Annotated in this window: 45 protein-coding genes, 1 tRNA gene, 1 other RNA gene and 2 pseudogenes; 28 read left to right on the top strand and 21 right to left on the bottom strand. The window is 65.0% G+C overall.

Annotated elements, in window-relative coordinates; translation table 11 throughout:
* The coding region (locus tag HNS03_RS22955; RefSeq protein ID WP_367198388.1) for a hypothetical protein at positions 1–481 on the top strand (481 nt) is incomplete at its 5' end.
* Here the strand turns inward: HNS03_RS22955 and HNS03_RS22950 are convergent.
* The gene (locus HNS03_RS22950; protein WP_367198387.1) at positions 478–1,221 is read right to left on the bottom strand and encodes a hypothetical protein; all 744 of its coding nucleotides are present in this window, start codon (positions 1,219–1,221) and stop codon (positions 478–480) included. The two genes, HNS03_RS22955 and HNS03_RS22950, sit on opposite strands and share 4 nt — an antisense overlap.
* A gap of 72 nt (positions 1,222–1,293) precedes the next feature.
* Positions 1,294–1,938, bottom strand: coding sequence for a hypothetical protein (locus HNS03_RS22945; protein ID WP_367198386.1), 645 nt, complete (start codon positions 1,936–1,938; stop codon positions 1,294–1,296).
* 230 nt (positions 1,939–2,168) lie between these two features.
* On the opposite strand from HNS03_RS22945, the gene HNS03_RS22940 reads away from it, so the two are divergent.
* The 7 genes and pseudogenes from HNS03_RS22940 to HNS03_RS22910 all read left to right on the top strand — a co-directional run.
* A complete protein-coding gene (locus tag HNS03_RS22940; protein ID WP_367198385.1) occupies positions 2,169–2,597 on the top strand; it encodes a hypothetical protein in 429 nt (142 codons plus the stop codon).
* Positions 2,598–2,741: 144 nt separating this feature from the next.
* Positions 2,742–3,044, top strand: coding sequence for a hypothetical protein (locus HNS03_RS22935; protein WP_367198384.1), 303 nt, complete (start codon positions 2,742–2,744; stop codon positions 3,042–3,044).
* An 18-nt stretch (positions 3,045–3,062) separates the two neighbouring features.
* The gene (locus HNS03_RS22930) at positions 3,063–3,200 is read left to right on the top strand and encodes a hypothetical protein (RefSeq protein ID WP_367198383.1); all 138 of its coding nucleotides are present in this window, start codon (positions 3,063–3,065) and stop codon (positions 3,198–3,200) included.
* A gap of 83 nt (positions 3,201–3,283) precedes the next feature.
* Positions 3,284–4,876 (top strand): type IV secretory system conjugative DNA transfer family protein, encoded by a 1,593-nt coding sequence (locus HNS03_RS22925; RefSeq protein WP_367198382.1) that lies wholly within the window; start codon positions 3,284–3,286, stop codon positions 4,874–4,876.
* A 441-nt stretch (positions 4,877–5,317) separates the two neighbouring features.
* On the top strand, positions 5,318–5,659 hold the full coding sequence (locus HNS03_RS22920; RefSeq protein WP_367198381.1) for a hypothetical protein: 342 nt from the start codon (positions 5,318–5,320) through the stop codon (positions 5,657–5,659).
* Between the two features lie 126 nt (positions 5,660–5,785).
* Entirely contained in the window at positions 5,786–6,079 is a 294-nt protein-coding gene (locus HNS03_RS22915) for a hypothetical protein (protein WP_367198380.1), read from the top strand.
* Positions 6,080–6,144: 65 nt separating this feature from the next.
* Positions 6,145–7,137 (top strand): annotated as a pseudogene (locus HNS03_RS22910) (recombinase family protein); the annotation flags it as partial.
* Here HNS03_RS22910 and HNS03_RS22905 read toward each other — a convergent pair.
* Together HNS03_RS22905 and HNS03_RS22900 are read right to left on the bottom strand one after the other, a co-directional pair.
* Positions 7,069–7,371, bottom strand: coding sequence for a hypothetical protein (locus tag HNS03_RS22905; protein ID WP_367198379.1), 303 nt, complete (start codon positions 7,369–7,371; stop codon positions 7,069–7,071). The pseudogene HNS03_RS22910 and the gene HNS03_RS22905 sit on opposite strands and share 69 nt — an antisense overlap.
* Positions 7,372–7,678: 307 nt before the next feature.
* A tRNA-Thr gene (locus HNS03_RS22900) sits at positions 7,679–7,753 on the bottom strand.
* 364 nt (positions 7,754–8,117) lie between these two features.
* On the opposite strand from HNS03_RS22900, the gene HNS03_RS22895 reads away from it, so the two are divergent.
* On the top strand, positions 8,118–8,318 hold the full coding sequence (locus HNS03_RS22895; protein WP_367198378.1) for a hypothetical protein: 201 nt from the start codon (positions 8,118–8,120) through the stop codon (positions 8,316–8,318).
* Positions 8,311–9,213 carry a 50S ribosomal protein L11 methyltransferase gene (locus tag HNS03_RS22890; RefSeq protein ID WP_367198377.1) on the top strand — a complete coding sequence of 301 codons (903 nt, stop codon included), beginning with the start codon at positions 8,311–8,313 and terminating at the stop codon, positions 9,211–9,213. Before HNS03_RS22895 ends, HNS03_RS22890 begins: the two co-directional genes overlap by 8 nt.
* 134 nt (positions 9,214–9,347) lie before the next feature.
* Here the strand turns inward: HNS03_RS22890 and HNS03_RS22885 are convergent, their stop codons facing one another.
* Positions 9,348–9,572, bottom strand: coding sequence for a hypothetical protein (locus HNS03_RS22885; RefSeq protein ID WP_367198376.1), 225 nt, complete (start codon positions 9,570–9,572; stop codon positions 9,348–9,350).
* 344 nt (positions 9,573–9,916) lie between these two features.
* Between HNS03_RS22885 and HNS03_RS22880 the strand changes: the two genes are divergently transcribed.
* Positions 9,917–11,743, top strand: a complete 1,827-nt coding sequence (locus HNS03_RS22880) for an aminopeptidase P family protein (RefSeq protein ID WP_367198375.1) — start codon at positions 9,917–9,919, stop codon at positions 11,741–11,743.
* 114 nt (positions 11,744–11,857) lie between these two features.
* Here the strand turns inward: HNS03_RS22880 and HNS03_RS22875 are convergent, their stop codons facing one another.
* From HNS03_RS22875 to HNS03_RS22865, 3 genes are all read right to left on the bottom strand, one after another.
* Positions 11,858–12,157 carry an AzlD family protein gene (locus HNS03_RS22875; protein ID WP_367198374.1) on the bottom strand — a complete coding sequence of 100 codons (300 nt, stop codon included), beginning with the start codon at positions 12,155–12,157 and terminating at the stop codon, positions 11,858–11,860.
* Entirely contained in the window at positions 12,154–12,801 is a 648-nt protein-coding gene (locus HNS03_RS22870) for an AzlC family ABC transporter permease (protein WP_367198373.1), read from the bottom strand. Before HNS03_RS22870 ends, HNS03_RS22875 begins: the two co-directional genes overlap by 4 nt.
* A 183-nt stretch (positions 12,802–12,984) precedes the next feature.
* Positions 12,985–13,842 carry an AraC family ligand binding domain-containing protein gene (locus HNS03_RS22865; RefSeq protein ID WP_367198372.1) on the bottom strand — a complete coding sequence of 286 codons (858 nt, stop codon included), beginning with the start codon at positions 13,840–13,842 and terminating at the stop codon, positions 12,985–12,987.
* A 165-nt stretch (positions 13,843–14,007) separates the two neighbouring features.
* On the opposite strand from HNS03_RS22865, the gene HNS03_RS22860 reads away from it, so the two are divergent.
* Positions 14,008–15,816, top strand: coding sequence for a chloride channel protein (locus HNS03_RS22860; RefSeq protein WP_367198371.1), 1,809 nt, complete (start codon positions 14,008–14,010; stop codon positions 15,814–15,816).
* On the opposite strand, the gene HNS03_RS22855 is transcribed toward HNS03_RS22860, so the two are convergent.
* The gene (locus HNS03_RS22855; RefSeq protein ID WP_367198370.1) at positions 15,807–17,216 is read right to left on the bottom strand and encodes a chloride channel protein; all 1,410 of its coding nucleotides are present in this window, start codon (positions 17,214–17,216) and stop codon (positions 15,807–15,809) included. The genes HNS03_RS22860 and HNS03_RS22855 overlap by 10 nt on opposite strands.
* 236 nt (positions 17,217–17,452) lie before the next feature.
* Positions 17,453–17,944: a thioesterase family protein gene (locus tag HNS03_RS22850; protein ID WP_367198369.1), complete on the bottom strand. Its 492-nt coding sequence runs from the start codon at positions 17,942–17,944 to the stop codon at positions 17,453–17,455.
* Between the two features lie 300 nt (positions 17,945–18,244).
* Between HNS03_RS22850 and HNS03_RS22845 the strand changes: the two genes are divergently transcribed.
* Positions 18,245–19,663, top strand: a complete 1,419-nt coding sequence (locus HNS03_RS22845; protein WP_367198368.1) for an FAD-linked oxidase C-terminal domain-containing protein — start codon at positions 18,245–18,247, stop codon at positions 19,661–19,663.
* Positions 19,664–19,742: 79 nt separating this feature from the next.
* Positions 19,743–23,648, top strand: a complete 3,906-nt coding sequence (locus HNS03_RS22840; RefSeq protein WP_367198367.1) for an AsmA-like C-terminal region-containing protein — start codon at positions 19,743–19,745, stop codon at positions 23,646–23,648.
* Between the two features lie 82 nt (positions 23,649–23,730).
* Here the strand turns inward: HNS03_RS22840 and HNS03_RS22835 are convergent, their stop codons facing one another.
* From HNS03_RS22835 to ssrA, 6 genes are all read right to left on the bottom strand, one after another.
* Positions 23,731–23,961 carry a ribbon-helix-helix domain-containing protein gene (locus HNS03_RS22835; protein WP_367198366.1) on the bottom strand — a complete coding sequence of 77 codons (231 nt, stop codon included), beginning with the start codon at positions 23,959–23,961 and terminating at the stop codon, positions 23,731–23,733.
* Positions 23,962–24,154: 193 nt separating this feature from the next.
* The gene (locus tag HNS03_RS22830) at positions 24,155–24,337 is read right to left on the bottom strand and encodes a DUF4169 family protein (protein WP_367198365.1); all 183 of its coding nucleotides are present in this window, start codon (positions 24,335–24,337) and stop codon (positions 24,155–24,157) included.
* A gap of 50 nt (positions 24,338–24,387) precedes the next feature.
* Positions 24,388–25,779: a class II fumarate hydratase gene (gene fumC / locus HNS03_RS22825; protein WP_367198364.1), complete on the bottom strand. Its 1,392-nt coding sequence runs from the start codon at positions 25,777–25,779 to the stop codon at positions 24,388–24,390.
* 262 nt (positions 25,780–26,041) lie between these two features.
* Positions 26,042–26,641: a glutathione S-transferase family protein gene (locus HNS03_RS22820; protein ID WP_367198363.1), complete on the bottom strand. Its 600-nt coding sequence runs from the start codon at positions 26,639–26,641 to the stop codon at positions 26,042–26,044.
* Between the two features lie 55 nt (positions 26,642–26,696).
* Positions 26,697–27,233, bottom strand: a complete 537-nt coding sequence (locus HNS03_RS22815) for an SspB family protein (protein WP_367198362.1) — start codon at positions 27,231–27,233, stop codon at positions 26,697–26,699.
* A 99-nt stretch (positions 27,234–27,332) separates the two neighbouring features.
* Positions 27,333–27,694: a transfer-messenger RNA gene (gene ssrA, locus HNS03_RS22810) on the bottom strand.
* Positions 27,695–27,820: 126 nt separating this feature from the next.
* Here ssrA and HNS03_RS22805 point away from each other — a divergent pair.
* The 9 genes and pseudogenes from HNS03_RS22805 to HNS03_RS22765 all read left to right on the top strand — a co-directional run bounded on the left by HNS03_RS22805 (position 27,821) and on the right by HNS03_RS22765 (position 36,317).
* Positions 27,821–28,618, top strand: coding sequence for a thymidylate synthase (locus tag HNS03_RS22805; protein ID WP_367198361.1), 798 nt, complete (start codon positions 27,821–27,823; stop codon positions 28,616–28,618).
* Between the two features lie 109 nt (positions 28,619–28,727).
* On the top strand, positions 28,728–29,057 hold the full coding sequence (locus HNS03_RS22800) for a multidrug efflux SMR transporter (protein WP_367198360.1): 330 nt from the start codon (positions 28,728–28,730) through the stop codon (positions 29,055–29,057).
* Between the two features lie 123 nt (positions 29,058–29,180).
* Positions 29,181–29,666 carry an N-acetyltransferase family protein gene (locus HNS03_RS22795; protein ID WP_367198359.1) on the top strand — a complete coding sequence of 162 codons (486 nt, stop codon included), beginning with the start codon at positions 29,181–29,183 and terminating at the stop codon, positions 29,664–29,666.
* The gene (locus HNS03_RS22790; RefSeq protein ID WP_367198358.1) at positions 29,663–30,196 is read left to right on the top strand and encodes a dihydrofolate reductase; all 534 of its coding nucleotides are present in this window, start codon (positions 29,663–29,665) and stop codon (positions 30,194–30,196) included. Before HNS03_RS22795 ends, HNS03_RS22790 begins: the two co-directional genes overlap by 4 nt.
* Positions 30,193–31,452, top strand: a complete 1,260-nt coding sequence (locus HNS03_RS22785; protein ID WP_367198357.1) for a flavin monoamine oxidase family protein — start codon at positions 30,193–30,195, stop codon at positions 31,450–31,452. Before HNS03_RS22790 ends, HNS03_RS22785 begins: the two co-directional genes overlap by 4 nt.
* Before the next feature lie 188 nt (positions 31,453–31,640).
* Complete coding sequence (gene hflK, locus HNS03_RS22780; RefSeq protein ID WP_367198356.1) at positions 31,641–32,870, top strand: FtsH protease activity modulator HflK; 1,230 nt, start codon at positions 31,641–31,643, stop codon at positions 32,868–32,870.
* Positions 32,870–33,730 (top strand): annotated as a pseudogene (gene hflC, locus HNS03_RS22775) (protease modulator HflC); the annotation flags it as partial. The gene hflK and the pseudogene hflC, both read left to right, overlap by 1 nt.
* Before the next feature lie 476 nt (positions 33,731–34,206).
* On the top strand, positions 34,207–34,392 hold the full coding sequence (locus tag HNS03_RS22770; protein WP_367198355.1) for a DUF2065 domain-containing protein: 186 nt from the start codon (positions 34,207–34,209) through the stop codon (positions 34,390–34,392).
* A 476-nt stretch (positions 34,393–34,868) separates the two neighbouring features.
* Positions 34,869–36,317 (top strand): DegQ family serine endoprotease, encoded by a 1,449-nt coding sequence (locus HNS03_RS22765; RefSeq protein ID WP_367198389.1) that lies wholly within the window; start codon positions 34,869–34,871, stop codon positions 36,315–36,317.
* A 482-nt stretch (positions 36,318–36,799) separates the two neighbouring features.
* Here HNS03_RS22765 and HNS03_RS22760 read toward each other — a convergent pair whose 3' ends face one another.
* Entirely contained in the window at positions 36,800–38,185 is a 1,386-nt protein-coding gene (locus tag HNS03_RS22760; protein ID WP_367198354.1) for an extensin family protein, read from the bottom strand.
* A gap of 75 nt (positions 38,186–38,260) precedes the next feature.
* Between HNS03_RS22760 and HNS03_RS22755 the strand changes: the two genes are divergently transcribed.
* On the top strand, positions 38,261–38,884 hold the full coding sequence (locus tag HNS03_RS22755; RefSeq protein ID WP_367198353.1) for a LysE family translocator: 624 nt from the start codon (positions 38,261–38,263) through the stop codon (positions 38,882–38,884).
* Positions 38,885–39,043: 159 nt separating this feature from the next.
* Here HNS03_RS22755 and HNS03_RS22750 read toward each other — a convergent pair whose 3' ends face one another.
* Complete coding sequence (locus tag HNS03_RS22750; protein ID WP_367198352.1) at positions 39,044–40,027, bottom strand: zinc-dependent alcohol dehydrogenase family protein; 984 nt, start codon at positions 40,025–40,027, stop codon at positions 39,044–39,046.
* A gap of 104 nt (positions 40,028–40,131) precedes the next feature.
* On the opposite strand from HNS03_RS22750, the gene HNS03_RS22745 reads away from it, so the two are divergent.
* Complete coding sequence (locus HNS03_RS22745; protein ID WP_367198351.1) at positions 40,132–40,635, top strand: hypothetical protein; 504 nt, start codon at positions 40,132–40,134, stop codon at positions 40,633–40,635.
* 5 nt (positions 40,636–40,640) lie between these two features.
* On the opposite strand, the gene HNS03_RS22740 is transcribed toward HNS03_RS22745, so the two are convergent.
* Complete coding sequence (locus HNS03_RS22740) at positions 40,641–41,531, bottom strand: D-alanyl-D-alanine carboxypeptidase family protein (protein ID WP_367198350.1); 891 nt, start codon at positions 41,529–41,531, stop codon at positions 40,641–40,643.
* The gene (locus tag HNS03_RS22735) at positions 41,528–42,397 is read right to left on the bottom strand and encodes a thioesterase family protein (protein ID WP_367198349.1); all 870 of its coding nucleotides are present in this window, start codon (positions 42,395–42,397) and stop codon (positions 41,528–41,530) included. Before HNS03_RS22735 ends, HNS03_RS22740 begins: the two co-directional genes overlap by 4 nt.
* A 49-nt stretch (positions 42,398–42,446) precedes the next feature.
* On the opposite strand from HNS03_RS22735, the gene HNS03_RS22730 reads away from it, so the two are divergent.
* A complete protein-coding gene (locus HNS03_RS22730; RefSeq protein ID WP_367198348.1) occupies positions 42,447–42,905 on the top strand; it encodes a secondary thiamine-phosphate synthase enzyme YjbQ in 459 nt (152 codons plus the stop codon).
* Positions 42,906–42,915: 10 nt separating this feature from the next.
* Here the strand turns inward: HNS03_RS22730 and HNS03_RS22725 are convergent, their stop codons facing one another.
* Complete coding sequence (locus HNS03_RS22725) at positions 42,916–44,037, bottom strand: hypothetical protein (protein WP_367198347.1); 1,122 nt, start codon at positions 44,035–44,037, stop codon at positions 42,916–42,918.
* A 266-nt stretch (positions 44,038–44,303) separates the two neighbouring features.
* Between HNS03_RS22725 and HNS03_RS22720 the strand changes: the two genes are divergently transcribed.
* On the top strand, positions 44,304–45,437 hold the full coding sequence (locus HNS03_RS22720; protein ID WP_367198346.1) for a nitrogen regulation protein NR(II): 1,134 nt from the start codon (positions 44,304–44,306) through the stop codon (positions 45,435–45,437).
* A complete protein-coding gene (locus tag HNS03_RS22715) occupies positions 45,434–46,069 on the top strand; it encodes a response regulator transcription factor (protein ID WP_367198345.1) in 636 nt (211 codons plus the stop codon). Before HNS03_RS22720 ends, HNS03_RS22715 begins: the two co-directional genes overlap by 4 nt.
* Positions 46,070–46,474 lie beyond the last annotated feature (405 nt).

Below are 46,474 nucleotides of genomic sequence, written 5' to 3'. Positions count from 1 at the left end.
CCCTTTTGTGCTTGGGAGGCTGCGGCCTAACGCGCCGTGCGCGGCGAATTCGGAATGGCGGCTTTGCGCCGCTCTTGAGGCCAAGTTTTCCATATTTTCTTCTCTAAAATACGTATATCAAAATCCTTCCCTTATGATATCCACAAGACGACTCTATCTTGCAAGTATTATTGCGATTATGTTCGCTTCCGGCATGCCCGCGTATGCAGAAGAAGGATTTACGTCTGCGGATTTTCTAAAGCAGCCAGAAGAAAGCCGCTCTTCCTACATCCGCGTCTCCCTGATGATGGCGAATATGATTGCCATCGAGAACGATCAAGAGCAGGCCGACTGCATCGAGGGCTGGTATGACTCGGACCGAAGCGGCACGGAGCGTTTCATCTACGGGGTGATGGAGAAGTACCCGTCGTACCACCCGATCGGCATCATTATGGCTGTGATTGAGAAACAATGCGGCTCGTTCAAATACGCAGCGAACTAGAAATCCAGGACCTCTGGTTTGACGGCCCTGATCGAGTGCGACTGATCGACTGGTGCCGGATCGTGGCCTTCGTCGTATGTGGTCTCAATCTTTTCCGCACGATCACGTAACGCGTCGACCCGCTCTTTCGATGGCGGGTTATCGCGGTCGGTCAGCTCTGCCCGAATGTCACCGAGCTCGACCTGATCGCGCCGAATGTCGGCGACAGCGTCGTTCGCAGCGACCAGTCCATCACGCTGCTCGACGAAGGTCTCGTAGCTCGGCTCGTTGCCCTGCCATTCCAGCGCCGCGGCCAGAACCGTATCAATAGCCTCGCCATCTTCGGTGCGCACCGTGCCTTCGGCATCCATAAATACGGCGGTGCCGTCCGGCAGCTTCATTGCGTTGTCGAGCGTTTCGTCCAGAATGCTCTGTGCGGTTTCGGCGCGCTCGAGCGCCTGTTCCAAGGCCCGGTCGACGGCGCTCTCCGCATCCGCCAAGGCGTTCATCGCACCTTCGTAGGCCTGAGCGTACGCGGGATCGTTGAGCAACATCCAATCCAGCGCCGACATGGACGATCCACTACGGCTTCCGCCACTCTTGCCCTCGCGCAAAGCCTCGCGCGCCTCAGGGCTCAAAAATCGCCCGATCCGTCCAACCTCGACACCCGCAAGCTCGCGCTGCGAGTCGGCAAAATCCAACTCCCGCCGCGCCTCCGCCTGCGCGCGGACAATGTCATTGAAGGCGTTCGTGTAATCCATCTCTCGTTTGTCGCATGATGCGACGCTGCCCCCGTTTGTTGTTCTTCTGCTAAATATTATAAGTTGTATTGTTTAATTCTTTATTAAGGATTGCGACTTTCGAGGTCGGACAAGCCGCTTCTTTCTTCCTGGTGGTTCCGAGCGCTCAACCTGCTTGCTCGCCGTGCGGTAGTTCCGCCATTCCGCTTCCACAGCTGTCGTGGTGCGCTCCAGGAACGGCTGCCAGGTCTCGTCGGCCTCGGCCTTTTCCTGAGCGCGGTGGTGGATGAGTTGAGCACGGGCATAGCGGACATAGGCGCGAAGCCTGTTCTGCTGCGGCGGGGAGAGGTCCGGAGGAACATCAAGCGGACCGGTCAGGGCGATGATTTTGCGCAGATGCCGCAGGACCAGACCTGAAGGCCATTCATTGTACCAGTCCAAGGCTTCGGCGGCGTGCGCGAAGATATTGTCCGGCCCGAGCCCGCGTCTTCGCCTGAGCTGCGCCCGCAACTCCGGTTCGAAGTGGGGCGCATCGATTGAGAGCGCCCCGTCCCGGTAGTAGCGCGCGAGGATCAGGCGCCAGCGGATGCGCGTGTACTGCTCATAGACGGTGTTAAGCGAGAGACCGGCCTTTCGGGCGGCCTCTTTGGGCGGAATCCGCTCCGCATAGCAGCGCAAAAGCGTATCCGCCTGAGCGGGAGGAACCCGGGCCCTAGGGCTGAGGATCGGCTCTGACATCGCGCGCTGTGGCTCTCAACTGCGACACGGAAAAAGTATATAAATCAGAAAAGTAATGGAATCCAGCCGCGCCTGTCTTGGTATATTGGTAGGACCGGGCGTTGCGCGCTGTTGATCGCCGCGCCATTCTTAAAGAGTGGATTTTTTGAAGACCTCTTCGCGACGCGATTTCAGCCGGGAGTCCGTCCCGGCGGATCGCCAAGCGGCACCCAGAGAAGGAGGTTTTCACCATGCGATGCGCCCTTTGCACCGAATGTCTTGGTTTAGGCTACTGCCAGCGAAGGACGACACGTATCGTTTCTGACCAAGAACTGGCTTCCCACGCGTTTATCTACGACGTGCGGCTGTTCGCGTGCGGTCTTGGGATTCCTGCCAGCGCATGGCGTGATGCTCTGTTCGACTGGTACCGGGACTATCCGGGGCGCATTGTGAACAGGCAGGGGCGGGAAGAGTGGCTGAACATGGACGTGTTCGAGGAGCCGTTCATCGAGGATTGGTTCGAGCGGAATTTCGTGACGCGCCCGGCGAATGAGAACGCGGTTCGGATGCGTGCGGATACGCAGGAGCGGTTGCTGGTCGCGGCTACTATCCTGCGGGCGGTTCATCCCGGCCCCGCGCGCTTCTGGGGTCTGCGTGCCGCCAACGACAACGAGGCTTAACCCCGCTCTCTATCGCCTTCCAATTCAAGCAAAAACGGCCCCGCCATCGGTGGGGCCGTTTCTTTTTTAAGCTTATCACCCCGATTGGCATCCGGATGGGGCGTATTGTGGGTTCATCTGCAGCAACGCAGAAAGGAGCCTGATATGAATAAAGGTTCGGGCGGCGCCAAAGGGCCCCACGATACTTATATGTTTGGGGTTAAGGTGCTCGCCTATACGATATCTGTCGTCACTACGTTCCTAGGGACGGGGCCGCTTTACGCTTTTACGGCAGGTTTCGTGCGAGATTACGCAGTTCACCACTATGGCCCCGGCATGGGTGAGCCCGTTCAGTTTGTCTGGGGCTTCGTTTGTGCCTTGGTCATCTTCGGCTTTTCAGTCGCCAGCGTCTCAACGGGGCTCATCGTCGCTGCCGGAGTCGTGTTCGTCCGGTTTTTCGCTTTCTAGGTAGGAAAGGAGATTCAGATGTTTACCAAACGTGTTCCGAACGGCGGGGCGAATGTCCGTATCCGGTCCTACAAGACTGTCATCGACTGGGATGCCGTCGGCGGCGCTGCCGTCTTGGTAGTGATAGCGCTCGTCATCATCAACGTGCTGTTCTAGCGCGCAGCGGCAAGCGCCGAACGAGACCACCGGGGCGGGGCCATTGGCTCCGCCCTTTTTCGTTCTGAACGGGAGTCCCGATCATGGAGAATGCCTCACAGCCCTTCGGCTCGGCCCGGTTTGCCGAGTCTGCCGATCTCATCTCGGCGGGGATGTTCGCTCAGCGGCCCGACTCGCTGCTTGTCGGCTTCTGGAACGGCAGGCCGCTTTGGTACTCCGGTATGGGCGGCGCGCTGCTCGTTGCCGGAGCGCGGGGCGGGAAGCTGCGCGACATGCTCGGCTATAATGTCTGCTCCGGCATCTACGCCCATTCGATGGTGATCCTCGATATGAAGGGCGAATTGGCCGCGATTTCTCAGGATCAGACGCCGGATAGGAAATTCTGCATCTACTGGAATCCTGCCGGGCTGCATGGCCTGCCCTGCCACCGCATCAATCCGGTCGATTACCTGCGCCTCGATAACCCTGCGCTCGTGTCCGATACGAAAGTGTTCTGCGAGAACATGATCGCCGCCAGCGGCAGTACGCAGGCGGCCTATTTCGAGGGGAGGGCGCGGGAATTCCTCGAAGGGATCGTGCTCACGCTAGTGCGTCTCAAAGGCGAGCTGACGCTGCCCGATCTGTATCGGATTGTGAATCTCATTCCCGGCGGCAGTGACGCGTGGCTCGATTTCGCCTTCGAGATGTCGGAGGCGGGCTTTCCGGTTGCTCAGCGCGTCGAGGAGGAAATCGCGACAAGCCGCAGCGATTCCAGCGGCGGATTTCGGGGCATCCTCGGCGAGCTATTCAAGGCTTTCGCCTGCCTTTCCGATCCAACCTTGATGGAGTCGGTCTCGCCCCCTTTCGATTTTTCGATGGCAGAGCTCACGGGCAGCGACCAAGCCTATCATATCTATCTAATGCCTCCGGCGAGCTTCGTGGATGCGTGGAGCCCGGTAATCAAGGCTCTGTTCATCGCAGGCCAGGTCTACAAAGCTCGCGCTCCATCCGCGCCGGCTCAAACATGGCTCATCGATGAGTGCGCCCAGCTTGGCGCATTTCCCATGGTCACGAAGCTGTTTTCCATCGGTGCCGGACAGGGCATCCGGCCCGTGGCTGTGTTTCAGAGCACCAAGCAGATCAAGGCGCTTGGGCCTGACGCTGAGGTCATCATCACCGCGTCAGCGCAGCTGCGGTCCTATTTCGCTGTACGGGATCTGGAGACGGCAAGCACGATCTCCCGGATGATCGGCGACGAGACGCTGGAATACCGCGATGAGCATCGCGAACTTCGCGCCCGTCATGCCCGGCAAAAGGCATTGCAGGCCTTTCTGAATGGCGGTGACCCGTTCAGTGCCGGGCTCGATCTTGCTCGTGAAAGCCACGCGCAGAGCCTGCCCGCGAAACGGGGGCGCCCCTTGCGCGCACCCGATCAAATTCTCGGGCTGCCGGGCGACGAGCAAATTCTGTTCACGGACGGCGTGCCCCATCCGATCCTCGCCGAACGCAAGCCCTATTACGAACAAGCCTTCATGGCGGGGCGCTACCATCCCAACCCTTACCACCCGAGCGGGAACCGGGTGCGTGTTAAAACAAGGTGGGGCAGTCGCTGGCGCAAGGTCGTAGTCGAACCTGTGCCCACGTCGTTCGCTCACTATCCCCAATACAGCAATGGCCTGTGGTCGCGGATCGCCTAATCGCGCGCGGGCCATCTTTTCAACCCGACATGGAGGACCTGCTTATGTCCGGCTCACCTGATCCGGGACGCACTTCCTATGCCTTTACCAACCGGGCCGATCTGCCGGGCAATCATGGTTTACCGGAGCGGCTGAACCGTCCGGCCCCGGCCTTTGAACAGGTCCGCAACGGCCCCGCCGTTTCGGCTGCGCGTCCTTCGAACATGGTTGCCAAAGGCCAGCCACGCCCGATGCCGCGTCCGTCTCCGGCGATGGCTTTGGAGACGGATCGCGCCGCGTTCAACGGCGCTTGGGCTCAAGAGGGACGCGAAGCCCGCCGAGCCGCATTCAAGGAAGCGCGGCGGCAAGAAGCTTCCCAAGGCCGACAGCACGGCGTCCGGCGTCAGTTTGGCCGGGCAAGCCGCTGACATTCTCGCAAACCACACAGAGGAGCATTCAATCATGAACCGTGAAGACGACAGGCAACCTCAGCCGCAAAACCAGAACCGTCCGCCCGCCGACACGCTACGGGATGGCAATCTGAAAGCCAGCATCTGGCGCAATGAAGGTGCGGACGGGGCCTTCTATGCCACCACGTTCTCGCGTTCCTACAAGGACCGGGACGGAGCGTATCGCGAGGGGCAGAGCTTCGTCGGTGCCGACCTGCTTCGCCTCTCGGAGTTAGCTCGCTCGGCCTACGCGCGAACGAAAGACCTTCGGCGCGAAGACAAGGCGCAAGAGCGCGCCGACGAGGGCCGTGGCAACAACAATGAGCGGAGCCGTCCAGTCTCGCGCGGCAGATAGGATAATATTCATAAATATTTCTTGCGTTGCGGCGCGGAGCTATGCAATAATGTTCCTCTTTTGTTCCAGTCGAGCAAGAGAGGAACATGGAGCGCGGCGATGAAGTGAAACTGAAAGGAGGCAGATATGGCGGGAAATACCAAGATCCCGGCTTTTGAAGACCAAAACAAGGCTGCGCCCGTCATCGCGTTCGATGTCGCGCACTACGAGCACATGCTCGAAGACTGCGATTGGACCGATGCGCAAAAGCGCGAATATCTCGAAACGCTGTGGTCGATCATCGTGGAGTTCGTCACGTTGGGCTTTGAAATACACCCGGTTCAGCAAGCTCAGGAGGCCAAGGCGTCTTGTGGAAAAGTGCCGAGGAGGCTCGTGAAATCAGCAAAAATGCGAGCAGATGCTGTAGAATATATAGAATAATTCGAAAGTTTGGAATTTTAGATTAGCTACCGTGGGTTTTGTTCTCGGCGGCGGAAAGGAATAATATGGAAGTCATTTCAAAGAGCAAAGACAAGACGAAGGCGCTCATTTACTGCCGGGTATCGTCGAAAAGACAGGCAAAGGACGCCACGGGGCTCGACAGCCAAGAACACCGCTGCCGGGCATATGCCGCTGAGTTGGGAATGGAGGTTGAGGCGGTCTTCCCCGACGACGTGTCGGGTGGAGGCGATTTTATGAACCGCCCCGGCATGGTGTCCCTGCTGCGCTACCTTGATCGGCAACACGGCAGGGAATTCGTTGTTATCTTCGACGACCTGAAGCGCTTCGCACGCGATACCGAATTCCATCTGCGGCTCCGGCGCGAGTTGCTAGCCCGTAATGCCCGCGTCGAATGCCTGAATTTTCGTTTCGAAGACACACCAGAAGGCAAGTTCGTCGAGACGGTATTCGCCGCTCAGGGCCAGCTTGAGCGCGAGCAGAACACGCGGCAGGTCATCCAGAAAATGAAGGCCCGCGTTGAGCAGGGTTATTGGTGTTTCCGCGCCCCGGTTGGCTACAAGTACGTCAAGGGCCAGCATGGCGGCAAAGAGCTGGTTCCGAACGAGCCACTGGCCTCCATAGTGCGCGAAGCGCTGGAAGGCTTCGCCAGCGGGCGCTTTCGCACCCAAGCGGAGGTGCAGCGCTTTCTGGAAGCACAGCCGCTCTTTCCCAAGGACAAGCCGAACGGCACGCTGAGGTCCATGACCGTCACCCGGCTCTTGGGCAAGGCGGTGTATGCCGGATATGTCAATGCACCGAAATGGGGTGTGCCCCTGCGGCCCGGACGCCATGAGGGGCTGATCTCGCTCGCCACGTTCGAGCGCATTCAGCAGCGCCTGACGGACAATGGATATGCGGCTGCCCGCACCGACATTCGCGAGGATTTTCCGCTGCGGGGTGCGGTGTCCTGTTCCTGCTGCGGCACGCCGCTAACGGCGGGTTGGGCCAAAGGTAAGTACGAGCGCTATCCGTATTATTTCTGCCGCAAGAAGGGCTGCACCGTCTACGGCAAGACCATTCCGCGCGCCAAGATCGAGGGCCGCTTTGCCGACCTTCTCAAGACCTTGCGCCCCGGCGAGAAGCTCGTCCAGATCGCCACCGTCATGTTCAAGGATGCTTGGGAACGGCAGGCGACGCTCGCCGGGCAGCAGGTCGAGATGATGAGAGATGAGATGCGCCGGATCGACACGCAGATCGACAAGCTCGTCGATTCCGTCGTCGAGGCCAGCCATCCGCGCGTGGTCGCGGCTTACGAAAAGCGCATCGAAACTCTTGAACGGGAAAAGCTGGTTCTAGCGGAACGCGTGGCCGATCCGACCCCGAAAGCGGACGTCTTTCAAAAGGTGTTTGAACACGCCATGACGTTCCTCTCGAACCCCGAAAAACTCTGGAATTCCGGGCGTTTCGAGCACAAGCGGGCAGTGCTCAGACTCGCCTTCGGCGATTTCCTCACCTATGACCGGGAAAAGGGGTTTTTAAACACCAAAATTTCTTTTCCGTTCAAGGCCTTAGGTGGTTTTTGCAGGCAGGAGGGAGAAATGGTGCCGCAGGGGAGGATTGAACTCCCGACCTCACCCTTACCAAGGGTGCGCTCTACCACTGAGCTACTGCGGCCGGTTCACGCCGACGTTCGCTGCCGCCGGAAGCGGGTCGACCATCGATGGGCGTGGCACTGACACTGCCCGGCCGGCGCGAGGCGCCGACTTGACGTGCGGCTCTTACGCCGCCATGCCGGGCGAAGCAAGCGAGGCGGGTTGTGCCACAGGCTCGACGTTGGCGCAAGGCGCGAACGACGCCGATCGTCGTCTGCGCACAGCCTCGCGCAATCTATTCGCGCAGCCCCTTTGCGCAGCGGCCAACGACGGGTGCGCAAACCGCGCAAATCGGTCGTGCGCACCAGGGGCGATGGACCACCAGAATGGGCGATGGCGGCAGCGATCCGCATCGCCCACCTGCGGCGCCGAGGAGGGCGACCAGAGTGACGGCACATTCGACAGACGACGACAAGGCGGCGCAGACCGCCGGGCACGACGAGCGGGCCGATCGCCTCGCCCAAGAGCTCAGGGCCAACCTGAAGCGGCGCAAGGCGCAGTCGCGGGCGCGCCGGGCCGGAGCGGCGATCGACAAGGCCGGCGAGGCTTCCGGAACCGATCAATCCGGGGCTGGCAACAATGGCTGAGGCGCAACCGGCGGCGCCGGTTCTGAAACTTTTCTGCGTGGTGCCGGCCGAACGGGTGGACGCGGCCGCCATGGCGCTCGAATCGGCGCTGGAAGACGAAAGCGCGGTCGTCAGCCACTACGAGATCGAGGACGAGGGGCCCTGGTGCGTCGAGGCGCTGCTGATCGATGCCGAGAATGCCGAGGCGGCCTTGGCGTCGGTGAAGGCGCGGCTTTCGGACCAGGATCTTGCCGAGGGGCTCCAGGCGGACTGGCTCGGCGACGAGGACTGGGTCGCCAAGAGCCTTGCCGGCCTGGCGCCGGTCAAGGCGGGGCGTTTTTGCGTCTACGGCAGCCATGATCGCGACCGCGTGGCACCGTCGCGTTGGCGGCTGGAGATCGACGCCGGCCAGGCGTTCGGCACCGGCCATCACGAGACCACCGTCGGCTGTCTTCTGGCGCTGGAGGCGCTCGGCAAGGCGGGAGAACTGCCGGTGAGGGCGATCGATCTCGGCACCGGCACCGGCGTTCTGGCCGCCGCCATGGTCCGGCTCGGCGTGCGCCATGTGCTGGCAAGCGACATCGATCCGATCGCGGTCGACGTTGCCCGGGCCAATCTGCAGGCATTCGGGGTTGCCGGGCAGGTCCGCGCCGTGACGGCGGCGGGCTTCGAGCATCCGGCCTTGCGGTTCGCCGAGCCCGGGCTGGTCGTCGCCAACGTCCTGGCACGGCCATTGGTGGCGCTGGCGCCGGAGATGCGGAGGCGGATCCTCCCCGAGGGAATCGTGATTCTCTCCGGTCTGCGGTTGACCCAGGAGCGGCTGGTGCGCGGCACCTATCTCGCCCACGGCTTCCGGATGGTGACATCCTATCCGCTGGGCGCCTGGACCACGCTGGTTCTGCAGCGGCGAAGCTGACGTTCACCCTGCCATCTGCTCAAAATGAAACGGGCGGGCGATCGCTTGGATCGTCCGCCCGTTCCTCAGAGGCCTGTCGGGAGGAGGAACAGACCTCTTGGGACCCTGATTTTTCGCCTGAACGCCCAGACCTGTTACAGGTAGGGGTATGCGCTCGAGGCGTTCTTCTCGAGGCTTTCGCGGTCGTATCCCAACCGCTCGAGCGACTCGTCGTCGAGGCTCAAAAGGTAGGCGTTGATGGCGCGCTCGGCTTGGCGCTGGCGCGCGGTGATGATCCGGCTCATCAGACGATGAAGGGCGGAATGCTCGCGCTCGCTGCCCGTCAGTCGAAAATCGCCGGAAGTCGTCGTCATGGCCATGGTGATGTCCTTTCCGTGGTGACACGAATCCGGGGCGTTGCTCCCATATCTCGCAATGCAACATGAGCCTCGCGGGGGCCGTATACAATCGACAGGACTGCATGCCTGACCTGTCGTTATTGCATTGCACAAAAAATGGATGCTGCGGTGCAAAATAAATCATCGGATCTGGAGCGGATCGCGGAAAACCGATACCCAGGTTCGATGGACGGTTTTGCGGGCGTTCCAAGATCGGGCGGGCTCGCTGTGCCTATGAGAAATGCCCGCGATGACAACAGGTTGCGCAATCGGTTCTCATCCGGCTCGGTCCGATGTGAGGGAAAATGCGCGAGGAGAAACCGGCGATGTTTCAGAGCTTTGAAGACGGTGCCGATCCGAGTGTCGGGCCTGCGCGCCTGTCGGCGCTGAGAGCGGAGCTCGCGCGCCTTGGTGTCGTTGGCTTCATCATACCGCGGGCGGATGAATACCAGGGCGAGTATGTCCCGGCCTCTGCGGAGCGGCTCGCCTGGCTCACCGGGTTCACCGGTTCGGCGGGTATCGCGGTCGTTCTGGAGCGCGAAGCCGCCGTGTTCGTGGATGGCCGCTACACGACCCAGGTCCGCCGTCAGGTCGACACCTCCGTCTTCACACCGGTCTCGATCGCCGAGATCCGGCCGTCGGCCTGGCTGGGCGAGCGCCTGGGTGTCGATCAGAAAGTCGGCTTCGATCCGCGCCTGCATACGCGGGCCGAAGTCCGTCGGTTCGAGGCGGCCTGCCATGCGGCGGGCGCCCATCTGGTGGCGCTGGACGCCAACCCTCTGGACGCGGTCTGGAGCGACCGGCCGGCGCCGCCGCTGGCGCCGATCACTCTTTATCCGGAAGAGCGAGCGGGGCGATCCGCCGCCGATAAGATCGCCACGCTTCAGGCGGATCTGAAGCGCAAGGGTGCCGACGCCGGCCTTCTGACGGCCACGGATTCGGTGGCCTGGCTGTTCAACATTCGTGGCGCGGATATTCCGCACATTCCCGTTGCGCTTGCGAGCGCGCTGGTGCCGAGCGAAGGCCGGCCGACGCTCTATGTCGACGCCCGCAAGCTCACCAACTCGGTTCGCGACGCGCTGGCCGAGATCGCCGAGATCGCCGAGATCGACGAGCCGGAGAACCTGTCTGCGCGGCTTGCCGAGCTCGGCCATCACGAAAATGCGGTTCTGATCGATCCCAATCTTACTCCGGAGGCCTATGTCCGGGCCGTGGAGAGCGCCGGCGGCGAGCTGATCGAGGCCGACGATCCGGTAGTGGCGGAAAAGGCGGTGAAGACGCCGGCGGAAGTCGCCGGCTCCCGCAGCGCCCATCATCGCGACGGAATGGCCGTCGCGCGCTTCCTCGCCTGGCTGGAGCAGCGCGGAGAGGAGGGTTTCAGCGAGATCGAGGCCGTCACTGCGTTGGAGAATTTTCGCGCCGAGACGGGCGAACTGAAAGAGATCTCGTTCGACACCATCTCCGGGGCCGGGCCCAACGGGGCGATCGTGCACTACCGCGTCACCGAACGCACCGATCGGCGGATTGCGCCGGGCGAGCTGTTTCTGATCGATTCCGGCGGACAGTATCTCGATGGCACCACCGACATCACCCGCACCGTCGCGTTCGGACCGCCGAGCGAGGAAATGCGGGTGCGGTTCACCCAAGTGCTCAAAGGCCACATCGCGATTGCCCGGGCGCGCTTTCCCGTCGGCACCAGCGGTGCCCAGCTCGATGCCTTGGCCCGGATCTCGCTCTGGCAGAGCGGTCACGATTTCGACCACGGCACCGGTCATGGCGTCGGCGCTTATCTCTCCGTCCACGAGGGGCCGCAGCGCATCTCCAAGCTTGGTCATACGGCGCTGGAGCCGGGCATGATCGTCTCCAACGAGCCCGGCTACTATCGGCCCGACCATTTCGGCATTCGGATTGAGAATCTGGTGCTGGTGACGCCGCCGGCCGCGCTTCCCGGCGGCGAACGGGAGATGTTGGGCTTCGAAACCCTGACGCTTGCCCCGATCGACCGTCGGCTGATTTTACCTCGGCTTTTGTCACCGGCCGAGATCGCCTGGCTCGACAGTTATCATTTGCGGGTTCAGGGGGCGCTGGCCGGGGATCTGGATCCGGAGACCCGCGACTGGCTGATCGGCGCAACTCGTCCGATCGTGGGGTGAAAAAGCCTGCGGGAAGTGAACTGGCGCGTGCGCTTTTTCTCGGAGTGAGAGGGGGGCGAATTGCGCCTTTCGCCGGCACAGGTTGGGATAACTTACGGGACAAAAAGCTGCTGCTCACATCACCGCACGCATGAGCGCGGCCGTTGCCGTACCGGCCACGACGGCGGCGAGCAGCGGAAAGCGTAGCGCCGTCAGGGCGGCGACGACACCGGCCAGGAGATCGGAGAGGTCACCCGTGAAGACGGCAGGCGCCACGATCGCGGTCAGAACCGCAGCGGGCACGGCTTGTAGCGCCTGGTGCAGCCGGCCCGAAGCCGGCACCCGATGGACGAGGAACAGGCCGGCAAGCCGGGTGGAATAGGTGGCCAACCCCATCAGCACGATGGCAACGAGCGTGGTGGGATCGACGGTCATCGCTTTGCCTCGCGGATCGGGGCAAGGGCGGCAGCCGCAATCCCGGCCAACGCGCCGGCGGCGATCGACACCGGACCCGGTGCGATCATGTGCACCGCAGTGGAGGCGACGGCTGCCGCCGCGACGCTGGCCGCAAAGCCCGGCGTGGACCGAAAGCCCATCAGCAGGCCGATGAACATGGCCGTGAACGCGAAGTCGAATCCATAACGGGTCGGATCACCGATGGCCGTTCCCAGATAGGCGCCGAGCGTGGTCCACAACAGCCAGCATGAGCACAACAGAGCGGCGAGGCCGGCATAGTAGCTGGCCGTTAAGCGGCCCTCCCGGGCGCGCTGCTCCGACAGCGCCCAGACCTCGTCGACGAGGAAGAACAGCGCCAGCGGTTTCCAGCGTGGGGGAAAGGCCTGCATTTTCGGCAGGATCGACGTCCCCATCAGGATGTGGCGCGTGTTCACCAGAAACACCGCGGCCACCAGGGTCGCGATCGGAAGCGGATGGGCCCAGAGGTCGATCGCCACGAACTGGGATGCGCCGGCCATGACCATGGCGGACATCAAGAAGGCCTCGGCGGGCGACAGTCCTTTTTGGGCCGCCACCGCCCCCCACAAGAGCCCGAAAGGGATCACCGCGATTGCGAGCGGCAAGACGGCGAGCGCGCCATCCGCGACCTCGGATCGGTTGGGGCGGGAGAGTGGTTCTGGCGGTTGGTTTCGAGACATGGGCGTTTAACGGGAAGCTGCGGGCGACTCCGCCCTCTCCGGCGAGGGCCGGACGGCATTGGGAGCGCAGTGTCGGAAGGAAGTGCGAGAGCGCACTTACGTGCGCGGTCAGGGCCGGCGATAGGCGCCGGGTGTCACCCCGACCCGGGCCTTGAAGGCGCGGTTGAGGTGGCTTTGGTCGTAGAAGCCGCAAGCAAGCGCGACCTCGCCGGGCGACATGCCGGCGGCGAGCCCGTTGCGCGCGGCGCGGATGCGGCGGTCGGTCAGCCAGGCGTGCGGCGTAAGACCGGTTTCGGCCTTGAACGCGCGGATCAGCCCGGTCCGCGACAGGCCGGAGATCCGCGCCAGCTCCGGCAGGGTGACATCGTCGGCATAGTGGGCGTCCAGATAGTCGACAAGCGTTTGGACGGCTGCCGATTCGCTCCCGGTCGCGGATCGCGGCAGGATCTTTGCGTATCGGGCCAGCGCATCGGCGTAGACGGCGGTCAGGGCCTCGTCCTGCGAAAGCGCATCGCTGCCCGCGCCGAGCCGGCGATGGGCGGCGGAGAAGCGCCGGGCGAGCTCCGGATCGTGCACGATCGGAGCGACGAAGCTGGGCGTGCCGCCGGCCGGCCGGCCGGTCATGTCCTCCACGAGCCCGGTCATCAGCTCGATGGTGGGATAGGTCATCCGATAGCTGTAGCCGTCCGCCGCAGGGCTGCCGTCATGGACTTCGTCCGGATTGACGAAGCAGACGTCGCCGGGGAGGGCAAAATGCCGCACTCCGCGCACCTGAAAGGTCTCGCAGCCGCGTTCGATCACGCCGACCACATAGGTCTCGTGGGTGTGTTGGGCGTATTCGTGAGTGCGGAAAGTCGCCGCCAGGCATTCCAACGCGTCGAACCGCGGAGCCCGCCAGAAAGCGACGTGCTCGCGCGGGCCGGTTTCGGTGGTCTGCCACGCGTCGAATTGGCTGATCGGTTCCATGCCCGCGATCCTGCGGCAAAGCCGGAACGCTGTCTTGGAAAAAAGTGCCTTCGATAGGGGGGCACCGGTGATCGGCTACCTGTCGCTTTCTTGACACTTCCGGCCCACGGGTGCACGACCCCTTGCATTCCCGCCTCCCGTCACCACCAAAGCCCGCTTGGGACAATGACCGACATTTCAAACGCGACCGCGCCCGCCGATCCCTCAAACCAGGAGGGCGAGCCGCGCGAGCGCGTCGTGGCGATGCCCGCGCTCTGTCTCATCGCCTTCCTGATCGGTCTCGTCGCCGCGGCCGGCGCCGTGGTGTTCCGAGTGATGATCTCGGTGATCCACAACGTGTTCTTTCTGGGCACTTTCGCCTGGAGCTACGACGCCAACCAGTACGATCCGCCGAGCCTTTGGGGGCCGCTGGTTATCCTGTCGCCGGTGGTCGGCGGACTGATCGTCGTTTGGCTGGTGAAGACGTTCGCGCCGGAAGCCAAGGGCCACGGCGTGCCGGAGGTGATGTACGCGGTCTACCACAACTCCGGAAATGTGCGCGGGGTGGTCGCGGTGGTGAAGTCGATCGCCTCGGCGATCTCCATCGGGTCCGGTGCCTCGGTCGGCCGCGAAGGGCCGATCATCCAGATCGGCGCCTCGTTCGGCTCCACCATGGCCCGCTGGCTCCACCTGCCGCGCTGGCAGAAGATCACGCTGTTGTCGGCGGGTGCGGGCGCGGGCATTGCGGCGACCTTCAACACGCCGCTCGGCGGGGTGCTGTTCGCCGTCGAGCTGTTGCTGCCGGAAGTCTCCAGCCGGACCTTCCTGCCGGTGGTCGTGGCGACTGCGACGGCGACCTATATCGGTCGCATCGTGTTCGGCCTCGATCCGGCCTTCTTCGTGCCGCTGGCCGCGGATCCGGCGCGCTCGGCGATCCAGCCGGAAGTGCTGCTCGGCTTTGCCATTCTCGGTATCCTGGGCGGCGTTGCCTCCTGGGCCTTCATCCGCTTCCTGGCCTGGGCGGAGGACTTTTTCCCGAGCCTGCCCGGCAACGACTACACCAGCGCCATCCTGGGTATGCTGATCGTCGGCCTGTTGAGCTACGGGCTGTTCGCCTTCACCGGCCATTACCACACCGCCGGCGTGGGCTACGCCACCATTCAGGACATCCTGGACGGCGGCATGAGCAGCGCGCTCTTTATGCTGCTGCTTCTGCTGGCAAAGATCCTGGCCACCAGCGTCAGCCTGGGGGCGGGCGCCTCGGGCGGCGTGTTCTCGCCGTCGCTGTTCATCGGCGCGACGCTGGGCGGCGCCGTCGGCGCGATCGGGGCCTATTTCGCGCCGGACCTGTTCGCGGTGGAAGAGTTCGCGGTGGTCGGCATGGGCGCGCTCGTGGGCGGCGCCACCGGTGCCTCCATGACGGCGATCGTCATGATTTTCGAGATGACCCGCGACTACAACGTGATCGTGCCGCTGGTGCTGGCGGTGGGGCTCGCGGTGGGCGTTCGGCGTTATCTGATCGCGGTCAATATCTACACGGTGAAGCTGCGTCGGCGCGGCAAGCCGATCCCGATGGTGCGCCACACCAACATGTATCTGGTGCAGCCGGCCCGCGAGCTGATGAGCAAGAAGTTCGTGATCCTGCCGTCGGACACGAGGGTCGTCGAGGCGCTGGAGAAGATCTCCAGCGAGGAGGGCACCCATGTGATCGTCACCGAGGAGCAGCGCATCGCCGGCTATGTACGGTTCGGCGCTGTGCCTTATCGCCCGGCCCATGACGGCCAGACGCTGAAGTCGCTGATGTCGGCGGATTATGTCGTCGCGCCGGAGAACACCATCCTGAACGCCGTCATCAGCCGGATGAACAAGCGCAACCGTTCGTTCGCGATCGTGCTGCGCGAAGGCGAGGGCGGCGTGCCCAGGCCGGAGGACGTGGTCGGCGTGATCGAGGCGCCGGAGATCGCCGGCGCGGTGGTGCGGAACCACTATTCCTGAGGTCCTCCGCTGCCGGGCTTGGCCCGCAGCGGGCGGGCGCCGCGCATGATGAGCTGGGTTTCGAAATAGGAACGGCCGAGCACGGCCAGGGACACGCCGTTGGAGATCGCGACCGTGAGGAGCAGTGCGATCGAGAGCCCGTAGCCGCCGGTGAGCTCGAACACGATCATGGTGGTGGAAATCGGCGCGCCCAGCATAGCAGCGGCAACGCCGCCCATGCCGAGCAGCGAATAGAGCCCTTCGCTGGAGGCCATGGAGGGAAATACCTCCGCCGCGATCAACCCGAACGCTCCGCCCGCCATCGCCCCCAGATAGAGCGACGGCGAGAAGATCCCGCCGCCGAACCGCGCGGCAAGCGTGATGGCGGTCGCCATCGCCTTCACCACCAACAGCGTCAGCATGGTCTGGATCGTGAGGTGGTTCTTGAGGGCCGCGTCGGTGGTCTCGTAGCCCACGCCGAGGATTTCCGGGTAGGTCAGCCCGATGCCGCCGATGAAGAGTCCGCCCAGCGCCGGCAGCGACCAGACCGGTAAGCCGGAATGGCGCGCGATCCACTCCGAGCCGAGCAGCGCCAGGTGGAACAGGATCGTGACCGCCGCGCAGGTCAGGCCCAGTAGCGCAAACGCCGGCAGCTCCCAGTAGGAGGTGATCTGGTGGGACGGGATCACAAAGGCCGCGATATCGCCGAACCAGAGCCGCGACAGCAGCGCCCCCATGACCGCAGCGATCACGATCGGCACGAACGCGGTCAGGGCATAATGGCCGAGCACCACCTCATGGGCGAACAGGACGCCGGCGATAGGGGCGTTGAAGGATGCCGCGATCGCGCTCGCCACCCCGCAGCCGAGCAGGATGCGCTTGCTGGCGTCGGGCAGGCGGAAGATGCGGGCGATGTCGGTGCCCAGCGTGGCGCCGAGATGCACCACCGGGCCTTCGCGCCCCGCACTGGCGCCGATGCCGAGCGAATAAGCGGTCAGGAGCGCCGACGAGATCCCCGGCCAAAAGGGAAAGCTGCGGCCGACCTTGTCCTTGGCCTCGATCACATCGGCGACGGAATAGGTGCGCTGCAGCGGCTGGAAGAGCTGCAGCACGATGCCGAGCAGAAGCCCGCCGACCGCCGGAACCAGCAGGATCAGATAGGGCGAGATCGAGGCGGCCGCCGTCACCACGTTTTCTCCCGTGGTCCCGAGCCAGGGGAGTTGGACCAGCCCAATGAGCAGGCGGAACAGGATCGCCGCCACCGCAACGACGGCGCCCACCAACAACGCGAGCAGCCAGATCAGCGGCTGTCGGCTCGCCAGGAAGATGACCAGATTCGGACGCAGGCCGCTCCAGAGGAAGGTGACGGGTGGCTCTTCGCGCCGTCGGGAAGGGTCCTCCGGTGCCGTCGGATCGCTCATTGAACCGCCGACTTATTGGGGCGAATCGCCCATGGTTACGATGACGTGCCTTGAGAGTATCTGACGATTCGAGTTCCGGACGAATAGTCCGCATCGTCGGATGTTCTCATCCTTCGTCGCTGTCGCGCCGGTCGTTTCAAAACACCGGCTTTCCCTCGTGGTGCGGTGCGCGAACCGTCGTGACTGCCTGCCGGTGCGGGCAAGGCAACCACGAAGCGGTTGCAAACGGAGGCCGCTCAGCGATGGCGGATCCCGATCGAGCGGCCAAGCCGTTCCGGCCGGGGCAGGTCGCGATGGGCGGCGATGGCGGCCTCGACGCGGGCAGCCGCATCGGGGGCGAACGGCACCACCTTGCGGGCGTCCATGTCGACGTGGAGCATCAGCGTCTCCAGCGTCGCGGCGACGAAACCCTCGGTGGCGTGCCGCATCTCCTGGAACAGGTGGATGCGCTTGTCGTCCATGTCGATAAGCTGGAGGTCGATCACCGCGCTGTCGCCGAGGGTGAGTTCGCGCAGATAGGAGGTGTGGCTCTCGACCGTGAAGAAGGATTTGCCTTCCCGGGTACGGTAGTCGGCGCCCATGTCGATGACATCCAGCGCGTCGTCGATGCAACGGTCGAACAGGACGATGTAGTAGGCGACGTTCATGTGGCCGTTATAGTCGATCCAGCCTTCTTCGACGGCCATGTCGCGAGCGACGAACGGGGCTGGAAATTCTGTCTGTGCCATTGAACGGTCCTTCTTTCTTAAGTCAGCGTCGACAACGTTCCCGGAGGACCAAGCTCGTGCTCGTGTTTCCGGACACCTTGTACGACGTTGGGAGGGCTATGTCGCTTTGGCGATCTTCGCCTTTTTGCTAGGGTGACGAAAGACAAAGGTCTGTGCGCAGTGCACCATGGGTGGTCAGACGGTCTCGCGCGTTGCGCGGGAGCGTGAGCTGTGCGACCCCGCATTCAAAACCGGCAACGGTATTGTCGGCCCGTTTCGCCTGCGCAGCATTGCGGCAGGTTCAGTTGGAGGTTGAGTAATATGGGTGCGGAACCGATCCGCAAGTTGGAACGCAACGAGCCGGCGATCGTCACCACGGTCGAGCGCCTGGTCGAACGCTTCGGCGATCGTTGCCAGGTCGGCGCGGCGATCCGCGAGCAGCACGCCAATACCACCACCTGGCTGGCAAACCTCCCGCCCGATGCGGTGGTGTTCGCCGAAAGCGCGGAGGAAGTCTCCGAGGTCGTCCGCCTGTGCGGAGATGCTGGCGTTCCGGTGATCCCGTTCGGTGCCGGTACCTCGCTGGAAGGCCACGTCAACGCCATGGCCGGCGGTATCTCGATCGACCTGTCGCGCATGAACCGGGTGCTCGCCGTCCACGCGGAAGATCTGGATTGCGTTATCGAGCCGGGCGTGACGCGCAAGCAGCTCAACGAATATCTGCGCGATCAGGGCCTGTTCTTCCCGATCGATCCGGGCGCGGACGCGAGCTTGGGCGGCATGGCCGCCACTCGTGCCTCCGGCACCAACGCGGTGCGCTACGGGACCATGAAGGATGCCGTCCTCTCCCTGAAGGCGGTGATGCCGGACGGGCGCATCATCAAGACCGGAAGCCGCGCCAAGAAGAGTTCCGCCGGCTACGATCTGACCCGCCTCCTGGTCGGCTCGGAAGGGACGCTCGGCATCATCACCGAGCTGACGCTGCGCCTGCAGGGCATTCCGGAGGCGATCTCCGCCGCCGTCTGTCCGTTCGAGACCCTCGAAGGGGCCTGCAACGCCGTCATCGCGACGATCCAGTCGGGCATCCCGGTGGCGCGGATCGAGCTCCTCGACGAGCTGCAGGTCAAGGCCTCCAATGCCTATTCCAAGCTCGACATGCGCGAGACCCCAACGCTGCTTCTGGAGTTCCACGGTTCAGAGGCGGGCGTGAAGGAACAGGCGGAGATGTTCGGCGAGATCGCGGCCGAGTTCGGCGGAAGCGATTTCCAGTGGGCGCGGGCGGCGGAAGACCGCAACCGGCTATGGCAGGCCCGACATGACGCCTATTGGGCGTGTGTTGGTCTGCGCCCCGGCTCCAAGGCGCTTGCGACCGATGTCTGCGTGCCGATCTCGCGATTGGCCGAGGCCATCACCGAAAGCCGGCGCGATCTCGACGAAAGCGGGCTTCTGGCTCCGATCGTTGGCCATGTCGGCGACGGCAACTTCCATGTCTCGCTCCTGATCGACATGGACTCCGCCGATGAGATCTCCCGGGCGGAACAGTTCATGGCACGGGTGGTGGAGCGCGCGATCGCCATGGAGGGAACCTGCACCGGCGAGCACGGCGTTGGACATGGCAAGATCAAGTATCTGCGCAAGGAGCACGGCGACACGGTCGATTTCATGGCCATGATCAAGCAAGCCATCGATCCGCGCGGCATCATGAACCCCGGGAAGATCCTGCCCGACGATTCCTTTTAGGACGCGGGGGCGTGACGCGCGGTAGGGCGAAAGACGGAGGCCGGCGCTGAACGCGTTCTTCATCAGCCTCGGGGTCGCGGTGATCATGCTGCTCACCGCAGCACTCGTCGGACCGTTCCTGGTCGATTGGACCGTCTACCGCGACCTTATCGAGACCCAGGCCGAAAAGCTCCTGGGCGAGGAGGTGCGCGTGCTCGGCCAGGCCGACGTGCGGCTTCTGCCGGCGCCACGCATCTCCCTGGAGACGGTGCGCGTCGGGCCGCAGGACGAGCCGATCTTCACCGCCGACCGGGTCGAACTCGAAGTCGATCTTTCGCCACTCCTGAAGCGGGAGATCGACGTGGTTGCGCTCAGCTTCTTCGGTCCGGAGGTGCACGTCACCGTCGAGCCGGACGGCAGCGTGGAAGGCCCGGTGCTACATCTGGCTCAAGGGCCGCTGGAATGGGTCGACCCGGCCAAGGTTCGCTTCGATCAGATCGACGTGCGGCGCGGGCGGCTTTTGATCGACGATCGGCGCACCGGGGAGACCGCGCGCGTCGACGGCATCAACATGACCGGGTCCGGCCGCTCCTTCCACGGACCGTTCGAAGGGGCCGGCTCGCTCGACTTCGACGGATCGAGCTACGACCTGCGCTTTGCGACCGGAAGCCACGTGATCGGGGCTCCGCTGACGGTCAAGGCGCGGGTGCGACCGACGGCGCGCCCTGTGGATTTCACCGTCGATGGCGAGGCGACCTTGTCCAGCGCGCCGGCGCGCTTCACCGGCGCCCTGACGGTGGCGCCGCGTCCGAACCAGGACGATGAGACGCCGGCGGTGCCGTGGAGCATCGAAGGCACGTTGGACGTTGCGCCCAACGCCCTGACCATACCGGAAGCGGAAATCCGTTATGGGCCGATTGAGCGGCCGGTGGTGATGCGGACCTCGTTGCAGGTGCCGTTCCACGGGGACGAAGGCTTCCGGCTCAACCTCGCCGCGCGCCAGATGGATCTGGACGGGCTTTTGAAAGCGATGGGCCACAGCCGGGACGGCGGCCGGCCGGCCGAGCGGCTCGCTCCGCTGTTAGGCGCATTGGATGCGGTGCCTGCGCTTGAGAGCAATGGCTCGGTCTCCGCACGCTTCGTTTCCATCATCGCGGGAGGAGCGGTGATCGAGAACGCCTCGGTCGAGGCGCAACCTTCTGCGCAAGGCTGGCGGATCGTCTCGGCGCGCGCCGGTCTTCCCGGGGACACGGCGGTGTCGACCTCCGGTCAGCTCCAGCTCGGCGACGAGCGCCGCTATGATGGCGATGTCGAGGTTGTCTCCGAAAAGCCGGGCGCGCTGGCGCGCTGGTGGCGCGGAGGCAGCGGGGGGACAATCCCGGTGCGCTCTCTGGTATCCGTTGATGGGGCGCTGAAGATCGGCGGCGGCGAAATCGCCATGCCCGCCATGCGGCTTCGAAGCGGCGAGGCGACCGTTCTCGGGTCGCTGCGCTATCGGCCCGGCTCCGAACGGGTGCGGGCGGCGCTCGATCTCGATTTGCGCTCCGATCGGATCGACCTGGCGCCGTTCGCCACCATGATCGGCAGCGTTTCGGAGGGGAGCGGGCTCGCGTCCGGAATTGGCGGCGACGTGACCCTTTATCTCACCGCCGACGAGGCGACGTTGGGCGGCGTTACCGCCAACGGGGTGGAGCTGGATGCCGCACTGATCGACGACGCCTTCACGCTCGATCATTTGCAAATCGCCGATCTCGGCGGCACCCGGCTGGAAGTTTCCGGCAATTTCGGCGAGGCCGGCGATCGCCCAAGTGGTCGGCTCTCCGGCCGCCTGGAGGGCGATCGGCTCTCGGATCTGGCGCGGCTTGCGGACGACCTCGCGCCGGGCAATGCATTCGTGCGCCGGTTTGGCGACGCGGCGGGCGATTTTGCGCCCGTGGCTTTGAATTTCGAGCTGTCCGGCGATCAATCGAAAGAGGGCGGCACGCTCGATCTGTCCGTGAGCGGAACGGCCGGCGGGACCGAGATCAAGATGTCCGGGGAAGCCAACGGACAGATCTCGACCTGGCGCGATGCCGAAATCGACGCCAGCTTGAGGGCGAGCAACTCCGATGGCGATCGGCTGATGCGTCAGCTCGGCCTCGCCGTACTTCCGGTCGGAAGCGACGTTGCCGGCGATGTCGCGTTCGCCGTGACCGGGGCGGCGTCGGACGGGCTGTCGGTGGACGGCGAGGCCAACCTCGTCGGCGCGACACTCAAGGCTGGCGGAACGGTGGTTGCCGCCGGCGACGCGCCGCCGACCGTCGACCTCGACCTTTCGCTTGTGAGCGACGACCTGTCACTGCCGGCCCTCGCCAGCGGACGGGCCTTGCCGCTGTTGGCGGGTGGCGTTCCGGTGTCGCTGTCTGCGCAGGCGACTGGCCCTCTCGACGACGTGGCCGTGTCTGGTCTCGACGGCCGCGTCGCCGGGATCCGCTTGAGCGGCGGCGGGACGGCGGATTTGAGCGGCGACCTTGCTCACCTCGACGGCAATATCACGATTGGCGAGGTGGATCTGCAGGTCCTGACCGAGCTGCTGCTTGGGGGCGAGACTTGGACCTATGCCGGCGAGACGCTGGACGGCTGGCCGGACGCGCCGTTCGGGCCTTCGGCGCTGGCAGGCGTCGATCTCGATCTCGACGTGACCACCGACCGGCTCTGGATCGGTGCGAGGGACGTGCGCAATGCGCAGTTCGGCTTGTCGCTTGCGCCCGATCGGCTGCTGCTGTCGGATCTGTCGGGGCGCTACGGCGGCGGCGATCTGGAAGGGGCGTTGGATCTCTCCCGCAGCGACGGGCAGGCGACGCTGTCCGGCCGGCTGGCCCTTTCGGATGCGGAGCTTGCAGGCCTGGTGTGGTCGGCGGAGGAGCGCCCGGTCGCGACCGGCAGCCTCGATCTGGCGCTCGATTTCCAGGCGATGGGCCGGTCGGTCCAGGCCATGGTCGCCGCGCTGTCGGGCAGCGGCAGCTTCACCGCCCGCGACGGGCTGATCCGTCATCTCGATCCCGATGCGATCCTTGCGGCGATCCGGCAGGCCGACGCGGCTGGCGATGTCGACGTGGACGCGGATGCGGTGCGCGCGGCCGTGTCGGACGGGCTCGACGGCGGCTCGCTTGCCTTCACGCAACTTTCCGGAACCATCGGGATCGCCTCCGGGATCGCTCGTATCGGCGAGGTCACCGTGGAGACCGATGCCGCCGATGTCTCAGGCAGCGGGTCCATCGATCTTCCGGCTTGGACGCTGTCGGGAGCGGTCGATCTGAGCCTGACCCCGCCGGATCCCGATCTGGTGCCGGACGTTACCGCCGATATCGGGCTCGACTTTGCCGGGCCGCTCGATGCGCCATCGGTGGAGCTTGGGGTCGATCCGCTGGTCGGCTATCTGACGCTGCGTGAGACCGAACGCGAGCGCCGTCGTCTGGAAGCTTTGGAAAAGGAGCTGCAGGAGCGCCGCCGCCGCCAGGAGGAGATGTTGCGCCGCCTGGAGGAGGAGCGGCGGGCGGAAGCCGAGCGCCAGCGCCAGGAAGAAGAGCGCCGTCGGGCGGAAGAGGCGGCACGGGCTGCCGAGGAAGCGGCACGCGCGGCCGAGGAACAGCGTGCGGCCGCCGGCGCCGAGGTTGCCCCGGCCGAGCCGGAGCCGCGGCCGACCTTGGAATCGCCTGAGATTGGGGAGGGAAGTGCGACGTCCGAAGCGCCCCCGGCGCCGTCGACGTTGCCCTCCGCCGGCGTGCTTTCGCCGGATCCTTCAGACCCGATCGGATCTCTGATCGACCGCGGCCCCAGACTGCTTTGGCCAACGCCCCTCGGCCCACCGAGCGAGATCGGTCCGCCGCCGAGGGCCGGCCGTGCTCCGCTCGATCTCAGGGCGCCCACCGAGCAACGCTCGCAGGCACCGGACGCGCCGGCCGCCGGCGCAAATCCGGGGCCGTTCACCATCGAGCAGCGCGATCTCGGCCCGCTGCCGCAATAGAGCTTTTCCAGGCGAAGGGGATACCGATGTGCCGTCGGAACCCGCGTAAAAGACAGGCTGAGAGCCGTCAGCGGGGCATGTTTTAAGAAGCAGGCGTCGATGCGATCTCTTTTAGCCGGGTCAGGATCGCGACGCGCAGGCTGGAGGCCAAGCGCTCGCTGGTCGGGCGTTGCCGGTCGATCTCCTCGATCACGGCGGTGATGGTGGTGTCATCCGCCGCGGCCCAGGCTTCCAGCTCCGCCCAGAATTCCGGTTCCAGAGCGACGCTGGTCTGATGCTGCTCAAGCGTGAGGGACCGCTTTTCGAGGGGCATCGAAGAACTCACCCTTCAAGACGGTGTTTTTGGGGGACTTCAAAGCACGGGCGGCGAATTGGTAGGCGCGCAGATGGCGCGACGCAAGGTGCGAAGGCCGAACACACCCCAAGCCCTCAATTCGCTCGCAGACGTCCTCGTCGGGCGAATCCCAGTGAATGCGGTGGCTGCTTAGCTCACGTGCCGAGCGGGCTCAGTCCTCGTCTTTGCGGCGATGGCCCTCGAGGTGGCGATTTTGCGCCTCGCGCCGTTTAGCCTCGGTGGACTTGTCCGCCTTGCTCATGCCGCGAAGCGCGCGGTTTTCCGCCGCGCGCTCCTTGTCTTCGGCGCGCTTCCTCTGCTTGCGCGCCTGCCGGAGATTGACGATCTCGGCCATGGTCTTTTCTCCGGACGGAAAGCCGGTTCCCGCTTTTCCCGGCTTTGGTTTTAGCTCGGGCCGATCATCTTCTCCGGCCGCACGATCTCGTCGAACTCCGCCTCGCTCACGAAGCCGAGTTTGACGGCCTCTTCGCGCAGCGTCGTGCCGTTCTTGTGCGCGGTTTTGGCAACCTTGGTGGCGTTGTCGTAGCCAATTTTCGGGGCGAGCGCGGTGACCAGCATCAGCGAGCGCTTCATCAGCTCTTCGATCTGGCCGCGATTGGCCTCGATGCCCACCACGCAGTGGTCGGTGAAGGAGCGCGCGCCGTCGGCCAAGAGCCGGATCGACTGCAGCATGGCGTAGGCCATCACTGGCTTGTAGACGTTGAGCTCGAAATGGCCCTGGGAGCCGGAAACCGCGATCGTGGTCTGATTGCCCATCACGCGCGCCGAGACCATCGTCAGCGCCTCGCACTGGGTCGGGTTCACCTTGCCCGGCATGATGGAGGAGCCGGGCTCGTTCTCCGGCAGGGAGAGCTCGCCGAGGCCGGAGCGCGGGCCGGAGCCGAGGAAGCGGATGTCGTTGGCGATCTTGAACAGCGAGACCGCCACCGTCTCCAACGCGCCATGGGCGGCGACATAGGCATCGTGGGCAGCAAGCGCCTCGAACTTGTTCTCCGCAGTGCGGAACGGCAGGCCGGTGATGGCGGCGACGTTGGCGGCGAATTTCTCCGCAAAGCCGATCTTGGTGTTAAGGCCGGTGCCGACCGCGGTGCCGCCCTGGGCAAGCGCATAGAGATCGTCGAGGGAGGCTTTCACCCGCTTGATGCCGAGCTGCACCTGCGCGACGTAGCCGGAGAACTCCTGGCCGAGCGTCAACGGGGTCGCGTCTTGGGTGTGGGTGCGGCCGATCTTGATGATGTCGGCGAATTCGTCCGCCTTGGCCTGCAGAGCGTCGTGCAGATGCTCAAGCGCAGGAATCAGCGACTGGACGATCTCTTCGGCCGCTGCGATGTGCATGGCGGTCGGGAAGGTGTCGTTCGACGACTGGGACCGGTTGACGTGGTCGTTGGGATGAACCGGCGTCTTGGAGCCGCGCTCGCCACCGAGGATTTCGATCGCCCGGTTGGAGATCACCTCGTTGGCGTTCATGTTCGACTGGGTGCCCGACCCCGTCTGCCAGACGACCAGCGGGAACTCGCCGTCGTGCTTGCCGTCGATCACCTCCTGGGCGGCGGTCGCGATGACGTCGGCCAGCTCGGGCTCGATGTTGGCGAGCTCCTTGTTGGTCAGCGCCGCCGCTTTCTTGATGATGCCGAGGGCGCGGATCACCGGCGTCGGCATCGTTTCGGTGCCGATTTTGAAGTTCTGGCGCGAGCGCTGGGTCTGCGCGCCCCAATAGTGGTCGGCGGGAACCTCTATCGGGCCGAACGAGTCGGTTTCCGTGCGGGTCGCGGTCATGGGGCGAAGCCTCCCAGAATGCTCGTGGAATCTGGGCGTTGATCTAGCGGGAAGCCGGAGCCGGCGCAATCGTTCCGCACGATCTCGTAGGGCTTGTGTCTTGGGGGTAATGCAATTTATGTGCGATATTGGACCATGTGGGTGGCGGCAAATGGCAACTCCGGCCGAGGATCGAACTCGGCTGCGTGATCCCGACGCGACCGAAGCCTCTTCCGCTCAGGTAAAAGCCTGATCGATCGGAAATTGCTTCAGTTTCAAGTGCTTATCCGGTTGGCTCGGTGGCCATGGCGCGCTGGAACGCAGGGCGAGCGGCGCATCGGTCGGCATAGGCGTTCAGGATCGGGCTTTCCGGCATCATGTCGAACATGCGCATGAAAATCGCCGAAGAGCCGAGCATGATGTCGGCGGCCGAGAAGGTCTCGCCCAGCACCCAGTCCGTCTCGCCGATTCCGGCTTCGAAGGCGGCGATCATCCGGTCGAAGTCGCCCCAGGCGTTGCGACCCGTGGCCGTCGTCCAGCCGCCTGCCTTTTCGGAAAGTGCGGGCTCGATCACGCTCGGGGTGAAGACCATCCACTGCCAGTAGAGGGCGCGCTGGGGATCGTCGGTGGCCGGTGCCAGTCCGCTGTCCGGATAGCGGTCGGCGATATAGCCGCAGATGGCGGCCGAATCGAACACGGTCGCCTGCCCATCGCGAATCGCCGGCACTTTGCCCATCGGGCTTGCGGTCATGAACTCCGAATGCGCGCGGGCCGACCCGTCGTGGACGTTCACTTCGCAAAGCGAATAGGGAAGGCCCGCCTCTTCCAGAAGCCAGATGATTCTGCTCGCGCGGGTGTGGGGTGCCCAGTAGAGCGTAATCATCGGCCGTCTCCTGACGTCTCTGGGGGAAGAATTTCCGCGGCCACTGGCCCCGTTGTCAGGGCTTCTTGCGGAAGGCATCGAGAGAGACCACCTCGGCGCCTTCCGGGCGCGGGGCCTCTTCCTCTTCGCTGGCTGCCTCGTCGGCGCCCTCTGGCGTGTCGTCCTGCATGGTGGCGGCGGTCTGCGGCGCCATGACCTGGGCCGGCGAGACGCCGGCCTCGCTCTGCTTCTCGTCGGTCTGCGGCTCGAACTGCAGGCCGAACTGGACCGAGGGGTCGAAGAAGCCCTTGATCGCGGAGAACGGGACGAGCAGCCGCTCCGGCACGCCGCCGAAGGAGAGCCCGACTTCGAACGAGTTCTCGGTGACGGTGAGCTCCCAGAACTGGTGCTGCAGCACGACCGTCATCTCGTTCGGATACTGCTCGCGCAGTCGCGACGAGATGCGCACACCGGGCGCACCGGTGTCGAACGCAATGTAGAAATGATGATTCCCCGGCAGACCGTTTTCGGCCACTTCCTTCAGGACCTTGCGGACAACACCGCGCAGGGATTCCTGAACCAGGACGTCGTAGCGGATCAGGTCCTCGGCCATCTCGGCAATCCTTGACTGGTTCGGAGCGAGCGCGTCTGGCTGGAGCCCAGGGCGCGAGCGATTGGGCCTAGCCCATACCAACACCGACACAGGAATCAAAGTGGGGGCTTCTGTTGCCAGGTGCCCCCGGGACCCCGCCTTACCGTGCTACCGGCAAGGGCTTAAAAGAGGTATCGCACTGCGTTACGCAGCGAGACGAGCCTCAGCATAGTTGTCGTTGGCAACTATAAGGTTTGGTCCGATAACGGCGGTACCATGCCGGGCGAAAGCCGAACCTTTACACCCTGGTCGAGCCTGTTTCGCCCCCACCAAAACCCTCGAACGCTTTCTCGAGGACTCAGGTGGAGGCGCCGGGTACTGCCCCCGGGTCCCATGGGCTTATTACGTTGGCCATTTATCGCCATAGCCGACCGTCGCCGGCAGGTTTGAATATAGGTCGAGGAGGCCGGCTTCGGAAGCCCCCACGTCACAATCGGTGGGGGCGATTTTCCATCACTATCCACAGGGTGGCCATGATCGGATGCAAGCGAATTGGCGTGTCACCCCAACACGTCGCTATAACCGATCCGACACATCGGAGATCGCAGATGCGCCAATATCACGATCTGATGGAACGCGTGCTGAGGGAGGGCGCGCGCAAAGGCGACCGCACCGGCACCGGGACCCGGTCGGTGTTCGGTCACCAGATGCGGTTCGATCTCGCCGACGGCTTTCCCTTGGTGACCACCAAGAAGATTCACCTGAAATCGGTGGTCTACGAGCTGCTTTGGTTCCTGTCCGGTTCGACCAATGCGCGCGAACTCAACGCCAATGGGGTGCGGATCTGGGACGAGTGGGCGGACCCGGAGACGGGCGAGCTCGGCCCGGTCTACGGCCATCAGTGGCGCTCCTGGCCGACCGCGGATGGCGGCACCATCGATCAGATCGCCGAAGTGGTCGATCAGATCCGCACCAACCCGAACTCCCGGCGGCTGATTGTGTCCGCCTGGAACCCGGCCGATATCTCCAAGATGGCGCTGCCCCCCTGCCACTGCCTGTTCCAGTTCTATGTGGCGAACGGGCGGCTCTCCTGCCAGCTCTACCAGCGCTCCGCCGACATCTTCCTCGGCGTGCCGTTCAACATCGCTTCCTATGCGCTGTTGACCCATATGATGGCGCAGGTGACCGGGCTCGTTCCGGGCGAGTTCATTCACACGTTCGGCGACGCCCATCTCTACGAAAACCATATCGAGCAGGCCGAGCTTCAGCTTTCCCGCGACCTTCGGCCGCTGCCCACGCTCACTCTCGATCCCTCGGTCGGCAATCTGTTCGCCTTCCGCTACGAGCACATCAGGGTCGAAGGCTACGATCCGCACGCGCACATCCGCGCGGAGGTGGCGGTCTAGTCGATCATGCCCTATTAGGGCCCTTTGAGAATCACCGCATGGCCGCGGCACTTCTCAAGCAGCCCGAAAGCGGGCAAATCGAACAAGTGCGCGAGTGGAGGCTTTCCCGTTGCACTACTTGACCTTGGGTCTTGCGATCCTGTTCGAGGTGATCGCCACGAGCATGCTGAAGGCAACGGACAACTTCAGCCGCATCGGGCTGACGCTCGCCATGTTCGCCTGCTACCTCTGCTCTTTCTATTTTCTGACGCTGACGATCCGATTGATGCCGATCGGCATCGTCTACGCGATCTGGGCCGGCCTCGGCATCGTGCTGGTCGCGATCGCCGGCGCGGTCGTCTACAAGGAGATGCTCGACGCGCCGGCCATCATCGGCATGATGTTCATCATCTGTGGCGTCGTCATCATCAACGTGTTCTCGAAGACCGTGTCGCACTGAGCACCGTCGGGCGAAGCGGACATCTGATTTTCTGTTCGAAACTGCGACCAAACACACATTCGGATCGAAACACATTGCCGGACGGGGCCCGGTCATGTGGTTTCCAGAAGCGGGAGGCCGCTCTTGGCGCTTGTCATTCGACCGGCCGAGCCGGAGGACGTGGACGATATCGTCCGGCTGATCCGTGAGCTCGCCGACTACGAGAAGCTCTTGCACGAGGCCGAAGCGGGCGAGGCCGAAATCGCTGCGGCGTTGTTTGCGCCGCAACCGCGGGTGTTTTGCGACTTGGCGCGCTGGCACGGCGAGCCGGTCGGCTTGGCGCTTTGGTATTATACCTTCTCCACCTTCGTCGGCCGTCACGGGATCTGGCTTGAGGATCTCTACGTGGAGCCCGACAAGCGCGGCCATGGCATCGGCAAGGCGCTCTTGACCGGGCTTGCCGCGCGCTGCGTGGCGGAGAATTTGGGCCGGCTGGAATGGTCGGTGCTTAACTGGAACGAACCGTCGATCGCCTTCTATGAGTCGCTCGGCGCGGGGCCGATGTCGGAGTGGACAACCTATCGCTTGACCGGATCGGCGCTGCTCGACGCCGGCCGCTACCTGCCATGACGGCGTCGGTCGTCCTGGTGGCTGCGGTCGCCAAAAACGGCGTGATCGGCCGCGACAACGGCTTGCCCTGGCGGCTATCCACCGACCTGAAGCGGTTCAAGGCGCTAACCATGGGCGCGCCGATGGTTATGGGGCGCAAAACCTTCCAGTCGATCGGCAAGCCGCTGCCGGGCCGGCGCACCATCGTGGTCACCCGCGATCCGACCTTCCTCGCCGACGGGGTGACGGTGGCCCTGAGTCTCGACGAGGCGCTGCGCGCCGCCCGGGCCGAGGCCGCCGATATGGGCGCCGAGCGCATCGCCGTCGTGGGCGGGGCGGAGATCTATCGCGCCGCGATCGGCAAAGCGGACCGGCTGGAGATCACCGAAGTCGACGGTACCGTGGAGGGGGACGCCCGCTTTCCCGACATCGTCCCCGGCGAGTGGCGGGAAACCGCACGGGAGCTCGTGCCGGCCGGCGAGAAGGATGATCACGCCATGAGCTTCGTCAGCTATGTGCGGGCGGGATCGAACGGGAAGGGCGGGCGATGACGGAGACCGACATCGTCGTGGTGGGTGCCGGCGCTGCCGGGCTGGCCGCCGGCGAACGCCTCGCCGAGCGCGGTCTCGATTTCCTGGTGCTGGAGGCTGCGGATCGAATCGGCGGGCGTGCCTACACCGAGACCGACAGCTTCGGCGTTCCGTTCGATCATGGCTGCCATTGGCTGCATTCGGCGTCGAAGAACCCGTTCCGTGAAATCGCCGACCGGCTTGGCCATCGTTATCTGAAGCGCACCAGCCGCCGCGCGGCGCACATGTTCCTGAAGGATCGGCCGGCCAGCGAGGCGGAACGGACCGCCGCGTGGAATGCCGTGGAGGCCGCGTTTGCCGCCTCCGAAGGCGCCGGGCGCATCGGCCGCGACGTGGCGGTATCGGAGGTGATCGATCCGCCGGCCGACTGGGCGCGGATGGTCGAGCACTGGATGCGGCTCCTGTCGTCGCTGGATGCCGAGGAGATTTCGACGCTCGACCTCGCCCGCTATGCCGACACCGGCGAAAACTGGCCGATGCTCGACGGCTACGGCGCCCTTGTGGCGGCAGCGGGTCGCTCCGTTCCCGTTCATACCGGAACGGCGGTCACCGCGATCGACTGGTCGGGACCTGGTGTGTCCGTGACGACGGATGCCGGTGCGATCCGCGCCAAGGGCGTGATCGTGACGGTTTCCACCAACGTGCTCGCCGCCGGGGCGATTCGGTTCACGCCGGCCCTGCCGGCCGCCCACGCCGATGCGATTGACGCCTGTCCCTGCGGCTATGCGGAGAAGGTCGCGCTGGGCTTCGACCGGCCGTTTCCGGGTCTGGACGAGGTTGCGTATATCGACACCCTCGATCCCAGCGATTCGGCTCGCTCGGCGGTCAACTTCACCGTCTATCCCGACCTGCGTGGCCATCCGGTCGCCGTTGGACAACTCGGCGGCAGCGTGTCGCGGGACCTGGAGCGCGCCGGCGAGGCGGCGATGGTCGACTTCGCGCTCGCCGCGCTCGCGGATGCCTTCGGCTCCGACATCAAGAACCATGTCCGTGCCCACCGGGTGACCCGCTGGGCATCGGACCCGTGGATCCGCGGCGCCTATTCGTGCGCCTTGCCGGGGCGTGCCGCGCGGCGCCTGCGTCTTGCCGATCCGATCGCCGAGCGAGTGTTTTTTGCCGGTGAAGCGACGTCTGCGGAAGCCTACTCCACGGCCCATGGCGCGCGCTGGTCGGGCCTGGATGCTGCCGATCGCGCGGCGCGGGCCACACGGAAGTGACGCCAGCAACGATCCGAACGTCTCGCAAGAACGACCGTGAACCCCTATATCGGGGCGACATCTTGACGGTTGCCGGCCGGTTTCGTTGAAAGCGGGCTTTCGGTTTCCTATAACCCGTCGACCGAAAGCGACGGTAATAAGGACAGCGTGCGGCGACCGGCTTGCGGCGGAGCGGCAAAGGAGAGCGGATGCCCTGGAGCAATCAGAGTGGCGGTGGTGGCCGGAGCGGCGGCCCCTGGGGAAGCGGCGGCGGTAGCGGCGGCCCTTGGGGCGGCGGTGGCGGCGGCAACGGCCCTTGGGGAGGTGGTGGTCCGAAGCCCGGCGGTGGCGGCGGGCAGTCTCCGGACCTCGAAGAGCTCCTGCGGCGTAGCCAGGACCGCATCAAGAAGATTTTCCCCGGCGATGGGCGGGGCGGCGGTGGCGGCGGTGGCCGCAATATCGGCCTCAAAGGGGCGCTGGTGGCGGGCGTCGCCGTGGTCGCGATCTGGCTTGCGACCGGCTTCTACCGCGTCAATCCGGGCGAGGTCGGTGTGGAGCTGGTGCTCGGCGGGTATGCCGGCATGACCCAGCCGGGCCTGAACTATAACTGGCCCTATCCGATCGGCGAGGTCTACACCCCGGACGTGCTGCGTATCCGCGAGCTCAACGTCGGCATTCGCGATGTGGGCGGGGTCTCCAACGCCGGACGCGACGTGCCGGAAGAAAGCCTGATGCTGACCGGCGACGAGAACATCGTCGACGTCGATTTCCGGGTGCAGTGGCGGATTTCGAACGCAGAGGATTATCTGTTCAACATCCAGAACCCTGAGGGAACCGTGAAAGCGGTTGCCGAGAGCGCCATGCGTGAAGTGGTCGGCACCAAGAACATCCAGCCGATCCTGACCCAGGAGCGCCAGCAGGTCGAAATGCAAGTACAGGAGCTGATGCAAAGGACACTCGACCACTATGAAGCCGGCATCGAGGTCGCGCAGGTCCAGCTGCAGAAGGTCGATCCGCCGCAGCAGGTGATCGACGCCTTCCGCGACGTGCAGGCGGCCCGCGCCGACCAGGAGCGCCTCCAGAACGAAGCCAACGCCTACGCTAACCGGGTCGTGCCGGAGGCGCGCGGTGAGGCGGCCCAGGTGGTCCAGCAGGCGAACGCCTACAAGGATCGCGTCGTGGCCGAAGCCCGCGGTCAGGCGGACCGGTTCGTGTCGATCTATGACGAATACGCCTTGGCGCCCGACGTGACCCGCCAGCGTCTCTATCTGGAAACCCTGGAACGGGTGCTCGGCCGGACCGACAAGATCATCCTTGGCGACGATGCCGGCGGCGCTAGCGGGGTCGTCCCGTACCTGCCGCTTGATCAACTGCAATCGGCGCCGAATCGCTCGACCGGTTCGTCGCGTTCGACCAGCCAGTCGACGGGAGGCCAGTGATGCGCGCAGGTCTCATCGCCATTATCGCCGTCGTCGTCGGCGCGCTGATTTTGATCAACACGTCGCTGTTCGTCCTGAACCCGACCCAGCAGGCGCTGATCCTGCAGTTCGGTCAGGTGCGCCGCGCGGTGACCGACCCGGGGCTCTATTTCAAGATCCCGTTCGTCCAGAACGTCCTGTTCCTCGACAAGCGGATCCTGGATCTCGACGTGCCGGCGCAGGAAATCATCGCGGAGGACCAGAAGCGCCTCGTGGTTGATGCCTTCGCCCGCTATCGCATCAGCAATCCGGTACTGTTCTACCAGTCGGTGAACAACGTCGCCGAAGGCGCCAGCCGCCTGTCGACCTTCATGCAGTCGGCGGTGCGTGCCGTGCTCGCCGATGCCTCGTTTACCGAGATCGTGCGCGACGACCGACCTCAGCTGATGGATCGTATCCGCCAGGAGGTGCAGAGCCGCGCCAATTCGCTCGGTATCGAGGTGGTCGACGTGCGCATCCGCCGCGCCGATCTGCCGGAGGCCAACAGTCAGGCGATCTTCCGACGCATGCAGACCGAGCGTCAGCAGGAGGCGACGGAAATCCGCGCCGAAGGTGAAGAGGCCGCCCAGCGCATTCGGGCGAACGCCGATCGTCAGGCCACTGTCATCATCGCCGAGGCGAACCGGGAATCGGATCAGATCCGCGGTCAGGGCGACGCCCAGCGCTCCTCGATCTTCGCGGAGGCCTACAACCGCGATCCGGGCTTCTTCGCCTTCTACCGGTCGATGCAGGCCTATGAGAGCAGCCTGAACAGCGACGACACCCGGTTGGTGATCTCGCCGAAGTCGGAGTTCTTCCGCTACTTCAACAGCCCGACGGGCGGCGAGGATCCGCGGGTCCTGCCGGATCCGAAGAAGGCGCAGAGCCTGCCGAGCCTCGGCACCAAGACGGTTCCTTCGCAGAGCTCCAACGGCGCGGCTGCGCCGGCCCCGACCGGTCCGCTGGAGAGCGGGTCGGCGGCGGATGACGACTCCGCGCTCGATTCTCAGGTCGAGAGCGAGGTCGAGGCCGTGGAGCAGCGGGCCGAGCAGGAGACCGAGGCGGCCGAGCCGTCGAACGGCTCCTCCTCCGGAGCGTCGAACGGGAGTGCCGACTCGCCCTCGTCCGGTGGTACATCGACCGGCGAGGGCTCCAGCGGCGCTCCGGCGAGCAATGGGGCTGCGTCGACGTCGCCGGCGAGCAATGGGGCTGCGTCGACGTCGCCGGCGAACGGCGCAAGCGGCTCGGCTCCTGCCGGCAGCGCCTCGCCATCATCCGGTAACGGCACGAGCAACCAGACCGCGCCCGCTCCGGCGCAATGAGCGAGTTCCTCGTTGCCATCGGATTGGTGTTGGCGATCGAGGGTACGCTCTACGCGACAATGCCGGGCGGCTTGAAGGCGATGATGCGCCAGGCGATCGGCATGTCGGACCAGGCGTTGCGCATCGGCGGTGTCGTTGCGCTCGCAGCCGGCGTGCTGATCGTTTGGCTCGTGCGGGGCTAGAGCGTTTCCGGGCCAAGTGGAAACTGGTTGGGCGTCCGGAAACGCGTTGAAACAATAATTTAGACCCGTTCCGCGAGGCCGAGAAAAGCGGAACGGGTTTAGAAGACAGAGCGGAGGTGACCCGCTTCGGTGTTTCCTCCGCTCGTTTTGGCGACGCGGTTCCGACGGTCTGTTTGGCGCGGCTGCTGACGGAAAACTGATTTCAGCCGTTTCGGAAATTGCTTCAGCCTGTCCAACGTCCTGCCATGATACCGACGCGATCGCACGCGAGGCATGGCGGCCGAATTCGATCCTGACAGCTTTCGTGGGATCGCTGAACGGATCCAACTCAACGCTTTGACGCGTTTCCAGACGGCGAAACGGTATCCGCTTCGCCCTGAAACGTTCTAGATCGAAATCGGGCGGAGTGCCCGGTCAACGGACCTCACCGGAGGAGGATCATGATCGATATCGTTGCGGATGCGCCGCGGCCGCTGATGCGGCTTGCCCAGGCCGCCGGCATTGCGCTGGTTGCCGCCTTCGTCACCGGTCCTGCAGTCGCCCAAGGGCCGCAGTCGGTCGCCGACATTGCGGAGCCGTTGTTCGATTCCGTCGTCAACATCTCCACCTCCCAGGAAGTCACCGGGCGGCGTTCGATGCCGATGCCGAAGATCCCCGAGGGCTCGCCGTTCCAGGAATTCTTCGACGAGTTCTTCGACAAGCAGCAGGAGCAGGACAACCGGCCGCGCAAGGTGCAGTCGCTTGGCTCCGGCTTCGTCATTTCCGAAGACGGCCTGATCGTCACGAACAACCACGTGATCGAGGACGCCGACGAAATCACCGTTAATTTCAATGACGACACCAGCCTGGAAGCGACCGTTCTGGGCCACGATCCCAAGACGGATCTGGCGCTTCTGAAGGTGGAGCCGGACAAGCCGCTGAAGGCGCTGGAGTTCGGCTCTTCGGATGCGCTCCGGATCGGCGATTGGGTGATGGCGATCGGCAATCCGTTCGGGCTGTCGGGCACGCTCTCGGTGGGCGTGGTGTCGGCGCGCGACCGCGATATCAACTCCGGTCCCTATGACGACTATCTGCAGACAGACGCCGCCATCAACCGCGGCAACTCCGGCGGTCCGCTGTTCAACATGCAGGGCCAGGTGGTCGGCGTGAACACGGCGATCATTTCGCCGTCCGGCGGTTCGATCGGCATCGGCTTCGCGATTCCCTCCGAAATCGCGATGCATGTCGTCGACCAGCTTCGCGAATATGGCGAGACCCGGCGCGGTTGGCTCGGCGTGCGCATTCAGACCGTCACCGACGACATCGCCGATTCCCTCGGAATGGACGGCGCCAAGGGGGCGCTGGTCGCGGGCGTGACGGACGACGGGCCGGCGGAGAAGGCGGGCATCGAAGCCGGCGACGTGATCCTCTCCTTCAACGGCGAGGAGGTCCCCTCCATGCGGGATCTGCCGCGTATGGTCGCCGATACCGACATTGGCCGCAGCGTCGATGTGGTCGTGCTGCGCAAGGGCGAGGAAGTCACCGTTCCCGTCGAGCTGGGCCGGCTGGAAGAGGCCGAGGAGACGGTGCTCGCCGACGAAAGCACGGGTTCGGACAATGGCTCTTCCGAAACTGAGGAGAGCCAGACCGAGGTCCTGGGCATGACGGTGTCCGACATCTCGGCGAAGCAGCGCGAGGAATTCGATCTCGGTGAGGACATCGAAGGCGTGCTGGTGGTCGAGGTCGATCCCGATGGTCCGGCCGCGGAGAAGCGGGTTCAGGCCGGCGATGTGATCGTCGAGGTTGCCCAAGAACCGGTGGCCACCCCCAAGGACGTTGCCGACCAGGTGGCCAAGCTGAAGGAAGATGGCCGCAAGACGGCGCTTCTGCTCCTGTCCAACGGGTCGGGCGAGCTGCGCTTCGTCGCGGTTCGTTTGGAGGACTAAGCAAAGCCAGCGAAAGTGGGTACCGGTTTCGCGTCCGGCTTTGCGACTAAGAAAAACAATGCCAGCGAAAGTGGGAAGCTGCTTTTGTCCTCACGCTGACGCGGCTTTGCCGCTTCGCTCCGGACTGGGCGGCGTGACCGGCCGGCATGCGGTCGCATGCCGGCTTCGCGTTTTTCTTGCTCACGACAGTCGCGCTCCGCGCGACGTCTCCGCAGTGGCGGCCCGCAAGGGCCGGCATGCGGTCGCATGCTAGCTTTGCGGTTGTTCCCTTTTACGTGAGTTCATGTTGGGCGACGGGTGGCGATTGACGGAGGGCCGTCGCTTTATCCTTCGCTCAGTCCGGCGAAAGCCGGAATCCAGGGCCACATGACCAGCGTTGGCGAATAAGACCCTTTGCTCTGGCTTCGGCCAGGGTGAGAGGGGCGAAGAGGGATGGACTTCACTTCGCCAACCGCCGGTCGGCGTCGATCCACGCTCCCTCATCACTCGCAGATGGCGTAGCCGTTTGTCCGCTTGGCCATGTCCAGGTGGAGATGGTCGAAGTGGGCGGCGTTCGCCTTCGGCCCGAGTACGGTCTTGAAGCGCTTGCAGGCGGCCTTGTGCAGGGCGGCCCAGAACGCCTTTTCCTCGCCGGTCGACCGGTCGATCCCCACCACCGTCAGGAAATGATCGTCGGCAAGACGCAGCGCCGGCAGGTCGAAGGCGTTGCCGAACGCGTGCTCGGAGAGCTGAGCGTCCGGATCGTTGTTGCGACCACGGCAGGCATAGGCGGTACCCGGTCCGATCTCGATCAGCGGGCTGTCCAGATGTTTCTCGGCCAGGGGCTGTACGTCTTCGGCCAGGAAACGCACGAACGTGTTGGCGAACGCACAGGAGAGAAGCGGCGGCGACGCGAACCGGATCGGCGGTTCGGTGCCGATCTCCGAGAGGCTCACGGCATTGTCGATGCCGCAATCGTCGTCGCCGCGGACGTGGCCGCGGCTTGTGAAGACAACGTGGAGATCCGGTGGGAAGCGGCACTGGCGCTCTTCCATGCGCGGATTGGCCTTGGGCGGACCGAACTCCGCCCGGCGGGCGACCGACTGGTCGTCCAGGGGCGGGCGCGGTGGCGGATCGTAGGACGGACGGGCCAGGGGCACGTCGTCGGGACGCGCCCGGTCAGGGGCGGGATCGCCCACCCACCCGTCTTTCGGCTCCGGTTCCGATGGCTGTTCGGTCGTCTGCGCCATGGTGATCGGTGCGGCTGATGCCTCGCTCTCCGGGCGTGGGACGGGCCGGTTCGGCCGTTCCGGAGCTGGACGGCCGATCGGGGCGGGCGTTGTCGTCGCGACCGTGGGTTTCTCGGGCAGGGGGGCGAGGGGGGCTGCAGTCACGGTGTCCGATGGCGGGGGAGCGGCCGCCGTTGCCACTTCCTCGGTGGGCACGTCTTCGCCAGCGAAAGCGGGCGCCGCTTCGTCGTCATGTGCCACGGCGCTCTTCGGACGATCGATCGGAACGCCTTCCGGTTCCGTGCGCGCAGGCGGACTGTCGCCGACGGGCGCCAAGGCGACGGCCTCCGTCTCGCTCTCGTCTGTCGCGGTTTGCGTTGCCTCGTCGCCCTTCGAAGGCGACGCCTGGGGCGTCGCAGTCACGGGGCGCGGCGGCGGGACGGGCGCCTTTTCCGGCGAGCGGCGCGGCCGAGGATCGGCAGCCAGAGGAGCCGCCAGCTCACCCACAGAAGTACCCGGCCGTGGCATCGGCGTCGGCGCCGTGGCGGCGGCGGATGTGGCCGACAGGACGATCAGAACGAGACCGGCGAGCGGTGCGATGAGACGGGCGGGGCGGGCGATCGGTTTCGGGCCTCGGCGATGGTGAACGGTTGCCTTCACATACGGGACTTGCTCCCTTGAAACGTCTAAGGCTTGATCACGGTTCGGTGACGACGCGACAAAAGGGATCAGGAGATGACCGGCGAACTCTATGCGGCCTACGTGTTGGCGACCCTCGTGGTCTTGGCCATTCCGGGGCCGACGATCCTCCTGGTCGTCTCCTATGCGGTCTCGCGCGGGCGCCGGGCCACGCTGCCGTCCGTGGTCGGCGTGGCGTTGGGCGATGCCACGGCGGCAACCGTCTCCCTTCTCGGGCTTGGCGCGATTCTCGCCACGTCTGCAACCCTATTCATCGTTCTGAAGTGGGTGGGCGCGGCCTATCTCGTCTTTCTTGGCATCAAGATGTGGCGGGAAGGCGCGACCTCGCTGGATGTGGCCGCGCCGCCGGAGAATGATGGGCGCCGTATCCTCCTGCACGCTTGGCTGGTCACGGCGCTCAATCCCAAGGGCATTGTGTTCTTCATCGCATTCCTGCCGCAGTTTGTGGCACCGGAGGCCGCCCTTGCGCCGCAGTTGTTTCTGTTGGGAACGACCTTCGTGGTGCTCGCGATCGTGAACGCCACCGTTTACGCGCTGCTTGCGTCCGCAGTGCGCGAACGGATCCGCCAGCCGCGCGTGCTGGCGCTTGCCCAGCGCATCGGTGGCTCGGTGTTGATCGCCGCCGGGCTGGCGACGGCGGCCGTGCAGCGCTCGAGCTAGAGTTCGTTTGCGCTCACGCCAGCTCGTCGGTCCGCGGGTGCGGCTGTTCCTTTGTCCCGGTCGCTGCACTCCGCGCCGCTTGACGAGCCGGCGCGCGGTCGCGCGCTGGCTTCGCGGCATGCGGAAAAAGTTTAAGAGCAACAAATTCCAAGTGAGCGCTCACATCGTGAGCACGGCGGCCCCTTTCAGCCGGCCGGCGCGGAGGTCGTCGAGGGCCTGGTTGGCCTCGCTAAGCGGGTAGGGCACCGTCTGGGTTCGGATGCCGGCTTTCGGGGCCAGCGCGAGGAACTCGATCGCGTCGGCCCGGGTCAGGTTCGCAACCGACCGGATCACTCGCTCCTCCCAAAGATCGCGATAGGGAAAGCTTGGGATATCGGACATGTGAATGCCGCCGGAAACGACCGTGCCGCCTTTGCGCACGTCCTTCAGCGCGGCCGGGATCAGCGCGCCGACCGGCGCGAAGATCAAGGCGGCGTCGAGCGGTTCCGGGGACGGCTGGTCGGACCCGCCGGCAAAGGCGCAGCCGAGGCTTGTGGCGAACTCCTGAGCCTGGGTGTCGCCGGGCCGGGTGAAGGCGAGCACGCGCCGGCCTTCATAGTGGGCTTCCTGGGTGACGATATGGGCAGCGGCGCCGAAGCCGTAGATGCCGATGGTCTCAGCCGGTCCGGCGAGCTTTAGTGTGCGGTGGCCGATCAGCCCGGCACACAGAAGGGGCGCGGCCTCGACGTCGGAATAGGCGTCGGGGATCTTAAAGGTGAAAGCCGCATCGGCGATCGTGTGGGTCGCGTAGCCGCCGTTACGGGTGTAGCCGGTGAATTTCGGGTCGTCGCAGAGATTTTCCCGCTCCGAACGGCAATAGCGGCAGGTGCCGCAGGTGTGACCGAGCCACGGCACGCCGACCCGCTCGCCGATCGTAAAACCCGTGACGCCGTCGCCCAGGCCCGCGACCCGACCGACGATTTCGTGGCCGGGCACAATCGGAAGCGCTGGATCGGGCAGTTCGCCGTCGACCACGTGCAGGTCCGTGCGGCAGACACCGCAGGCGGAAACCTCCACCAGGATCTCGCCCGGGCCGGGCGCGGGCGTTGCGCGCTCGTCCATCCTGAGCGGGGTTCCGGGTCGCTCCAGGACCATTGCGCGCATCGCCCATCTCCCTGTTTGACATGGCTCGCCTGCACCGTGCCATGTTCGCGACACGAGGGCGAGTATGATCGATCGTCGAACGGCTTCGGGAGGTTCATCTCAAAATGCTTAGGCATGCATTCTTGATTGCCGGTCTTGGTCTTGGGGTGACGCTGCCCGCCGCCGCCCAAACCGTTGCACCGGACACGGACGGCGGACGCTACGCGCTCCAGGAAGTGAGGGCCGGCGTGCTGCGCCTCGACGGGGAAACCGGCGAAGTCTCGCTCTGTCGGGAGCGCGATCACGGATGGGCGTGCGAGCTGATCGCCGACGACCGCTCCGTCTACACCAGTGAGCTGGATCGGCTGGAGGCGGAGAATGCGGCCCTTGCCGCCAGGGTAACGGCGCTGGAGGCAAGGCTTGCGGCGGTCGCCGACCTGGCGGGGAGCCCGGTCGAAACGCCGACAGACTCCGAAAGCGCGGATGCCTATCGCCTCGGCCAGATGGAGACGGACGCGGAAGACGAACTCGATCGCGCGCTCGACACCACCGAACGCGCGATGCGCCGCTTCTTTGGCATGATCCAGGAGCTCAAGAGGGACTTCGAGAGCTATCCGGATCAGCCGTAGACGATCTACAGATATGTCTCGATCAGCTCCGTGACCTCCCGGTCGCGGGCGCGACCAGTCTTGCCGCCCATCACCACCACGATCACGGTGCGCCCGCCGCGTCGCGCGGAGGCGGCGAGGTGGAAGCCGGAGGCGCGGATATAGCCGGTCTTGATACCATCGACGCCGCGGACCTTGCCGAGCAACTTGTTGGTGGCCTCGTAGCGCCGACCATCATAGCGAAATTCGCGGGTGCGGAAATAGGAGGCAAAGCGCGGAAGCCTTGTCTTCAGGGCGCGGCCCAGGATCGCCATGTCGCGGGCCGTGCTGACCTGGAGCGGATCCGGCAGCCCCGAAGCGTTGACGAAGCGGGTGCGGTTCATGCCGAGCTGTTTCGCGCGTGCCGTCATCTGGGCTGCGAAAGCCTCCTCCGAGCCGGCAAGCGCCTCGGCCACCACGACGGCGACGTCGTTCGCCGACTTGATCGCCATGGCCTGGGCGGCGTCGCGCACCTTGATCGTGGATCCAGCCTTCAGTCCCAGCTTGGCCGGTGGGCGGGAGGCGGCTTCTTCCGAAACCGGCAGCTCGGAGTTGAGGCTCAAGGTGCCGCTCTCCACAGCCTCGAACAGCAGGAACAGCGTCATCATTTTGGTGAGCGAGGCGGGAAAGCGCAAGGCTTCGGCATTTTCTTCGTAAAGCGATTTCCCGGTCATCATGTCGGCGACGTAGACGGAGTGGCCGCGCGTCTCCGCAGTGCCCAGAAGCACGCTGAGCGGCGCCGTCTCCACGATTGGCGCCGGCGGTTCGGCCGGCGGTGTGCGATCGGGCTCCGGTGTCGACTGGCAAGCGGCGAGCGCAACCAGAGCGCCCGCCAGAAGCGACGTTCGGACAAGCTGAAGAGCGGTCCGCCAGCTCACGTATCGGCCCCGCCGATGAGCGGAATGGCCGCGATGACGTCCCCTGGGAAGCGGACGGCTTTACGGGCCGCCAGGTCCATGGCGATGCTGATGGAATCGCCGATCGCGAGGGGACGCCCGCTGCGCGTTTCGAACAGGCAGTGGCGCATCCACAAGGTGCGTTCGCTTGCCGTTACGATCCCGCTCACCTGTTCCACCAGATCGCCGACGGCCAGGCGCTCATGGCGGACGAGCCGCATCTCCACCGCGACACGGCCCCAACCGCGTTCGTTGATCTTGGTCTTGGTCAGCCCGATCGCCTCCCACAGCGCGGAGGCGCCATCGGAGAAATGCCCCACGATGGTGCGGTCCAAGGCGACGCCGTCAGCGTCGACATCGGCCGGCTGGATGATCCCGCGGGAGGTGATCACGGCCCCCTTTTCGAACAGGGCGGCCCGGTCTTGGGGCGCGGGAATATCTCCGGTAACGCCGCGGGGGGCTATCCGCGCGGGCTCCGGCGCGATCGCGGCATTGGCCGCTTCTGCGCGCGCAGCCAATTCGGGCGTGGCGGTGGCTGGATAACGGTGCCAGGCGGTGGCGCTCACCCGGCCGGTGGAAATATCGATGAGGCTGTGCACGATCCCCGGTGCCAATGGACCGTCTGTGACGATGCCGCTTTCCATGCGCAGGATGTCGCCTTCGACCAGTTCGGCGTGGTAGCGGACATGACGGGCCACCGGCGCCAGGGCGGGATCGAGCCCGGCCATGGCCGCGAAGTGAGCCGCTGCGATCTCGAAGCGCGAAAAGTAGAACTGCACGTTCAGATGGGCGTTCTCGTCGCATTCCCAACTGTTGACGAAAGAGACGAGCGTTTCGAGAGCGGGCATCTGAGCTCCTGGCGGGGATAGAGACGGATTGCATAAAGGGAGATACCCCATGCGGCAGCAACGCGAAATGGCGAGGGCCGATGCCGGGTCGCTCCGTCAGCGGACCGCGCGGATGGAGGTCGAGACCGGGCCGCGTCGCTTTCACGACGTGAGTGCCGCCGTCGACGGCTGGCTCGGCGAGATCGACGCCGGCGAAGGGCTTTTGACCGTGTTCCTGCGCCATACCTCCGCGTCACTGACGATCCAGGAAAATGCCGACCCGGACGTGCTCAGGGATCTTCTGGACGTGCTCGACAGGCTGGCGCCCGCGTCCGGCAGCTATCGCCACGGCAGCGAAGGGCCGGACGATATGCCGGCCCACATCAAGACGATGCTGACGGGCGCGAGCATCGCCGTACCGGTCCTGAACGGCCGGATGGATCTCGGCACCTGGCAGGGGCTCTACGTGATCGAGCATCGGGCCCGCGGTCACGCACGCAGCCTGACGCTGCACTATTTGGGGACTTGATGTGCGCGCTTCAGACGCGGGCGAAGGATAAGGAAACGGCCGCGCCGAGCCCACGCCCGAACAGGTGGACGGCTAGCCAGAGGCTGCGACCGGTCAGATCCAGAAGGAAGAAGCTGCCGCGCTTGACTGCACCATAGAGCGCGAGCCCCACCATCCAGGCGACAAAGCTTGCCGCGGCGCCAATGATCGCGCGTGCTGCATCGACCCCCAGGCGGAAGGCGCGAAGGGCCGTCTTTCCGGTCAATTCGATCACCGCGCGCGTGTTACGTCCGAACCGGGCCGACATGCCGGCGATGCCTTCCAGATCGTCGGCGCTGCGTACATAGCGCATCAGCCGCACGGTCTCGCCGGGGCCTGCCGTCCGGGCGACCCGGCCGATGGTGGAAACGGTGGTGAGGAGCTCGCCGCCGGTATCTGCGGCGCGGGCGGCTCGAACCTGGGGCCGGGCAAGCCGGGCGGTGTCGGTCGCGTCGTCGGAGAGCCGTGCCGGCCGGCCGAGCGAGCGCACGAACCGCGTTTCTTTGGCCTGGCGCAAAAGCACCCGGCCGAAATCCGCGGTCAGATTTCCCGTGCGCTTGGCAGCCTTCAGGACGGACAGTCCGGCCTTCACCGTCAGGCTGGTGCCGCCGGTGGCGATCACCGCGCCCTCCGCCGCGAGCCCGACAGCGGCGATGGCCAGCAGGAACTGGGAATAGTCCTGGCCGCTCATCGCCTTGCCGCCTTCGATCGCGAGATCGCGCACATCGCCCACGACTGTCAAATCGGAGATCACGGCACCGGCAAGTCCCGCTGCGGTATCGCCGTGACCGGTCACGTAGGCGGTGACGAACTGGCCGGTGTTGCGCAGGACGGTGGCCGCAACCGTCTGCGCGTCGGCAAGTTCCGCCTGCGTTTGCGGGGCCAACGCTCGATCGAGCGAACCGGCGAGGGCGGCGAACTGCTCGGCGCCGGCGACGTCGCCGGTATCCAACGCCGCGACGACCCGCCGATCGAGCTCGCCGGGCGGTGTCGCCTCAAGAAGCGCGGCTTGAATCGCATCGTTCTCGTCGGGCGCAAGCGCCCCTCGGGCTGCGAACAGCACGACCGTGGCGAGGGCGAGCAAAATCGCCGCGAATAGTCTGTTGAGATTCAATATTTTCCACCCACTGCCCCGCAATCAAGCGGGTGCGAGCCCCAACGCAGGGTTTTATGTTGGTTCGGCGCGTCGGAAAGAAAAGACGCGAAGCGTTGCCGCACCCGCCCTTCGGCCGGCCAGCGTCGCTTTACCCGGACTGGGAATCCTGTCTATGGTCTTCGAAACTTTGAAAACGTCGAAGGTTCGACGGCAGGCTCGCAAACACGAAGCTTAAGAAGCCAATGCGGGAAGAACGCGGCCGCAATTTGTCGGAGTCCCAGGCCGTGTCCGAGGCACGCCTTCTGAGCGTACTGGACACAGCGGTCGACGGGATCATTGTGGCCGATGAGACCGGGTGCATCCTCGTCTACAACAAGGCCTGCGAGAAGCTGTTCGGATACGCCGCGACCGAAATGATCGGACGCAACGTGAAGGCGATCATGCCGGCGCACTTCGCTCGCGAACACGACAGCTATATCTCGAACTACCTGACGAGCGGGGAGCCGAAGATCATCGGCATCGGCCGCCGGGTGGAGGCGCAGCACCGCGACGGCACGGTGTTCCCGGTCGAGCTTTCGGTTGGCGAGGCGATGACGCCCCAGGGCCGGCAGTTCATTGGCATTCTGCGCGACGACCGTCCGAGGGCGGCCTACGAAGAGCGGGTGGCGGAGCTCCAGGCGGAGCTCGTCCACATGGCTCGTGTCACGGCGCTGGATGAGATGGGCTCGGCGATCGCCCACGAGCTGAACCAGCCACTGACGGCGGCAATGCTCTATCTGCAGGCGGCGACCCGCCGGTTGAAGGCGGGCGAGGGCGAGCCCGATCAACTCGTGATCGACGTCATCGCCAAGGCGATGCGGGAGGCGGAGCGCGCCGCCTCGATCATCCAGCGCATGCGCAACTTCATCGAGAAGCGCGAGCCGAACCGACGCTGGTCCTCGGTTGCCGCCCTGATCGACGAGGCGCTGGAGCTGGCTCTGGTCGGGGCGAAGGGACGCAACATCGAAGTGGTACGCCGGATCGACCCGGCGGTGCCGCAGATCGCCGTCGATCCGATCCAGATCGAGCAGATCCTGGTCAATCTCATGCGCAATGCCGCCGAGGTCGTGGCCGGGCGCGAGCAGCGCCGGATCGAGATCGGGGCGGTGGTGGACGGCGACCGTCTGCGGATCTCGGTGCGCGATTCCGGGCCGGGCATCCCGCAGGACAAGCTGCCCGACCTCTTCAAGGCGTTCTCTTCAAGCAAGAGCTCGGGGCTTGGGCTAGGGCTCGCGATCTCCAAGTCCATTGCCCAGAACCACGGCGGCGAGCTGTCGGTCGAGCCGGGCGGGCACGGACACGGCGCCTGCTTCCGGCTCGATCTGCCGCTCGATGCCGAGCCGACCGCGGACGAGAACGTCTCGGACGGTGGGTCATGACCGACGCCGGCGGCACTCAAGTCTCTCCACGGCTCTACGTGGTCGACGACGACACGGCGGTGCGGGATTCTCTGGTGGAGCTGTTTCGGCTGGAAGGCTTTGAGGTCGAGGCGTTTTCCAACGGGGCGGAGTTCATCAGCCGTGCGCAGAAGGAGCCGGCCTGTACCATCCTGGACGTGCAAATGCCGGGGCGTTCCGGCCTCGACATTTTGAGCATCCTGCAAGCCTCGACCTATCCCGAGCCGATTTTCATCATGTCCGGCCATGGCGATATTCCGATGGCCGTGCGTGCCATCAAGGATGGCGCGTTCGATTTCTTCGAGAAGCCGTTCGACGCCGATACTGTGATCGAGCGGGTCCGCTCCGCCTTGGGGTCGCGTCGGGACAGGGAAAGCGCGGACGCGGAGCTGCCGCCGTCCTTTCCGGGCGGGACGCTTCTGACGGCGCGCGAGCGCCAGGTGCTGTCGGAAATCACTGGCGGGGCCTCCAATAAGGAGGCCGGCCGCCGGCTGGGCATCAGCCCGCGCACCATCGAAGTGCATCGCGCGCGGATCATGGAAAAGCTCGGCGCCCGCAACGCCGCCGATCTGGTCCGCATTGTCTATACCGGGAATGGATCCGTGGAGGGGTAATCCTCCACAGCATTCCGGACGGCGAACCGGTGTCCACTTCGCCTGGAAACGCTCGTGGCCGCGCCCGCGCAGCCGCGAGCGAAGCTCGCTGGCGTGAGCGCTTATTTTCAGAGCAAATCCCGGACGGAAAACCGGTTCCCACTTTTCCTGGGATTTGCGCAGCCAGCGCGCGACCGCGTGCCGGCCCTCATGGGCCGCGCCCGCGCAGCCGCGAGCGAAGCTCGCTGGCGTGAGCGCTTATTTTCAGAGCAAATCCCGGACGGAAAACCGGTTCCCACTTTTCCTGGGATTTGCGCAGCCAGCGCGCGACCGCGTGCCGGCCCTCATGGGCCGCGCCCGCGCAGCCGCGAGCGAAGCTCGCTGGCGTGAGCGCTTATTTTCAGAGCAAATCCCGGACGGAAAACC

This window comes from Amorphus sp. 3PC139-8 (assembly GCF_040750475.1).
Lineage (GTDB): Bacteria > Pseudomonadota > Alphaproteobacteria > Rhizobiales > Amorphaceae > Amorphus.
Note: the sequence above shows the minus strand (reverse complement) of the source record. Positions and strands in the feature narration are given on the sequence as shown.

What these genes read in the sequence shown, in the direction of transcription:
- HNS03_RS22950 (WP_367198387.1), bottom strand. Translation starts at nt 1,221, where the DNA reads ATGGATTACACGAACGCCTTCAATGACATTGTCCGCGCGCAGGCGGAG.
- HNS03_RS22945 (WP_367198386.1), bottom strand. Translation starts at nt 1,938, where the DNA reads ATGTCAGAGCCGATCCTCAGCCCTAGGGCCCGGGTTCCTCCCGCTCAG.
- HNS03_RS22940 (WP_367198385.1), top strand. Translation starts at nt 2,169, where the DNA reads ATGCGATGCGCCCTTTGCACCGAATGTCTTGGTTTAGGCTACTGCCAG.
- HNS03_RS22935 (WP_367198384.1), top strand. Translation starts at nt 2,742, where the DNA reads ATGAATAAAGGTTCGGGCGGCGCCAAAGGGCCCCACGATACTTATATG.
- HNS03_RS22930 (WP_367198383.1), top strand. Translation starts at nt 3,063, where the DNA reads ATGTTTACCAAACGTGTTCCGAACGGCGGGGCGAATGTCCGTATCCGG.
- HNS03_RS22925 (WP_367198382.1), top strand. Translation starts at nt 3,284, where the DNA reads ATGGAGAATGCCTCACAGCCCTTCGGCTCGGCCCGGTTTGCCGAGTCT.
- HNS03_RS22920 (WP_367198381.1), top strand. Translation starts at nt 5,318, where the DNA reads ATGAACCGTGAAGACGACAGGCAACCTCAGCCGCAAAACCAGAACCGT.
- HNS03_RS22915 (WP_367198380.1), top strand. Translation starts at nt 5,786, where the DNA reads ATGGCGGGAAATACCAAGATCCCGGCTTTTGAAGACCAAAACAAGGCT.
- HNS03_RS22905 (WP_367198379.1), bottom strand. Translation starts at nt 7,371, where the DNA reads ATGGCTGGCCTCGACGACGGAATCGACGAGCTTGTCGATCTGCGTGTC.
- HNS03_RS22890 (WP_367198377.1), top strand. Translation starts at nt 8,311, where the DNA reads ATGGCTGAGGCGCAACCGGCGGCGCCGGTTCTGAAACTTTTCTGCGTG.
- HNS03_RS22885 (WP_367198376.1), bottom strand. Translation starts at nt 9,572, where the DNA reads ATGGCCATGACGACGACTTCCGGCGATTTTCGACTGACGGGCAGCGAG.
- HNS03_RS22880 (WP_367198375.1), top strand. Translation starts at nt 9,917, where the DNA reads ATGTTTCAGAGCTTTGAAGACGGTGCCGATCCGAGTGTCGGGCCTGCG.
- HNS03_RS22875 (WP_367198374.1), bottom strand. Translation starts at nt 12,157, where the DNA reads ATGACCGTCGATCCCACCACGCTCGTTGCCATCGTGCTGATGGGGTTG.
- HNS03_RS22865 (WP_367198372.1), bottom strand. Translation starts at nt 13,842, where the DNA reads ATGGAACCGATCAGCCAATTCGACGCGTGGCAGACCACCGAAACCGGC.
- HNS03_RS22860 (WP_367198371.1), top strand. Translation starts at nt 14,008, where the DNA reads ATGACCGACATTTCAAACGCGACCGCGCCCGCCGATCCCTCAAACCAG.
- HNS03_RS22855 (WP_367198370.1), bottom strand. Translation starts at nt 17,216, where the DNA reads ATGAGCGATCCGACGGCACCGGAGGACCCTTCCCGACGGCGCGAAGAG.
- HNS03_RS22850 (WP_367198369.1), bottom strand. Translation starts at nt 17,944, where the DNA reads ATGGCACAGACAGAATTTCCAGCCCCGTTCGTCGCTCGCGACATGGCC.
- HNS03_RS22845 (WP_367198368.1), top strand. Translation starts at nt 18,245, where the DNA reads ATGGGTGCGGAACCGATCCGCAAGTTGGAACGCAACGAGCCGGCGATC.
- HNS03_RS22835 (WP_367198366.1), bottom strand. Translation starts at nt 23,961, where the DNA reads ATGCCCCTCGAAAAGCGGTCCCTCACGCTTGAGCAGCATCAGACCAGC.
- HNS03_RS22830 (WP_367198365.1), bottom strand. Translation starts at nt 24,337, where the DNA reads ATGGCCGAGATCGTCAATCTCCGGCAGGCGCGCAAGCAGAGGAAGCGC.
- fumC (WP_367198364.1), bottom strand. Translation starts at nt 25,779, where the DNA reads ATGACCGCGACCCGCACGGAAACCGACTCGTTCGGCCCGATAGAGGTT.
- HNS03_RS22820 (WP_367198363.1), bottom strand. Translation starts at nt 26,641, where the DNA reads ATGATTACGCTCTACTGGGCACCCCACACCCGCGCGAGCAGAATCATC.
- HNS03_RS22815 (WP_367198362.1), bottom strand. Translation starts at nt 27,233, where the DNA reads ATGGCCGAGGACCTGATCCGCTACGACGTCCTGGTTCAGGAATCCCTG.
- HNS03_RS22805 (WP_367198361.1), top strand. Translation starts at nt 27,821, where the DNA reads ATGCGCCAATATCACGATCTGATGGAACGCGTGCTGAGGGAGGGCGCG.
- HNS03_RS22790 (WP_367198358.1), top strand. Translation starts at nt 29,663, where the DNA reads ATGACGGCGTCGGTCGTCCTGGTGGCTGCGGTCGCCAAAAACGGCGTG.
- HNS03_RS22785 (WP_367198357.1), top strand. Translation starts at nt 30,193, where the DNA reads ATGACGGAGACCGACATCGTCGTGGTGGGTGCCGGCGCTGCCGGGCTG.
- hflK (WP_367198356.1), top strand. Translation starts at nt 31,641, where the DNA reads ATGCCCTGGAGCAATCAGAGTGGCGGTGGTGGCCGGAGCGGCGGCCCC.
- HNS03_RS22770 (WP_367198355.1), top strand. Translation starts at nt 34,207, where the DNA reads ATGAGCGAGTTCCTCGTTGCCATCGGATTGGTGTTGGCGATCGAGGGT.
- HNS03_RS22765 (WP_367198389.1), top strand. Translation starts at nt 34,869, where the DNA reads ATGCGGCTTGCCCAGGCCGCCGGCATTGCGCTGGTTGCCGCCTTCGTC.
- HNS03_RS22755 (WP_367198353.1), top strand. Translation starts at nt 38,261, where the DNA reads ATGACCGGCGAACTCTATGCGGCCTACGTGTTGGCGACCCTCGTGGTC.
- HNS03_RS22750 (WP_367198352.1), bottom strand. Translation starts at nt 40,027, where the DNA reads ATGCGCGCAATGGTCCTGGAGCGACCCGGAACCCCGCTCAGGATGGAC.
- HNS03_RS22745 (WP_367198351.1), top strand. Translation starts at nt 40,132, where the DNA reads ATGCTTAGGCATGCATTCTTGATTGCCGGTCTTGGTCTTGGGGTGACG.
- HNS03_RS22735 (WP_367198349.1), bottom strand. Translation starts at nt 42,397, where the DNA reads ATGCCCGCTCTCGAAACGCTCGTCTCTTTCGTCAACAGTTGGGAATGC.
- HNS03_RS22730 (WP_367198348.1), top strand. Translation starts at nt 42,447, where the DNA reads ATGCGGCAGCAACGCGAAATGGCGAGGGCCGATGCCGGGTCGCTCCGT.
- HNS03_RS22715 (WP_367198345.1), top strand. Translation starts at nt 45,434, where the DNA reads ATGACCGACGCCGGCGGCACTCAAGTCTCTCCACGGCTCTACGTGGTC.